This window comes from Rhodococcus sp. IEGM 1341, from assembly GCF_030056895.1.
Taxonomy (GTDB): domain Bacteria; phylum Actinomycetota; class Actinomycetes; order Mycobacteriales; family Mycobacteriaceae; genus Rhodococcoides.
In genome coordinates this window covers 171851-229521 of the sequence record NZ_JASHKV010000003.1, presented here as the reverse complement: position 1 = coordinate 229521, position 57671 = coordinate 171851, and the positions used below count along the sequence as shown (strand labels likewise).

Here is a 57671-nt window from a genome sequence, read left to right as displayed (position 1 = left end):
GTGCAGGTTCGGGTCGGAGACGCCGCAGGCATCCATGAAGCGCAGGCCGCGATCGATCTCCCCCGCGAGCGCCTCGTAGCGCGCACCGGCGGGCGACTGGGCGACGAACTCGCGGTTCCAGTCGTGCACCTTGTGCAGATCCGCCATCCCTGCACCGGTGAGTGCGCGGACCAGGTTCATCGCCGCGCTGGCATTGGCGTACGCGCGCACCAGTCGTGACGGATCGTGGCCGCGGACGCTCTCGTCGGCGACGAGCGAGTTGATCATGTCGCCGCGGTAGGACTGCAGACCGAGCGCGTCGATGTTCGACGACCGCGGCTTGGCGTACTGACCGGCGATACGGGCGACCTTGACCACCGGCATGCTCGCGCCGTAGGTGAGCACCACAGCCATCTGCAGCAGCGTGCGGATGTTGCCCTTGATGTGCGGCTCGGTGTTGTCGACGAACGTCTCGGCGCAATCGCCACCCTGCAGCAGGAAGGCCTCGCCTCGGGCGACGGCCGCGAGCTTGTCCGACAACGCCTCCACCTCACCGGCGACGGTGATCGGTGGCACGCTCTCGAGCACCTTGCGCATGTCGGCAGCATGCTCGGGATCCCACTGCGGTTGCTGCGCAGCCGGCTTGGCCAACGCATCGTCCAATCGAGAGCGCAGCGTCGGCGACAACGGCGGCAGGTCGGGCAAGCGATCGATGGGTACGTCGACAGTCCAGTTCACGGCTACAGGATATTCGCACCGCCGAAGCCGCAGGACAACGGGTGTTCACCCGCGGTGCGAGTACTCCTCGATCGTCTGGAACTTCGCCAGATTGTGCCGCGCGTCGGCCAAGGCATCGTGAGCGTCGTCGGGCACCGACGGCAGCTCGGGACTGCCGCGATCCTCCCAGTGCTGGCGCAGCTCGCGGGTGAACCGCGGCAGCGAACGCGGCAACTCGGTCATCGAGCCCCACAGCTGGCAGAGCGCGACGTGGTCGTACGCCGCCACCCACGCCCACAGTTCGACCTCGGCACCGTAGTGCGGAACGAGAAATTCGAGCAGTTCGTCCCGGATTCGCGACCTGCTCATCCACAGCGGCGACGAGTACGGTGGCAGCTTGGGAAGCACGTTGCGTCGAACCCAGCGGCCGGCGCGCTCGGGGTCGAACTCGGAGGACACCGCATAGAACTCGCGACCGTCCTCCGACACCACACCGATCGACACCAACTCGATTGTGCGACCATCCTCGATGAACTCTGTGTCGTAGAAGTAGCGCACGCGGCTCACCCTAGCGCGTCCCCGACACGTCCCCCACGTGCCGGTAGCCCCGATCCGAACAGCCCTGAAAGGCAACGCCAGTGACTCCGCCCGACACCAACCGTCCGGTCGCCGAAGCATCGGAGCCGGCGGCGCCGACGCGACGCCGGTGGCCGAGTTGGGCGGTGGCGTCGAGCAGGGTTCTCGTCCTGATCGGTGCTCTCGTCGGCGTGCTGTTCCATCTCAACGGCTTTCCGGGGTTGCGTGAGCTCGGCGAGCACTACCGACTCGATCTGGACGTGTATCGACTCGGCGGTCAGGTGTTCGCCGAGGGCGGGGATCTCTACGGTCAACTGCCGCCGATCGCGACCGGTACGACGCTGCCGTTCACCTATCCCCCGATCGCCGCGGCGATCTTCAGCCCGCTGTCGTCGGTGTCGCTGTACGCCGCCTCGATCGCGGTCACCGTGCTGTCCATGCTCCTCCTGCTGGTGACCGTCGTGGTGACCCTCACCTCGCTCGGACTGCGTCCTCGCACGCTCGTGTGGTGGTCTGCCGGAGCAGTCTTCGCCGTGGCCGTGCTGCTTCTCGAGCCGGTCACCTCGACGCTGAACTACGGGCAGATCAACATCGTGCTGATGGCGTTCGTTGCACTGGACTGCCTGCCGAAGAAGACGCCGTGGCCCCGAGGTGTGCTGATCGGACTCGTGGCTGCCGTCAAGCTCACCCCCGCGGTGTTCGTACTGTTCTTCTTGTTGCGCAAGGACTTTCGAGCCGCTGTGGTTTCGGTCCTGAGCTTTGCGGTGTTCACCGCGGTCGGTTTCGCGCTGACGTGGTCGGACTCGGTGAAGTACTGGACCGAGACGATCGTCGATTCCGACCGAATCGGCGGTCCGGCCTACCCGCCCAACCAGTCGATCACCGGAGTGCTCGCGCGGCTCGGGCTGGACGAACTGCCTCGGTCGATCCTGTGGCTCGCGTTGTCGGTGGTGGTCCTTGCCATCGCGGCGATAGCGATGCGAAAGGCGTTCGCCGCGGGCGAGACTGCCCTCGCCCTGACGATCAACGCCATGTTCGGTCTGCTGGTGTCGCCGGTCTCCTGGTCACACCACTGGGTGTGGGCCATCCCGTTCACCGTGGTGCTCGCCGTCCTCGGCTACCGACGCCGCAGTGCGCTGTTGGCAACTCTGGTGGCCGTTGGGCTGGCGTTGATGGTCTACCCGCCGCACTGGAAGCTCGGCGAGGGCCGTTGGAGCGGACTCGGTTGGCCGCTCGTGGATCAGTTCGCGGCCTCGGGATACGTGTGGTGGGCGCTCGCGTCGATCATCGCGGTGGCCGCGATCGGCTGGACCGACCGGGCCGATACGACAGTCGATACCCGCTCCGCAGTCTGATCACGGAGCGGGCCGAGCAGATTCAGCTCGCCTTGGAATCCGGGATGCGCTGCGCGGTCGGAGCCGACTCCGCCTCGGGTGCAGCCTTCTTCAGCGATGCGGCGTACACGTCCACGTACTCCTGACCGGAGAGCAACATCAGGTCGTACATTACTTCGTCGGTCACCGCACGCTCGACGAAACGGTTGCCTGCCATGCCCTCGAAGCGCGAGAAGTCGATGGGCTTGCCGATCCGGATGGTGACCTTCGCCGGACGCCACACGCGCGAACCGATCGGGTTCATCTTCTCGGTACCGATCATCGCGACCGGAATCACCTGAACTCCGGTCTGCAGTGCCAGACGCGCCATCCCGGTCTTGCCCTTGTACAACCGCGCGTCGGGTGACCGAGTGCCCTCGGGGTAGATACCGAGAACCTTGCCTGCTTCGATCACACGCACGCCTGCGTTGAGTGCGTCCTGTGCCGCGTCGGCTCCGGTGCGATCGATCGGCACCTGCCCGACGGCGGTGAAGAACCATTTCTGGAACTTGCCCTTGAGTCCCGGTCCGGTGAAGTACTCGCTCTTGGCGAGGAAGGTGATGCGTCGAGGCGTCTTGAGCGGAAGGTAGAAGGAATCGAGAACGGCCTTGTGGTTGCTGGCCAGAATGACCGGCCCCTCCGTCGGGATGTTCTCCGCACCCTCGATCGTGGGCCGACCCAGGGCGATGAGAAGGGGGCCGACGAAAATGTACTTAACCAGCCAGTACCACATTGACATGCTCCCTGATGATGGTCGGGAAATCGTTTGGTGCCGCCTCGCCCTGAAGCGAATCGACTGCGGCCGTGCGTCCTCGAACCGTGCCGCGTAGTGAACTGTACCCACGGTTTATGACACCAGCCACATCATCGCCGACACCAGGACCGAGGTCACAGAAAGCAGTCGAAGAACCGTCAGCGAACGCCGGTGACGAACTGCGCCCGGGCCAACTCCGCGGCCCCGATCATGCCTGCTGCCTCACCGAGTTGAGTACTGCGAATACGCGCCAGGGGGCGATGCCCCGCACCGGTCACCAGCTCCGCGTACTTGTCGGTCGCGCGAGCGAGGAACTGACTCGACGACGTCGCCACTCCACCGGCCAGCACGATCAGATCGGGGTCGTACACGTCGCTGACCATCGAGAGCCCGACGCCGAGCCACTGCGCGAAGTCCTCCATCGTGCGGCGGGCGATCGAGTCACCCTCGTGCGCGGCACTGGCGATTCGGCGGCCGGTCAACGAACCCGGGTCGAGGAACACCTCACGTGCCAGCGTCGTCGAGGACGCCGGGTCCGCCGCCAGCAACTCGACTGCGGTGTCCACCAGAGCGGTGCCGCTGCAGTACCGCTCCCAACAACCGCGCTTGCCGCAGGGGCACGCACGGCCGTCCGGCACGACCTGGATGTGACCGAGTTCCGGAGCGACACCGTGGCTACCCCGATAGATCCTGCCGTCGATCAACAGGGCCGCGCCGATTCCGGTGCCGATGGCCACCATCACCACGTTGCGCCCCCCGGACGCCGCACCGAAGCGATACTCGGCCCACGCCGCAGAATTGGCGTCGTGCTCGAGCAACACCGGCAGACCGATGCGCATGCTCATCTCGGTCGCCACAGGGGTGTTCACCCACGGCAGATGTGGGGCGAAGAGAACCGTCGTGCGATCGGAGTCGATGAACCCGGCGACGGCGAGCCCGACGGCCGCGATGTCGTGTCGCCCGGCCAGCTCCTGCACGGCCCGATCGAGACCGCGTTCGAGCGCACGCGCAGTGTGCGGAGTGGGAGCGGCCGTCGAATCGAGGACTTGCCCGTCCTCGTCGACGACGGACGCGCGCAGGCTCGTCCCGCCCACGTCGATTCCTACCGTCAGTCGCTGGTGGTGGCGCTTCATTCGTTCATGCCTTCCTCGCCCGTCCCCCGCGCGGGCTGCACCCGAGTCGCTCCGATCACGGACGCTCCTGCTCGTCCGAACGCGAATTCTTCACTCGAACGGTAATCGGAACGAACGAAGCGGGACGATCGCCCTGAAGTTTCGTGTCGATCGACACGTCCGCGACCTCCGCGGGGTCCGAGGGGACACCGGCACTACCGGACCCGGGCTCGGGCGCAGTCCCCGGTGGCGGCGAGGTCGGCGGAGCCTGCGCTGCGGAGTGCGTCGCCCCGGAGGTCGTGTGATCGGCCAGCAACTGACGCAACAGCGCGATCACCACGGCGCTCTCGGAGGCCACGAGCTCGACGAGATCGTGGCGCTCCCCGCGCACCAGTGCCGCGAGAGCGCAAACCGGACACCAACTGCATCCCTGGCGGTCACGATCCTGCTGCGTCTCGGCGACGCGACGCAGGATCGGCTCGAGTCGCGTCAGCACGGTCTCGGCCAGGGCCAGCAGGTCCGCCCCAAGCTCGGAGTGGTCCGAGGTCATCGCGACACCCCGGCCGTCGGGGTTGGCGGAGTCACAGCGGCCACACGTCGGGGTTCGGACGAAAACGCACCACCAGGCACGGTCCGTCGAGTTCGGCGGAGTCGGCCACGCACCGACGCAGCACCGACGCCAATCTGATGCGCCGTCGCCTCCCGTCGGCACTCACTATCAAGTCGTCCTCCACTCGCCCCAGGCCCAAGGTCGTCGAATCCACCACCGGCAGCAACATTCTCATCGCGTACACGGATTCGAGTCCGCCACCCGACTCGAGCACGACCGAAGGCCGCTCACCCCAGCCCGGCGCGCGCCGTTCGAGGGAGTCCGGTTCGAGGCGATCGGCCACATCTTGCAAGGGCCCCAACCCTACCGGTTCACCTGGAGCCTGCTCCACCTCCACGATCGGCACGGTACCGATGCGTCGGCGCAGCTCGGCGACCGCGTCGAGCTGCGCCGCCCGCCACCTCTCGAACCAGAACACGGCTGGATGAGCGCCCACCAGACCGACCGACGATGCGTTGAGCTTCGGCAGGATTCTGTTGACCAGCACACGATCGATTCGGATTCCGAGCAGAGCAGCTGCCGACAGAGTTCGTTCCGCGTCGACGATCGAGAGCTGTTCGGCGGTGACGACCACGGTCGCCCCGGTACGGTCGGCGTCGGTGATCAGAGACCGGACGGAGTCGATCTGGGCGAGGATTCGCTCGATCATCGCCACCACGAGAGTGAGCCGCACATCGGAACCGGTGCCGGCAACCATCCGAGCATGCAGAGGCCAGATCCGCTCGACGTATGCGGCGACGGTGTCGGGCAACTGCAGGGTACGTAAGGCATCCGCCGATGCGGGAAGGTCGACTATCACTGTGTCCCAGCGATTCTCGTCGGCAAGACGGCTGATCTCGTGCATGCCGAGCAGCTCTTCGACTCCGGGGAGACCGAGCAACTCCTCCGGTTCGATCGCCCCGAAGCTCACCCCGTGCTCGTGTCCCGCGGACGCCACGGCCAACAGTGAGCCCAATCCCCGGTACCGAGCTTCGAGCAGCCTCAACGTATCGATCTCGAAGATGTCGAGGCCGGGTGCGATCGAACGAACACCGGACGAATCCTCGACCTCGGCGTCCCCCGCGAATGCATCGGCGAGCGAGTGAGCCTGGTCGACGGACGCGATCAGAACCCGTTCACCGGCCTGGGCGAGTCGTAGCCCCGACGCAGCCGCCAGCGTCGTCTTACCCGCACCACCTTTGCCGAGGAACAGCAACACCGTGGTGCGGGCTTCGGTGCGAGCTTCGCTCAGCCTTCGACCCGCTTCTTCAATTCCTTGAGTGCAGTGTCGGTGATGACCTTTTCTGCCTTGCGCTTGAACAGACCGATCATCGGAATGTTCAGATCCACGGTGAGCTCGTACGTCACGTCGGTGCCGCTGCCGGTCTCCTTCAACGTGTACGAGCCGTTCTGCGACTTCTGCATTTCGCCCGATACGAGGTTCCAGGAGACCGAATTGCCGTCGGCTGCCCAGTCGTACTCGAGCTCGTAGGTGTCTTTCACCATCCCGGCGTCGAGCACGAACTTGACCCGCTTGCCGCGGCCGTCCGCACCGACCTCGAGGACCTCGACGGACTTCGCGGCCGACACCCACGTGGGGTACGCGTCGAAATCGGCGATGACGTCCATGACCCGGCTCGATGGAGCTTCGACGACGATCGACCTCTGGGTTTTCTCCGCCATGACTACTGGTCCGCTTCCTCTCGGGTACTTCGATCAGCTCGGTTCGCTTCGGTGCCGCAGAACTCGCGCAGGCCTATCTCACACGATCGATCCGCCGACGCACAATGCGAACCGGCCGACCGTACCGCGCGGTTCATTCGCGAGCTGAAGTCGACGCTACGTGGTGGGGTGCTTCACCTGCAGACCGACCGGCCTCGAGCTCTCGCTTGAGCTCGAACGTCATCGCACGTCCGGCCACCCGCCGGGCGTGTCGGTGCGCTGCCACGTCGGCGCCCGCGGCGGGTTCGGCGTGCAGGAAGTAATGGACGATCACCCCGTCAAGCGCGGGCTCGAGCCACAGTTCCATCGTTCCGACCACACCGCCGCGCACTGCCCAGCGGATCCCCTTCTCACCCCGGTCCTCGGTGATCGTCAGGTTCAGATCCGGCCACCATCGACGCCACCGTGCAGGCGACGCGAACGCCTGCGCCACCCGCACGCCGGGGGCGGCCACGAATGTCTGATCCGCAACTTGAATACTGCTCATCGACAGAGCTTCACACACCGGGTCGGGGGCCGTGCGCGTCGAGGCGTATTTCGACGCCGGGAGCCCGGGTCTAGAGTATCTGTGAAGCCGAGCTATCGACTTTCGTTCTCCCCAAGTTCTATCCGGAGGTAATCCCGTGCGCGAGTTCACCGTCGCCGCCAAATACGCCATCGCGGACACCGACTCGGCTGTCGATACCGTCTTCGCTCGCGCCCGCACCTCGCCGGACGCGGTGGTGTTCCGACGCACAGTGGACGGACAATGGGTCGACGTCACCGCCGCCGAGTTCGAGCGCCTGGTGGTGGGGGTGGCACGGGGTCTGATCGCCGCAGGCATCGAGCAGGGCGATCGGGTCGCACTGATGTCGTCGACGCGATTCGAGTGGTCGGTCGTGGACTACGCGATCTGGGCCGCGGGCGGTGTGACGGTACCGATCTACGAGACGTCCTCGGCCGGTCAGGTCGAGTGGATCCTCGAAGACGCCGAGCCGGTCCTACTGATTCTCGAGAACGACGCGCATGTGCAGGAGACGAAGTCCGTTGTGGCAGCAGCCCCGTCGGTCCGACAGACGTTCGTCATCGCGAACTCGGCGGGCACCGACGCTGTGCAGGCACTGCTCGACGGTGGTGCCGAAGTCACCGAAGACGATGTGCACCAACGGGTTTCGACACTCGTCTCGTCCGACCCGGCAACCCTGATCTACACCTCGGGAACCACCGGTCGCCCCAAGGGCGTCCAGCTGACCCACGCGAATTTGCTCGCCGAGTCACTCGGGATTCGTGAGACGTCGCTGAAATCGCTGATGACACAGGGCCGCAGCACGCTGATGTTCCTGCCGCTCGCGCACGTCCTGGCACGTGCAGTGTCGATCGCGTCGTTCGACGCCGGGGTCACCATCGGCCACACCAGCGACATCCCCAATCTCGTCGCGACATTCGGCACGTTCCAACCGGACTTCATCCTGTCGGTTCCGCGAGTGTTCGAGAAGGTCTTCAACACCGCCAAGCAGAAGGCGCACGCCGACGGCAAGGGAAAGATCTTCGACCTCGCCACCGAATGCGCAGTGGCGTGGAGTGAAGCGCAGGATACGGGCGGTCCGGGAATCGTGTTGCGCGCCAAACACACCGTGTTCGACAAGTTGGTGTACGGCAAACTGCGAGCAGCGCTCGGCGGCAAGTGTGAACTCGCGATCTCCGGCGGAGCGCCCCTCGGTTCCCGACTCGGCCACTTCTACCGGGGCATCGGCGTGACGATCTACGAGGGCTACGGACTGACCGAAACCACGGCGGCGTTCGCGGTCAACACCATCGGATTCCAACGCGTGGGCAGCGTCGGGCGTCCACTGCCCGGCAACACCGTGCGCATCGCCGAGGACGGAGAGATCCAACTCCGCGGACCGGTCGTGTTCGACGGCTACTGGCGCAACGAGACCGCGACCGCCGAGTCGCTGGACGACGGCTGGTTCCGCACCGGCGATCTCGGTTCCGTGGACGACGACGGCTACATCACGATCTCGGGTCGCAAGAAAGAACTGATCGTCACCGCAGGCGGCAAGAACGTCTCACCCGCCGGGTTGGAAGACCACCTGCGGGCGGGTGCACTGATCAGCCAGGCCGTCGTCGTGGGCGATCAGAAGCCCTTCATCGGCGCGCTCATCACCCTCGATCCGGATGCGTTCGATCGCTGGAAATCCGCACACGGCAAGGCAGCCGACGCCACCGCGGCGGATCTGCAGACGGACCCCGAACTCGTCGCGGAGATCGACGCCGCCGTCGCCGACGCGAACAAGTCCGTCTCGCATGCGGAGTCCATCAAGAAGTATCGACTTCTCCCCCACGACTTCTCGGAGGAGAACGGCGAGCTCACTCCCACGATGAAGCTCAAGCGCAACGTCATCACCAAGTCGTACGCCGACGAGATCGAGTCGATCTACTCCCGTTGAGCCGTACTGCCTAGATCAACGAACGCAGTTTCTCGGTCAGCACGTCCCAGCGCCATTCCGCGTCCACCCAGTGGCGGCCGGCGTTGCCCATCTGCGTCGCCAGCGCGCGATCGGACAGGATTCGCACGATCGCGTCGGTGGTGTCCGAGACGGACGTGCCGTCGACGACGAGGCCGGTCTTGTTGTGCTGCACCGCTTCCGGCGCACCCCCGGACATGCCCGCGACTACGGGTACACCGCAGGAAGACGCCTCGAGGTAGACGATGCCGAGACCTTCGACATCGAGACCGGCACCTCGGGTTCGGCTCGGCATCGCGAACACGTCGGCGATCGTGTGGTGGGCGGCGAGCTCCGCCGACGGCACGGTGCCGGTGAACACCACGTGTTGCTCCATGCCGGTGGATCGGACGAGCTCGCGCAGAGTCTTCTCGTACGGCCCGCCGCCGACGATCACCAGAACCGCTCCGTCGACGGCCCGGCGGATCCCCGGGAGCGCCCGGATCAGGACGTCCTGACCCTTGCGCGGAACCAGCCGGGACAGGCACAGAACGGTGGGGCGATCACCGAGGCCGTAGCGGGCACGAAGTTCCGCGCGCGCTGCGTCGTCGGGCACGAAGCGATCGGTATCGACTCCGGGCGGCAGATGTTCGAGGGCGGCGGTCCGCCCGAACGCCGAGCTGAATCGCCCCCGGGTGTACTTGCTGACGTAGGTCACCACATCGGTGTTCTCGCCGATCGTGCGCAGGGTCGCCCGCCCGCCCGGCACCATCGACCATCCGACCTCGTGACCGTGTGTGCTCGCCACGATGCGATCGGCCCCGGCCTTGCGCAGGTACGACGACATCACTGCCAACGGAGCCGACGCACCGAACCACACCGAATCGCAGCCTCGGGACTTCAGGATTCGAGCCGCACGACGCGCGACGAGCGGAGTCGGCAACATCAGGGTCGTCGGATGCCGGATCACCTCGAAAGGCTGCCTGGCATCGAACTTCTCGTGCGAGTCGCCGCGCCAGCGGGGGGCGTAGACCACCAGCTCGTCGGCCGGCAGCTGCGAGGCGAAGCTGTGCAAGTAGGACTGAATACCACCCGGGCGAGGAGGAAAGTCGTTCGTCACGAGCAGGGTACGACGCATGGCGTCAACCGTAGCGCCCCGTCTCAGCGGGCCTGGCGAGCCACCCAGTCACCCCATGAGGACACGAACTGTGCCCGGTCGAGTCCCAGCACCGACTCGAATGCCGAATCGGTGGGGCTCTCGGACGCGAGCGCTTCGTACAGCGAACGCAGGGTCGACTCCCCGAAGCGATCGGCCACGAATGCGAACACCGACCAGGCCGATTCGTAGGCCACACTCGACCGAACACCACCGGCACCGAAGTCCTCGTTCTTCGGCAGCACCGTCGGCGGCCCACCCGCCGCCACGATCGCCGCGAGAGTGGGTGCGAGTTGCGCGAACTCGGCACCGGACCCTCGATACCCGGAATAGTCGGCGAACCCCTCCGACACCCACAGCTCCGTATCGTCGGACGTCCGCGCCCTCGCCGCCACATGCGTCAACTCGTGCCGCAGAACCGAGCGCACGGTGAACGGCGTCAACCTCGACGCGGCGTCGGGACCGAACACCACCCGCTGACCCGTCGGACGGGAGCCGTCGGCCGCCACCGCGTCGGACACCGTCACCGCAGCCACGTCGGTGGACGGATCGGACCCCGTCAGTTCGGCGAACTCCTCCGCCGAGGATGCGACGAAAACCAGCCCGTCGCGCGCCCAGTCGTCTCCCCAGAAGTCGGTCACGGCCGCGATTGCCGACGGAAGTTCGGCCGCAAGGTTCTCCACGAACCGATCGCGGTCCGGATGACCCATGACCACAGATGTCCCGGCTGCAGTGGCCACCGAGCGCACGGTGAGAGGGCCGAAGTCCCACGGCCCACGCCAGGTGTGGCGTCGATACTCGGTCAGATCCGCGTCGTCGACCAACCGCCATCGACCGTCCCGCTCGGCGACGACGAGTGAGACCGGCCGACGCGTCGGCGATGCGTCCGGGCCGGTGACCGCGTACCGCAGATAGACCGAGGGTGCCCAGACATCGGTGGAATCGAGCGCCGCGGCTATCGGCGGCGGCACCGGGGTCTCGGGCTCGTCGCCCAGGTCGTAGCCGAATTCTGCGAAGGGGACGCCGGGTACCACTGCTGCCCGGCGCAGCTGCGCTTCGACGAAGCCCGGGTCGGCCTGCGGATCCATCACATCGCGCAGTGCGTCGAGATCACCGGAACGAACCGCGCGCGCCCACTGGTCGAGGAGGACGGTCACATCGGCGCGGCGCTGCTGATCGTAGGTCGGCGGGTCCTGGCCGACGGTGACCTCGGCGGTCCCTGCCGCGGACGAACCGTCGAATCGGTGAATCAGAACGACCGAGACGGCCACCACCACGACGACCACGACGACCAGCCAACGCCGCCATGACGATCGGAGGAGGACGTGCAACCCGGATGGTCGGTTCGAGGTGCTCATGCCGCCACTCGTCGATCGTCGAGACATGACCTCAGTATCGACGCGCCCCGTAGTACGGGAACGATGCCATCGACTGCACCTTCACGGGCACACCGAATGTGGAGGCATGCAGCACGTTGCCGTTTCCGGCATAGATTCCGACGTGTGAGATGTCCGGATAGAACAGGACGACGTCACCCGGCTGCAGATCCTTCTGATCCACCGGAGTTCCGCCCGCCGCCTGCGCCTGACTCGATCGCGGCAGCGTCTTGCCCACCTGCTTGTACGCCCACACGACCAACCCGGAGCAGTCGAAGCCATCCGGACCGGTTGCGCCCCAGACGTACGGCTTGCCGATCTGCGTCAGGCCGGCCTGCAGCGCGCTGGCACCAGATCCCGGCGTCAGGTTCTGCAGAATCGAGGACGGGTCGAACCCGTCGGGCAGGGTCGAACCGGCCAGAGACAGTTGCTCCGAGGACGAGAGCGCACTGTAGGCGGCCATGACCTCGGCTATCTGTCCCTGCAGCTCACTCTGCTTGGCCTGCAGATCGTCGCTGACGGCCTTGGCCTGCTCTGCGGCGACGCGTGCCTGTTCGGCGGCCGTCGTCGCGGCCTGCTCGGCCGTCTCTGCATCCGAGCTGGCCTGCTTGAATCGGGCGACCTGGTCGGCGGTCTCCGCCGAGATCACGTCCAGCGCCGACATCTGGTCGAGCAACTGCTGTGGTGAGTCGCTGACCATGACGGCGAACAGTCGGTTGGTCCGCGCGCCCTGATAGTTGACGTTGGCGACCTTGTCCATGGCCGGTTTGAGCTGCTCCAACTGCGCCTGCGCTGCGTCCACGGCGGCACGGCTCTGGTCGACGAGGGCCTGAGCGTCGAGTTGCTGCTGGTTCTTCGCGTCGAGATCGATCTGAGCATCGTGCAGAGATTCGGTGGTCTGCTCGGACTGGCGAGAGAGCTCGGCGAGTTCGGTCTGCGCGTCGGATGCCGAACCGAATCCCGGTTGCGCGGTCGCCGTCGTCGTCGGCACCACGGCGATGCATGCGGTCAGCGCAACCGCAACCACCGAGTTTCGGGCCGTACGCAACGCTCGGGTAGATCTCGATATCGCCACGGAAAGCGACTCTCCGTCCTCACAGATGTTGCCTCGACCGAGGCAACGGTTGGAAAAGTAGACCGAAAACGAACCATACCCATGCTCTTACGGGCGCGGACGTGAACACGGTCCGAAATCGACGGGGGTTCGAGGTGACAGGTCACAAAATAAACATCGACCAGGTCTCGATCAGATTACGAACTGGATCCTGCCCTGTCCACCGAACCGGCGTGTCGCGCAGTCCGTGTCCGGATACGCCGACAGGGTCGAGCCGATGAACGGCTCGACCCTGTCGGTCGGTTCACAACGAACGTCGATCGCTCGAGTCAGTAACGGCGAGCACCGTCGAACGGCATCGAGTCGAGCGGGGCAACCTTGACCGGCACGCCGGACGTGGATGCGTGCACGACGTTGCCGTTGCCGACGTAGATGCCCGAGTGCGAGCCGTCGTAGAACGAGACGACGTCGCCGGGGGCGAGGCTGTCGCGCGAGACCGGAGTGCCTGCGGCCGCCTGGTCGTAGCTCGTACGGGGCAAGCTGACGCCGGCCTGCTTGTACGCCCACTGAACGAGGCCCGAGCAGTCGAACGAATCCGGACCCGAAGCGCCGTACACGTACGGTGCTCCGATCTTGGATTCTGCGGCCTGAACGGCCTTCGCAGCCGGGGTGACCTGCGGCGCCAACGGCGCACCCGGCGCTGGCACACCCGGAAGATTGAGGGGAGGAAGGCCCGGGATGTCAGGAATCTCGAAGGTTCCGACGCCGGGAATGGTGAGGGGGGCCGCCATTGCGGGTGCAGCGGGAAGAACGACCACGCCTGCCGTGAGCGCTCCGGCTACGAGGACTCGCCGCAATGTTCGGTTGGAAAGTTGTGACGCCACGAAAGATGGTGCTCCGTTTCTTCCTATCGTCCGCCGACCGAGTTAGCTGACGGGTTCGGGCTGGGAAGAGCAGCCCTACCCACCGGCCACCGTGTGGTGGCTCAGCGGGATTCACCCCAGTAGATATCGGGTTCCCGGTACGAACACTCTCGCGAGTGAACGATTAGGCGGTGACTTGCGACGCCACTCCGGTTTGGACTGGCGAGACTCCGCAAGGTCTCAGGAAGGTTACGAAATGGCATACCCCCGTGTCGACCCCAACTCGCCGAGGCGAGCGAATTCGGCTCGATTCTCACTAGCCGGCGCGCTGATCCCCCGGTGTGTCACGAGTCGATAACAAAGGAACCTCGGCGATGTCGTCGTCGTTCACCACGAGCTTGAGAGTGGGCACGAGACCGACATCGGCGAGCACCCCCATGGCACCGAGTTCCTCCTGCTCGAGAGTGATACGAGACGGCGGACCGACCCGCCGTCCGTCCGATCCGGACGGCATCCCCGGAGCCCCCAGAAGCACCGTCACGACGCAGTCCGCGCAGGCGATGTCACGGACCAGGCAGTCACTGCAATCGATGATCATTGTGATCCTTGTCTCTTTACGGTTTCCGGCGGCCGAATCGGCCGACTCAGCGAAAGATAGCGACGGGCACCGACAGGTTCCGTGACACGACGACGTTCGACGGCGCGATGAGCGTTCTTGTCGGAGGTCGGCCCTAACGTCGTCCCGGTGAGCCTGCCCATCCAGCTGACGTTCGACGAACTCGACACCCCGCTGCACGAGACGACGTTCGTCGTCGTCGACCTCGAGACCACCGGCGGTAGTGCGGACACCGAGGCCATCACCGAAATCGGGGCAGTCAAGGTTCGAGGCGGCGAGATTCTCGGCGAGTTCGCCACGTTGATCGACCCGGGCAGGTCCATTCCGCCGTACATCGTGGAACTGACCGGCATCACATCGGCGATGCTCATCGGTGCGCCGCGCATCGAACGGGTTCTGCCCGGTTTCCTCGAGTTTGCGAGAGGTTCGGTGCTGGTAGCGCACAACGCCGGCTTCGACACCGGATTCCTCAAGGCCGCCGCCAGCCGTCTCGACATCGCGTGGCCACGGTTCCAGGTGCTGTGCACGGTCAAGCTGGCTCGCCGAGTTCTGACGCGCGACGAGGCTCCGTCGGTGAAGCTCTCCGCGCTGTCGACTCTGTTCCGATCGGGCACAAGGCCTACCCACCGTGCGCTCGACGACGCCAGGGCCACGGTCGACGTTCTGCACGGCCTCATCGAACGCGTGGGCAATCAGGGTGTCCACAGCTACGCCGAGTTGGTCGACTACCTACCCGCGGTGTCGGCCGGCCAGCGCGCCAAACGCGGGCTGGCCGCCCATCTTCCCGGCACGCCCGGCGTCTATCTGTTCCGCGGCCCGTCCGACGAGGTGCTGTACGTCGGTACGTCCAACAACCTCAAACGACGCGTGCGCAACTACTTCACCGGCTCGGAGACCCGAGGCCGGATGAAGGAGATGGTCGCACTGGCCACCCGCGTCGACCACGTCGAGTGTGCACACGCGCTCGAAGCCGGAGTCCGCGAGCTACGTCTGCTCTCGGCGCACATCCCGCCGTACAACCGCCGCTCGAAGTTCCCCAGGAAGGGGTGGTGGATCACCCTGACCGACGAGGCGTTCCCTCGCCTGTCGATCGTCCGCACCCCGGCACCGAACAGCCTCGGACCGTTCTCGGTTCGCGGTGACGCCGCAGAGGCCGCGGCGCTCGTCGCGGAATTCTGCCGCCTGCGTACGTGCACTCGCCGTCTGGCCCGCTCGGTTCGGCACGGTGACCAGTGCCCGGCGACCGACGTCGGAGGCTGCCCTGCGGCACTGTCCGGCCCGTTGACGGCCGACGAGTACTCCGATGCCCCGACGCAGTTTCTCGCGCTCGTGTGTGGCCAGGACGACGCCGTTCTGTACTCCATGCGCCGCCGCGTCGCCGAGCTAGCAGACAAGGAGCTGTACGAGACGGCTGCCCGTCTGCGCGACCGAATCGCGATCACCGTCGACGCACTGCGCCGGATGCACCGATCGGCAGCAGTGGCCGCCATTGCCGAACTGGTTGCGGCGAGGCGCACGGCCGACGGCGGGTGGGAGTTGATCGTGGTGCGCTTCGGCCGGCTGGCCGGCGCTGCCGTCGCGCCGCGGGGAGTGCATCCGATGCCCGTCGTCGATGCCATCACCGCGTCGGCCGAAACGGTGGTGCCCGATACGACCCCGCTTCGCGGCGCGCCCCCGGAGGAAGTCGGACTCATTGCGGCCTGGCTGCGCACGGACGGAGTCCGGATCGTGCGCACGAGCAGTGGGTACTGCAGCCCGGCACGGTCGGCGGGTTCGTGGGAGTCGTGGTGTCGGACGGCGAGAGAAGCCGCGAGGGCAGGAGTGGAGCCTGCGGAACGACCGTTCTGGGCAGGAGTGGAGCCTGCGGGACGACTGTCGGGGTACGGCAGCAACTAGGGTCTGGGGGTAGCTCGCGTCGGACACCGAGCTCGAGATGCTTGAGGAGCGCACATGATCAATGCCATCGTCTTGATCGACGCCGAGGCCGACTTGATTCCGGAGGCGGCGCAGGCCGTTGCCGATGTCGACGGTGTGTCGGAGGTCTATTCGTGTGCTGGCGATGTCGATCTGATCGCCATCGTGAAAGTTCGTGATCATGCGTCGATCGCAGAGGTCATCACCAAGCACATCAATCGTGTGCGGGGGGTGCGCAGCACCACCACTCACATTGCGTTCCAGTCCTATTCGAGTGCCGATGTCGAAGCCGGGTTCTCGATAGGCGAGTAGCCGCGCTCTTCGTCAGCCGGCGAGTTCGGTGGTGCATCGACCCCAGTCGGCGAGTAGCCGTGCTGCTGCACCGGAATCGATTGTTTTTGCGGCAGTGGCCAATCCGGCTTCGATTCGGGCGTGGAGGTCGTCGGACACGCCGTGGTGCGCTGCCATGGCTGCGGCGGCATTGAGCAGTACGGCGTCGCGGACGGGACCCTGTTCACCGGCGAACACTCGGTGCGCCACTGCTGCATTGAATTCGGCGTCTCCACCTCTGAGAGCTTCTATGGGCGCTCGGGAGATGCCGTAGTCGAGCGGGTCGATCGTCTCGACGGTCACCGAACCATCGGACACCACGTGCACTGTCGTGGTGGTGGACAGGGTGATCTCGTCCAGTCCGTCGTCACCGCGGACCACGAGCACCGAGCTGCCCCGGGCTGCGAACACGTCGGCGACGACGGGGACCAGGTTCTCGAACGCACAGCCGATCAGGCCTGCGCGTGGGCGCCCGGGGTTCGTCAGTGGCCCCAGCACGTTGAAGACCGTGGGGATTCCGATTTCCTTGCGCGGTGCGGCAGCGAAGCGCAGTGCGGGGTGGTGGATCGGTGCGAAGCAGAAGCCGATGCCGACCTGCTCGACGCTCGACGCGACTGCGTCGGCCCCGAGGGTCACTCGGACCCCCAATGCTTCGAGGACGTCGGTCGTGCCGCTCTTCGACGACGCCGCGCGGTTGCCGTGCTTGACGACTCGGATCCCGCTGGCAGCGACGACGACGGCTGCCATGGTGGAGATGTTGACGGTGTCCGCTCCGTCTCCTCCGGTCCCCACGACGTCGACGGCGTCGGTGTCGGTGTGCACCAGCACTGCGTGCGCCAGCATCGATTCGGCGAGTCCGTTGACCTCCGCCGGCGTCGGACCTTTCATCTTCAGCGCTACGCCGAAGGCTGCGATCTGCGCGGCTGTCGCGTTGTCGGCCATGATCTCGTCCATGACCCAGCCGGTGTCGGCGCTGGACAGGTCGGTGTGGTTCGTCAACGCGCCGAGGATTCGACGCCAGGTTCGCGGCTGTTCGTCGCTGATCGCTGCGGTCATGGTGGTTCTGCCGTGCCCTTCTGCCGTCGATGCACTCGGTGCGGTGGAAGCTTAGCCAGACGCCGCGTCGGGCTGCGCGGGCTGCAGTGCGTCCCACCCCAGTACTGCTCCCCCTCGACGCTGAGCGAGGCCGGCCATGCGAGAACGCTCCTGCGAGCAGTGCAGAGCGTCGAGTACCTGAACACGTTGCAGAACCAGCGGTACGCCGTCTTCCACCCGAGGGCGGTAGCCGGTGCTCTCCGGCAGTTCGGCGGCCGGCCCCACTTCGTAGTCGTCCTGAGCCGCAACCGCTGCTGCGTCCTCGACTTGGTCGGAGGGCAACACGAGATGATGCCGCAGCACCACCTCCGCCGATTCCGTCCACAGCGGTCGGGTCCTCGCTGCTTCGTCGAGCACGGCCGAGCATGCCTGTGCATCGTCGAAGCAACTCGCCACTGTCACGAGGTCCTCGCGAGTGGGGTCCAGACGTTCGGCCGTCGATCGCGAGAACAGTCTCCGAAACCATCCACCTTCGGTGCGCTTTGCCATGAGGCCAGCCTTGCACGACTGGACCCTACCGGCCCGTACAGAGGCTCTGACCAGCACGGGAACAAGGACGTACGCGGATTCGTTCCGACACGACGCGCCAAGAGCGGACCCGGATATGCCTTCCGTACTACGACGGGTCATACTTCTCTTTGTGACGAGCGCTGTAGGGACTCAAGGATCGGCAATCACCCAACGCGTGCACTCGCTGAACCGTCCCAATATGGTCAGCGTCGGCACGATCGTGTGGCTGTCTAGTGAACTCATGTTCTTCGCCGGGCTGTTTGCGATGTACTTCGTCGCACGCGCCCAGGCGAATGGAATCTGGCCGCCGGAGCCGACGGAGCTGAACCTCGCTCTCGCTGTGCCGGTGACCGCGGTGCTGATCGCATCGTCGTTCACCTGCCAGCTGGGTGTGTTCGCCGCCGAGCGAGGTGACGTCTTCGGACTGCGCCGCTGGTACATCATCACTCTGGTGATGGGCGCGTTCTTCGTGGCCGGCCAGGCGTACGAGTACTACCACATGGTGCACGAGGGCACGACGCTCTCGAGCAGCGTGTACGGCTCGGTCTTCTACATCACGACCGGTTTCCACGGATTGCACGTCATCGGCGGACTCATCGCCTTCGTCTTCCTGATCACCAGAACGCTGGTCAGTAAGTTCACGCCCGCGCAGGCCACCGCGGCCATCGTCGTTTCGTACTACTGGCACTTCGTCGACATCGTCTGGATTGCCCTCTTCGCAACGATCTACTTCATCCGCTAGTGACAGTCAGCACACCAAAGATAACGAGCGAACGGAATCAGCCCCCGACGTTCGGTCCGTCCCGACACGACAAGGGATAGAAGATGAGTACATCTCCCCCAGCAGCATCCGACGACAACGCCGCCTCCAAGACGAGACGGCAGCGTAGGACGCGCCGACGCATCACCGGTGCTCTCGTTCTGATGATGGGCCTCCTGAGCGCAGGCTTCCTCGCCTCGGCTCTGACGCCGGCTCCTCAGGTCGCGACTGCCGATACCGATTCGGCAGCGCTGATCCGCGAGGGCAAGCAGCTCTACGACACGTCCTGCGTCACGTGCCACGGTGCCAACCTGCAGGGTGTTCAGGATCGCGGACCGAGCCTCATCGGCGTCGGCGAAGCAGCCGTGTACTTCCAGGTGTCGAGCGGTCGTATGCCCGCTGTTCGCAACGAGGCCCAAGCGATGCGCAAGCCGCCGAAGTTCAACGACAAGCAGATCGACGCCCTCGGTGCCTTCATCAACGCCAACGGCGGCGGACCGACGGTCATCCGCGACGAGAACGGTGAGATCGCTCAGGAGTCTCTGCGCGGTGGCGACATCGGACGCGGCAGTGAACTGTTCCGACTCAACTGCGCTTCCTGCCACAACTTCACCGGTGAAGGTGGCGCTCTGTCCTCGGGCAAGTTCGCACCGTCCCTCGGCCCTGCCAACGAGCAGGAGATCTACACCGCGATGGTCACCGGCCCGCAGAACATGCCGAAGTTCTCCGATCGTCAGCTGACGATCGAGGAGAAGTCCGACATCATCGCGTACGTCAAGTCGGCCCAGGAAACGCTTCCCGCAGGCGGTTGGAGCATCGGAAGTTTCGGTCCCGGTACCGAGATGATCGCTATCTGGACGGTCGGCATCATCGCCGTCGTCGGAGCAACTTTGTGGATCGGAGCTAGATCATGACCGACGGCGATTCCGGCCGTAAGGACGCGGGCAACGACGACGAATCCGGACGCAAGGATGCGCCCGGTCCCGACGGCGTGAACGCGGACAAGAAGTACACCGACGAGGAACTCGCCGCGATGAGCCGCGACGAACTGGTCGAGCTCGGCACCAACCTCGACGGTGTCGATGTCGCTTTCCGCCGCAACCGTTGGGCTGTGGAAGGCACCCGCGCCGAGAAGCGTGCCGAGCGCAGCGTCGCGATCTGGTTCGCGATTGCCGGCCTCGCCGCTGTCGCATTCATCGGCATTTACCTGTTCTGGCCGTGGCAGTACTCCGGTATCGGCGAAGAGAACTACCTGGCCTACTCGCTGTACACCCCGCTCATCGGCGGCACGATGGGCCTGGCGATCCTCGCGGTGGGTATCGGCGCGGTGCAGTTCACCAAGAAGTTCATCCCCGAAGAGGTCTCCATCCAGGACCGTCACGACGGCGGCTCGTCCGAGATCGACCGCAAGACTCTCGTGGCTGAGCTGGGCGATTCGCTCGACACGTCGACCATCGGGCGTCGCAAGGTGATCAAGCGATCGCTGGTCTTCGGTGGTGGCGCGCTCGGCGTCATGGCACTGCTCCCCCTCGGTGGATTGATCAAGAATCCCTGGGCCAAGGGCGAAGATTCGCCGTTGTGGGTATCCGGGTGGACTCCTCGCTACGATGGAGAGACCATCTACCTCCGACGAGACACCGGGCGACCGGAAGATGTCGTTCTCGTTCGGCCCGAGGACTTGGACGCTGGTGCCATGGAGACCGTATTCCCGTTCCGTGAAGCGGACCGCGAAAGCGAGCACGATCTGCTCGTCTCGCTGCGTGGAGTTCGTAACTCGGTCATGCTCATCCGCCTTCGCTCGGACGACGCCAGCACGGTCGTCAAGCGCAAGGGTCAGGAAAGCTTCAACTACGGCGATTACTTCGCCTACTCGAAGATCTGTACGCACCTGGGTTGCCCGACATCGTTGTACGAGCAGCAGACCAACCGAATTCTGTGCCCTTGCCACCAGTCGCAGTTCAACGCGCTCGAGTACGGCAAGCCGATCTTCGGACCGGCTGCGCGTGCGCTGCCCCAACTTCCCATCACTGTCAACGAAGAGGGATTCCTCGTCGCTTCGGGAGATTTCACCGAAGCGCTGGGGCCCGCCTTCTGGGAACGTCGTCCGGAGCGTGACTCATGAGTACATTGCAAACCCTCGCCGCCAAGCAGGCCGACGGCGTAGACAGTCGTTACCACCTGGCGCCGGGATTGCGTCGCCAGATCAACAAGGTCTTCCCCACGCACTGGTCGTTCCTGCTCGGTGAGATCGCGCTGTACAGCTTCGTCATCCTGCTGATCTCGGGTGTGTTCCTCACCCTGTTCTTCGATCCGTCGCTCAGCGAGGTCGTGTACGAAGGTGCGTACACCCCCCTCAACGGTGTGACGATGTCCAGGGCATACGCAACCGCTCTCGACATCACGTTCGAGGTTCGTGGCGGTCTGTTCATGCGGCAGATTCACCACTGGGCGGCCCTGATGTTCGCCGCGTCGATCATCGTGCACATGATGCGCATCTTCTTCACCGGTGCATTCCGTCGCCCGCGTGAGGCCAACTGGGTCATCGGCTGCTTGCTGCTCATCCTCGCAATGTTCGAGGGTTTCTTCGGCTACTCGCTCCCCGACGATCTGCTCTCCGGCACCGGCCTCCGCGCCGCTCTCGGTGGTATCACGATGAGCATCCCGATCATCGGTACGTGGATGCACTGGCTCATCTTCGACGGTGACTTCCCCGGCACGATCATCATTCCGCGCCTGTACGTCGCGCACGTTCTTCTTCTACCGGCCATCATCCTGGCGCTGATCGCAGCCCACCTGGCCCTGGTCTGGTACCAGAAGCACACGCAGTTCCCCGGACCCGGCCGCACGGAGCAGAACGTCGTCGGCGTTCGTATTCTTCCGGTCTTCGCGGTCAAGTCCGGTGCTTTCTTCGCCGTCACCTTCGGTGTGCTGGCAGCAATGGGCGGACTCATCCAGATCAACCCGATCTGGAATCTCGGACCGTACAACCCGTCGCAAGTGTCGGCAGGCGTGCAGCCCGACTTCTACCTGATGTGGACCGACGGCATGGCACGACTGTGGCCTGCCTGGGAGATATACATCGCCGGGCGCTACACCATCCCGGCAGTGTTCTGGGTGGCAGTGATCATGGGTCTCGTCTTCACCGTGATGATCGCGTACCCGTGGATCGAGAAGCGTCTCACCGGAGACACTGCGCATCACAACCTGCTGCAGCGTCCCCGTGACGTTCCGGTGCGTACTGCGATCGGCGCGATGGCCCTCACGTTCTACGTGATCCTCACGCTCTCGTGCATCAACGACCTCATCGCCTACAAGTTCGACATCTCGCTCAACGCGATGACGTGGATCGGTCGTATCGGAATTCTCACCATGCCTCCGCTCGCCTACTTCATCGCATACCGATTCTGCATCGGACTGCAGCGCAGCGATCGGGCAGTTCTCGAGCACGGCATCGAAACCGGAATCATCAAGCGACTCCCGCACGGCCAGTACGTGGAAATCCACCAGCCGCTCGGACCGGTCGACGATCACGGACACCCGATTCCCCTCGATTACCAGGGCGCAGCCGTTCCGAAGAAGATGAACAAGCTCGGCTCGGCCGGAAAGCCCGGCTCGGGATCGCTGTTCAGTCCGGATCCGGTGGCACAGAGCAAGGCTCTCGAAGATGCCCTTCACAAGGGTGAACACGAGCAGCTGACGATGCTCCGCAACTACCAGGCGGGCATCCACGGCAACGGCCACTCGAACGGCAACGGCAACGGCCATGCCAATGGCAACGGGCACTCGAACGGCAACGGCCACTCCAATGGCAACGGCCACTCGAACGGCAACGGCCATGGACTCCATTCGGATGAGGACACTGCCATCGCTTCGGGTCGAAGCGACAACGACAGAGAACGCTGACATCTGACAGAGTCTCGAAAAGGGCGACACCGGCAACGGTGTCGCCCTTTTTGTTGTCCCCGAACACGATCCGGGCTGGAACACTTCGCATCACCCTCCGAGGCAGCACGGCCGGCTGCTCATCGTCGGAGGATCCGATGGCCCTCCCCTCCCCCACCGTCGGATGACCCATCCATATCCCAGATACGTCGCCCGTTCTCAGCTCCGGGGTTCGCGACGACCGGTATTACTATCGGTGTCATGGTCCGTGTTCCCCTCACCCCCGGCGAACTCGCCCGCGGTGCCAGGCTCGGCTCTGCTCTCCGTCATGCCCGCGGTGGCCGAACCATGACCGACGTCGCCGATACAGCAGGCATCTCGGTCGAAACTCTGCGCAAGATCGAGACCGGCCGAATTCCGACGCCGGCGTTCTTCACCGTCGCCGCGTTGTGCGGCGCGCTGAACATCTCTCTCGATTCGCTTGCCGATCAGGTGCCCCGTGCCGTTCGGTCCCACTCGGAGGCCGACGTTTCCTGAAGGTGCCACCTCGTTCACCGCTGCGCGCTCGACCTCCGCACGCTCGCTCTCCGTGTCACCTCACAGCGCTATGAGCGGACCATCCTGTTGGGCCTGTACTCGGACAGCAGAAAAGGGCCCCGGTCGCTCGTGAGAACAACCGGGGCCCTTTTCGGGTGGAGCAGATGAAGTCAGTGGCGCTCGGCACCGACGTGGTACTCGAACACCAAACCTGCGGCCGCAGCGATGACGCTCACCACGCCGAGGGCGATGAGCCACGGCTGGAAGAAGGCGAATCCGATGGCGGTGATGGACGCGGCTCCTGCGAGCACGATCGGCCAGAAGCTACCGGGGCTGAAGAAGCCCAGGTCTCCTGCGCCGTCGCTGACTTCGGCGTCGTCGAAGTCCTCGGGTCGGGTGTCGAGGCGTCGTGCGACGAATCGGAAGTAGGTTCCGACGATCAACGTCAGACCGACCGACAGGAAGATCGCGGTGACTCCGGCCCACTCGACTCCTGTGCGGCTCAGGCCCGTGAACAACGCGTACACGATGCCGACCAGGAGAAAGAAGACAGTGAGGATTTCGAAGATCTTGGCTTCGATTTTCATATCAGCATGCTTCCTTGGTCAGTTGCCTTCAGCGACAGCGGCTGTGCGGAGGGTGCGGTCGGTCGAGAACGGAGCGGTGCTCGTTGCGAGGGGGCTTTCACCGATGGCTTCGAGTGCCTGCGCGTTGGTCAGCGCGTCTCCGCCTTCGGACAGAGGTTTGCGCAGCTCGATGTACTGCTCGAACCGCTCGGGAGACACGGCACGAACCTCGAAGTTCATCATCGAGTGGAAGGTGCCGCACATTTCGGTGCACCGTCCGACGAAGGAGCCTTCGCGTTCGATTTCGCTGATCTGGAAGACGTTGTCGGAGTGGTTCTCCTCGGGGTTCGGAAGAACGTCGCGCTTGAACAGGAATTCCGGAACCCAGAATCCGTGGATGACGTCCGAGGACGCGAGCACGAATTCGATGCGCTTACCGGTCGGCAGAACCAGGACCGGGATCTCTTCGCTCGAGCCGACCGTTTCGATCTTGTTGTAGTGCAGGTACGACAGATCCTGCGTGGATGCTCCGTTGATCGGTCCCGGAACGAACTCGCCGTCCTCGCTACCCTCGGCACCTTCGCCCGGAGTGGCAGCCGCCTCGGCGGCAGCCTGCTCCTCCTCGTCGGTGCCCTCGTACTTGGCGGCACCGTCCTTGAGGTCGATGGTGCGGTAGCCGAACTTCCAGTTCCACTGGTAAGCCGTGACATCCACCTGGACATCGGGATCGGCCTGCTTCTCGTCGACGTAGTTCTGCACCACGACGGTGAAGTAGAACAGGACGGCGATGATCACGAACGGAACCGCCGTGTAGAACAACTCGAGCGGAACGTTGTAGGCCGTCTGGCGAGGGAACTCCGGTGAGCTCTTCTTCTTACGGTGGAACAGCACCACCCAGAAGATCAGAACCCACACGATGATGCCCATGACCAGGGCGGCAATGACCGACCACGTCCACAGGTCGCCGATGCGTCGCCCCTGCGGGGTGACGCCCGAGGCGAAACCGAAATTGAGTACGTTGTCGCTGCTGATGGAACAGCCCGACAGCATCAACGCGGCTACACCGAGAAATGCTGTCAGCCCCGCTCGCCGAAGGATCCGACTATGCGCCACGTTCACGCCTTCCTGATTGCCCACCACTGAAGAATAAGGGCTTCCACATGGAGATGCCCGAGTACTACGCAGCGTAGACCAAAGCTGACGCGGAGCCACCCTTGGGTCGTTACCTAGGTTCGAGCGTGTCTGCGGCATACTCGGTTGCTGATCGACCGTCCCGCTGACGACACGCGGAGATCCGGCCCCCGGCATTGTCCCCAACTGCGAGAAGAGGTAGCAGACGCTGTGTGTGGACTGCTCGGAGTACTGACATCTCACGGAACGACCGCCGCCGGCGTCGAGCTGGTGAGCTCGGCGACTCATTGCATGCGCCATCGTGGCCCGGACGAGCCCGGTGGCACCTGGCACGACGACGACGTCGTCTACGGCTTCAATCGACTTTCGTTCATCGACATCGAACACTCGCACCAGCCGATGCGGTGGGGTCCGCCCGAGTCGCCGAACCGGTACGCACTGGTGTTCAACGGCGAGATCTACAACTACCTCGAGTTGCGTGCGGAACTCGCGCGCGACCACGGGGCAGAATTCGCCACCGAAGGTGACAGCGAGTCGATCGTTGCGGCATTCCACTACTGGGGCGCTGCCGCCGTGCAGCGTCTGCGAGGAATGTTCGCCTTCGCCATCTGGGACACCGAGACGCGCGAGATGTTCGTTGCACGCGATCCCTTCGGCATCAAGCCGCTGTTCCTGGCCACCGGTCCCGGAGGCACCGCGTTCGGTAGCGAGAAGAAGAGCGTGCTCGAGCTGATGGATCTGCTCGGCGTCGACACCGATCTCGATCCGCGTGCCATCGAGCACTACACGGTGCTGCAGTACGTCCCCGAGCCCGAAACCCTGCACGCAGGCGTTCGGCGGCTCGAATCCGGTTGCTACGCCACGCTGTCACCGGGCACGCCGCCGAAGGTCACTCGCTACTTCACCCCGAAGTTCCCGGTTCAGCCCTTCGCACCCGGCAGCGAGAAGGCGCGGTACCAGGAAATCGCCGAGGCACTCGAAGACTCGGTTGCCAAACACATGCGCGCCGACGTCACGGTCGGCTCCTTCCTCTCGGGCGGAATCGATTCGACGGCCATCGCAGCTCTGGCGATCCGTCACAACCCCGACCTGATCACGTTCACCACCGGATTCGAGCGCGAGGGCTACTCCGAGGTGGACGTGGCAGCGGAGTCGGCCGCGGCAATCGGTGCTCGGCACATCGTGAAGGTCGTCGGACCCGAGGAGTTCGCGGCGTCCATCCCCGAGATCGTCTGGTATCTGGACGATCCGGTGGCCGACCCCGCGTTGGTGCCGCTGTACTTCGTCGCCAAGGAAGCCCGCAAGCACGTCAAGGTCGTGCTCTCCGGCGAAGGCGCAGACGAGTTGTTCGGCGGCTACACCATCTACCGCGAACCGCTGTCGTTGAAGCCGTTCGAGTCGCTTCCCGCCTTCCTTCGACGTGCGGCCGGCTCGTTGAGCGAGCGAATCCCCGAGGGCACTCGCGGCAAGAGCCTGCTCAACCGTGGATCCATGACTCTCGAAGAGCGGTACTACGGCAACGCACGCAGTTTCAACGACGCGCAGTTGCGATCGGTGTTGCGCGAGTTCCGATCCGAGTGGACCCATCAGGACGTCACCGCGCCGATCTACGCGCAGTCGCAGGGATGGGATCCGGTGGCTCGGATGCAGCATCTGGATCTGTTCACCTGGTTGCGCGGCGACATTCTGGTCAAGGCCGACAAGATCACCATGGCCAATTCACTCGAGTTGCGCGTTCCGTTCCTCGACTCCGAGGTCTACAAGGTCGCCGAGAAGCTCCCGCTCGACCAGAAGATCACCAAGAGCACCACCAAGTACGCTCTGCGTCAGGCGCTCGAGGGAATCGTTCCCGGTCACGTACTCCATCGCGCCAAACTGGGATTCCCTGTGCCACTGCGCCATTGGCTGCGCGGACCGGAACTCTTCGATTGGGCGCACCAGCAGATCGCCGACTCGCAGACCGATCACCTGCTGAACAAGGCCGCCGTCATGGCGATGCTCGACGATCACCGCGCCGGCAAGTCCGATCACAGCCGTCGACTGTGGACGCTGCTGATCTTCATGGTGTGGCACGGCATCTTCGTCGAGAAGCGCATCGTGCCGCAGATCGCCGAACCGGAGTATCCGGTCAACATCTGACCTGGCCGACCGTCCCCGCCGGATCAATGCGACTTTCGGTCGCTCGGAGTGCAACAAAGCCACATTGATCCGGTGGGCGAACGAACAACCTCGATCAGGCGGGGAGCAATGCCCCGATCTCCTCGCCCGCTTCGGCACCGTAGGCAGAGGTCAGACGCTTGATCGCGTCGTCGCGGTTGAGATCCCACTCCTGAGTGCCGGTGGTCTCGAGCACCAGCACGGCCACGAGCGAACCGAGTTGCGCTGCACGTTCGATGCTGGCTCCGGCCATGTGGGCGGTGAGGAAACCTGCTCGGAAGCCGTCGCCGACACCGGTCGGATCGACCTTGCTCGTCTCTGGCACGACACCGACATGGGTGTGCACACCACCCTTTTCGACGATGTCCACGCCACGCTTGCCCAGGGTGGTGACGCGCAGATCCACCTTGTCGGCGATGTCAGCGTCGGACATGCCGGTCTTCTGCTTGAGGAGCGCCCATTCGTACTCGTTGGTGAACAGGTACGCGGCACCGTCGATCAAGTCGGTTGCCTGCGCGGCGTCGAGCCGAGCGAGCTGCTGCGACGGGTCGGCCGCGAACGGGATGCCTGCAGCGCGGCACTGCGCCGTGTGCGCCGTCATCGCGTCGGGGTCGTTGGCACCGATCAGAACCAGGTCCATCGCGTGCTGCGCCGCGAGTGCCTCGATGGAGATGTCCCGGGCCTCGCTCATCGCTCCGGGGTAGAACGACGCGATCTGCGCCATGTCCTCGTCCGTGGTGCAGACGAAGCGGGCAGTGTGTGCGGTAGCGGACACGCTCACACCACTGCAGTCGACGCCGTGCTCCTCGAGCCAGGTCCGGTACTCGGCGAAGTCCGGTCCCACGGCCCCGACGAGCAGAGGCGCGCCGCCGAGAACTCCGAGTGCGTACGCGATGTTTCCGCCGACACCTCCCTTGCGAATGACCAGATCGTCCACCAGGAAGCTCAACGAGATGTTCGAGAGCTGATCGGCGACGATCTGCTCGGCGAACCGTCCGGAGAATCGCATCAGATGGTCGGTCGCTATCGAGCCGGATACCGCGAGTGTCACGAAGGAAGGCCTTTCGGTTCGTAGATGCTGTGGAGTCGACGGGCAGACACGACTGTGACCGGTACACGCATGCGTGTACCGGTCACAGTCGAGTACGAGTCAGCTCAGTTGAACGAGTCGCCGCACGCGCACGATCCCGTGGCGTTCGGGTTGTCGATCGTGAAGCCCTGCTTCTCGATCGTGTCCACGAAGTCGATGGATGCACCCTCCACGTAGGGAGCGCTCATCCGGTCCACTGCGAGAGTGACGCCGTTGAAGTCGACCGCGAGGTCGCCGTCGAGGCTTCGGTCGTCGAAGAAGAGCTGGTAGCGCAGTCCTGCGCAACCACCCGGCTGCACGGCGATGCGCAGCGCGAGGTCGTCACGGCCTTCTTGATCCAGCAGCGCCTTGGCCTTGGTCGACGCGGTCTCCGTCATGGTGACCTTGTGTGCCGTGGTTTCGGTCGTTGCGGTCTCATTCGAAACGGTCATGGGTTCTCCCTATCAGTCGTACAACCCGTGAATGACTCAACCGTACTCCCGGTAGCTCTATTCCTCACGCTCGCCGCCTCGCTCGCACACCGGTGTCGACCACGTCGGCCGCGACGCGCGCGGCCAACTGTTCGAGCTGATTCGCCGCATCCGACATCGCCAGCTCGACCGAACCCGCGAACTCACTGATCGAGTGCGCAGCCGAGATGCCCGCCGACTCCAGTTCGTCCTTCGACAACGTGACCTGCCCCGCGAGCACGATCGTGTCGATGCCCGTCGCGCCGCCCGCGGCAGCGATTCTGGTCACCAGCTTGCCGCGCAGCGATTGCGAGTCGAATTTGCCCTCACCGGTCAGCACCAGGTCGACGGAGTCGAGCAGTTCCTGCTGCCCGGTTCGTTCGGCCACCACGACGGCACCGGGTAGCTGCCTGCCGCCGAGTGCGAACAGTGCCGCCCCCAGACCTCCTGCGGCTCCGGCTCCCGGTCGGTCTGCCACGTCGTAGCCGGCGGCAGAGAGCACTGCAGCCCAATCGGTGTTCGACTCCTCCAGCCGAGCGACGGTGTCTGCGTCGGCACCTTTCTGTGGACCGAACACTCGGGCCGCACCGGCGTCGCCCAGCAGCAGGTTCTCCACGTCCGACGCGGCGACGAGGTCGATGCCCGACAATCGCGCGACCGCCGATCCGAGTCCGCCCAGCGCACGAATCATCGCGCGCCCGCCGTCGCTGCAGCTGCTTCCCCCGAGCCCGACGAACACCGTTCGCGCACCGGCGTCGAGAGCGGCGTCGAGCAGCTGACCGACGCCGTAGCTGCTCGCCTTCAGTGCTGACAGTGGAGTGGGCGGGCCGTCGAGAAGATGCAGTCCGCAGGCCTGAGCCGATTCGATGTACGCCGCCGTACCGTCGAGCAGCCAGTGGGCTCGGACCGGGTTGCCGAGGGGCCCGTCCACGTCTGCGGTCTGCACGGTGCCGATGCGCGAGGCCAGGACCTCGACGAACCCGGGGCCGCCGTCGGATTGGGGCGCGAGTTCGAGTTCGTCGGTCTCACGAACCGAGGCCCATCCCCTGGCGATGGCGTCGGCCGCGGCCGCGGCAGTCAAGGTGTCTCCGAACGAATCCGGCGCAATCATCACTCGCATCGTCGGAAGTCTAGGGCTGCAGCGCCGGAACGGCATCCGCTGTTTCGCCGCTGACCTGGCCGGTGTTCGTGGGCAACGGGCCATCCCATACTCTGAGTGCGTGAAGCTGCTACGCCGTGGAAACTCTGACAATTCGGACGGAAACGACTCGAACGAATCCGAGTCGACGACGGCCGGGAGCGACGCGACCCCTTCGGTGTCTCTCGGCAAGGGCCGGCCGACCCCCAAGCGCCGTGATGCCGAAGCTCGGCGTCGCGGACCGGTTGCTCCTGCTCCTCTGACGAGCAAAGAGGCACGCGAGCGCCGCAAGGCGAACAAGGGCAGCAAAGAAGATCGCAAGGCCGCCTCCAACGAGCGACGCGCCGCCGCAGCCGAACGACGCGCACGGATGCTGGCGGGCGAAGACAAGTATCTGCTCCCCCGCGACAAGGGTCCGGTGCGTGCATACGTACGCGACATCGTCGATGCACGACGCAACCTCGTCGGCCTGTTCATGCCGCTGGCGTTGATCCTGATCTTCGCGTTGTTCCTGCAGCCGCAGGTGCAGCAGTACGTCACCCTCGGCATGTTCGTGATGATGCTCTTCATGGTCGGCGAGGGCATCTACCTCGGCAAGATGATCAACAACAAGATCCGGGTGCGGTTCCCCGAGACCACCGACGGCGGTTTCAGGATCGGGTGGTACGCCTTCGTCCGTGCGTCCCAGATCCGCAAGATGCGCGCACCCAAGCCGCGAGTCAGCGCCGGCGAGGCCGTCTGACGTCGGTGGGCGAACCGAGACGAACCCTCGTGCTCGGTGGAGCCAGATCCGGCAAGTCCGGGCACGCGGAATCGCTTGCCGTTGTCGAGCCGGTTCGCTACCTCGCGACCGGTCGGCGGGACGCCACCGACGAGGACTGGCAGCTTCGCATCGAGCGTCACCGTGCGTCGAGACCGAGACACTGGTCCACCGTCGAAACCGTCACGTCTCTGTCCGGTGTCGTGACGCAGCCGTGGGACGGCACCACCGTCGTCGACGATCTGGGAACGTGGCTGACGGGAATGCTCGACGATGCACAGGCCTGGGAGCTCCCCCGCGGCACGATCGCGCCGGCTGTCGACGATCTGGTTCGGGCAGTCGCGGACTGCCCGTCCCACCTTGTGCTCGTCAGCCCCGAAGTCGGCTTGTCTGTGGTGCCGGAGTCCCGTTCCGGTCGCCTCTTCCGAGACGAGCTGGGATTGCTCAATTCTCGGCTCGCGGCAGTATGTGACAGGGTTCTGCTGGTCGTCGCAGGACTCGCGCTGACCCTCAAGGACCCTCCGGCGGACTTCATCACCGCGAAAGGCACAGTGTGACAATTCTTTCGGAAGAGGATTCGGCGTCGTCGCCGTTTCGTCCGGTGACTGCTCCGTCGGACTCGGCTCGATCGGCCGCCGCCGACCGGCAACGGGAATTGACCAAGCCTGCCGGAAGCCTCGGTCGCCTCGAGGCGCTCGGTGAGTGGATCGCCGCCTGCCAGGACGCCTGCCCGCCGCGGTCTCTCGAACGAGTGCGTGTCGTCGTCTTCGCCGGCGATCACGGCGTGGCCGCACACGGAGTCTCTGCCTACCCTCCCGAGGTGACGGCTCAGATGGTCGCGAACATCCGCGCCGGCGGCGCAGCGGTCAACGTGCTGGCGGCCATCGCCGGTGCCGCGGTTCGGGTTGTCGACATCGCGGTCGACGCCGATACGGATTCTTCGGTGTCCGCGTTCAAGATTCGACGGTCCAGTGGATCGATCGACCGCGAGGATGCACTCACCGAGGACGAGGTCGAGGCCGCGATCGCTGCCGGAGCCGCCATCGCCGACGAAGAGGTCGACGGCGGCGCAGATCTTCTCATCGCAGGTGACATGGGTATCGGAAACACCACTCCTGCAACGGTATTGATCGCCACCCTCACCGATACCGAGCCGGTTGCCGCCGTCGGTCGCGGCACCGGAATCGACGACGCGGGGTGGATCAGGAAGACCGCAGCGATCCGAGACGCGATGCGTCGAGCCCGCCCGGTCGCGAAGAACCCCACCGATTTGCTGCGTGTCGCGGGCGGTGCCGACATCGCGGCCCTCGCCGGCTTTCTGGCACAGGCAGCGCATCGGCGAACCCCGGTGATTCTGGACGGCCTGGTGGTGACCGCGGCCGCATTGGTGGCCGAGGACGCGGCGGCCGGGGCACGCAACTGGTGGGTTGCCGGGCATCGCTCGGCCGAGCCTGGCCATTCACTTGCGTTGCGGCACTTGCGTCTCGAACCGATCGTGGAGCTCGGGATGCGACTGGGCGAAGGTTCGGGAGCGCTGACGGCGTTGCCTCTGGTTCGTGCGGGTGTCGGCACCCTGAATTCGATGGCAACCTTCGCCGACTCCGGTGTCAGTACCGGCGACAGCGAAGACCGCAGCACCGCCGAAGACCGCAGCACTGCCGAAGACCACTGACGGTGCGCAGCCCAGCCGATTCACTGGTGCTCGCGTTCTCCTGGCTGACGGTGCTTCCCGTGCGCGGCCCCGAGGAGGTCGACAGGGACTCCGCCGGGCGCGCGATAGCGCTCGCTCCAGTCGTCGGCATCGCCCTCGGCAGCATCAGCGCGATCGTTCTGTGGGTGTCGATCACGGCGGGCCTGACGCCTCTCCTCGGCGGACTGCTCGCCGTCGCGGCCTCGGCATTGCTCACTCGGGGTATGCATCTGGACGGCTTGGCCGACACCGCGGACGGACTGGGCTGCTACGGACCTCCCGAGCGCGCGCGAGAAGTCATGAAGTCCGGCAGCGCAGGTCCGTTCGGCGTGGCATCACTTGCTCTGGTGCTGGGGATACAGGCCGCAAGCCTGGGCCAGCTCGCGCAGTTGCACATGTGGTGGGCCATCGTGTGTGTCTCGGTGATCGGACGGGTGTCGGTGGTCGTCGCGTGTCGCCGAGGGATCGAGGCGGCGGCACCGAGCGGCTTCGGCGCGCTGGTGGCAGGCACTCAGTCGATCGCAGCCGTGGCGTTGTGGTCAGGCGTGGCAACGGCCATGTCCACGTACATTCGTCCCGACCGACCGTGGCAGGGAGCGCTGGTGGTCGTAGTCGTACTCGCCGTCGCGGTAATTCTCACTCGCCACTGCGTGCGACGCTTCGGCGGGCTCTCCGGCGACGTGCTCGGAGCCGGAATCGAGACCACCACCGCGCTGGCCGCGGTCGGCCTGCTTCTGGGAAGCTAGCGGAGCGTGGTCATCCAGCCGTGCGTATCGGCGAACGTTCCGCGCTGAATACCGGTGAGCGTGTCGCGCAGTGCGAGCGTGATCTCGCCAGGCTCGCCGCCCGCGATCTCGAACGCCCCCTCGGTGGACTTGACGCTACCCACCGGTGTGATGACCGCTGCTGTGCCGCAAGCGAACACCTCGGTGATCTCGCCGGAGTCGGCCCCTTTGCGCCACTCCTCGGTGGAGATCCGACGCTCTTCGACGGGGATGCCTGCGTCGGTTGCCAGGGCCAGCAGCGAGTCGCGAGTGATGCCGGGGAGCAGTGACCCGGACAGCGACGGCGTCACCAGTCGTGCGTCGGAGCCCGAGCCGAAGACGAAGAACAGGTTCATCCCGCCCATCTCCTCGACGTACCGGCGCTCGATGGCATCGAGCCAGACCACCTGATCGCATCCTTCGTCGCTGGCCTGTGCCTGCGCCAGCAGAGATGCGGCGTAGTTGCCCGCGAACTTCGCGTCTCCGGTGCCGCCCGGTGCGGCCCGGACGTATTCGGTCGACAGCCAGACGCTCACCGGCTTGACGCCTCTGGGGAAGTACGCACCTGCGGGAGAGGCGATCAACAAGTAGCGGTACGAATCGGCCGGGCGGACACCGAGTCCGGCTTCGGTGGAGAACATGTACGGCCGGACGTAGAGCGCGTCCTCGCCGCCTGCCGCGGGGACCCAGTCGTGGTCGAGTTCGAGCAGCTTCTCGATCGATCCGATGAACAGCTCGTCGGGCAACTCCGGCATCGCCAGACGGCGAGCCGACGAGCGGAAGCGCTCGGCGTTGGAGTGCACTCGGAAGGTCGAGAGGTCGCCGTTCGGCTGACGGTAGATCTTGAGTCCCTCGAAGATGGCCTGGCCGTAATGCAGGACCATCGCGGCGGGGTCGAGCTCGATCGGACCGTACGGCGCGATCGTGGCATCGTGCCATCCGCCGTCACGGGTGTAGTCGATGTACACCATGTGATCGGTGAAATGTTTTCCGAAACCGGGTGCAGCGAGCACCGCGTCGCGCACGGCGGGCGTAGCGGGCGAGGGATGCTGCACGTACGTGAATTCGGAGACACCTGTCATGCCCGAGATCCTATCGTCACGGCCACCGAGCTCTCGCGCGGTCACCTGGTCTTCGCTGCGACGAAGGGCGGCGCGACCACTTCGCAGCGCAACGCTCGCCCACGAACGTCGACTTCGACCTCGGTGCCCACCGCAGGAGCGGCTTCTGCGTCGAGCAGGGCGAGGGCGATTCCGATCTTCAGCGACGGCGAGAACGTGCCGGACGTCGTCGTTCCGATCTGCTGCCCCGATGCCCTGACGGCAAGGCCCGGGCGCAGGACACCGCGATCGAGAGCCCTCAGTCCACGCAGCACACGCGCCGGTCCGCTCTCCTTCTCCGAGGACAAGGCTTCCTTGCCCCAGAACGCGTCCTTCTTCCACCCGATAGCCCAGCCGCAGCGCGCCTCGAGGGGCGAGATGTCCAGTGCCAGTTCGTGTCCGTGCAACGGGTACCCCATCTCGGTGCGCAATGTGTCGCGCGCTCCGAGCCCGCACACCTGTCCCCCACGAGACCGCACTGCAGCCATCAGCGCCCGGAAGAGCGGTTCGACGTCGCCCGCGGGTGGAACCAGTTCGTAGCCGTGCTCGCCGGTGTATCCGGTTCGGCAGACTCGCACCGCAACCGAATTCCAGGTGGCGTCCTCGAACGCCATGTAGTCCATGTCGGTCGGCAGGCCCAGTTCCTGAAGAACCTCGGTCGATTTCGGTCCCTGCACGGCCAGGACTCCGAACTCACGGTGCTGGTTCACCACCGAAATCCCGTCGGGTGCCTGCTCGGCCATCGCCGCGACGACGGCCGCCGTGTTCGCCGCGTTCGGCACCAGAAAGACGTCCTCGTCCGAGACGTAGTAGGCGATCAGGTCGTCGACGACGCCGCCGGATTCGGTGCAGCACAGCGTGTACTGCGCCTTGCCCGGTTCTATTCGGTTCAGATCGTTGGTGAGAACGGAGTTCACGAACGCAGCGGCACCGGGTCCGGTCACCGACGCCTTGCCGAGATGCCCGACATCGAACAGACCCACGGCCTCTCGCACTGCCGTGTGTTCGACGACGACCCCGGCGTACGACACCGGCATGGTCCAGCCGCCGAAAGGTGCGAATGTCGCACCCAATTCGGTGTGCACGGCGTGAAGTGGTCCCTCGATCAGCTCGGTGTCGGTCATGGCGGTCACGCTAGCTCACATCACGGCCGTCGCGGGCCCGGCAGACCGACTGCGTCCCTCGACGAGCCGTCATTAGGATCGAGGTACGTACACGTCAACCCCTACAGGAGCAGCCACGTGCCTTCACCCTCGACGCCTTCCCGCACTCTCGGACCCGACCTGGTCCTCGCGGGCAAGCTCGGTAAGAAAGTCGACGTTCTCGTCGTCGCGCTGAGTACCAGCGACGACGGCCTCGAGCTCGCCATCACCGACGACATCTCCGACGACGCCGTCGCTGCTGCGCTGCTCGATTCCTTCGAGTCCGTCGGTGCCACCGGCAAGGCCGATGAACTGGTGCGCATTCCGGCACCGGCCGGCCTGTCCGTGGACAGCGTCCTTGCGGTCGGCCTCGGTAGCGCAGCCGACATCGACAGCGAGCGCATCCGGCAGTCCGCCGGAACCGCGGCCCGTGCACTGAAAGGCGTCGATACGGTTGCGACCACGTTGTCGGCACTCGATCTCGGTGCGGCCGCGGAAGGTTTCTTTCTCGGCGCGTATCAGTTCACCGAGTTCAAGTCCTCGCTCTCGGCACCGAAGGCGGACGGTCTTCCCCTCGCCCGTGTCGAGTTGCTCGTGCCCGACACGCGCTCGAAGGACGCCAAGAACGAGCTGGCACGCTCGATCGCCATTGCCGAATCCGTCGCTGTAGCACGTGATTTCGTCAACACCCCGCCGAGTCACCTCTACCCGGAGGAGTTCGCGGCGCAGGCGAAGGCGCTGGGTACGGCTGCAGGTCTGAAGGTCGAGATCCTCGACGACAAGACACTGGAGAAGGACGGCTACGGCGGCATTCACGGCGTCGGCAAGGGTTCTTCACGCCTGCCGCGACTGGTTCGCCTGACGCACTCGGGCGGCAAGCGGGGCGCGAAAAAGGTCGCCCTGGTGGGCAAGGGCATCACGTTCGACACCGGCGGCATCTCCATCAAACCCGCTGCGGGCATGGAGAACATGACCTCGGACATGGGCGGTGCGGCTGCGGTCATCGCGACGGTGATCCTGGCCGCGAAGGTCGATCTACCGCTCGACGTCGTCGCGACGGTGCCGATGGCCGAGAACATGCCGTCGGGCACAGCGCAGCGTCCGGGCGATGTCCTGACCCAGTACGGCGGCATCACCGTGGAGGTCATCAACACCGACGCCGAAGGCCGCTTGGTGTTGGCCGACGCGATCGTGCGTGCCTGCGAGGACGATCCGGATTACCTCATCGACACCGCGACACTGACCGGGGCCCAGGTGGTCGCGCTCGGCAATCGAACGCCAGGGGTCATGGGCACCGAGGACTTCCGCGACCGCGTCGCCGAGATCTCTCAGGCCATCGGCGAGAACGCGTGGCCGATGCCGTTGCCGAAGGAGATCCGACGTGAACTCGATTCCAAGGTGGCCGATCTGGCGAACGTCACCAACGGTCGGGCCGGTGGAATGCTGGCCGCTGCGCTGTTCTTGAAGGAATTCGTCCCCGAGGGTGTCGAATGGGCTCACATCGACGTCGCGGGACCGGCGTACAACACCGGCGGGCCCTTCGGGTACACCGGCAAGGGCGGCACCGGCGTTCCCGTACGGACGATGTTCGCGGTCCTCGAGGACATCGTCGAGAACGGCTGATGGCACAGTCCGTGCGTGCGGATCCGAATCTGCACGCACGGATTTCGGTCAGAGATCGCGCTGCTGCTGTTCGCGCTTCTTGATGATCTTCTGGCGAGCGTCGTGATCGCGCATGCGCTGGGGGTAGCCGGTCTTGCGCACGTCGTAGACCGGCATCTTCAGGTCGCGTCCGATCTTTCGTGCATATTTTTCATCCAGCGGCCGACGGGTCCACTCGCCGTCGTTCGCGACGAGCACCACCGTCAGCGGGGTCACCGTCGTCTTCGGCTCGACGTAGGCCTCGACACCGATTCGAGCGGCCGTCCAATCGGCCAGGTACTGGGCAACCGACCCCTCGGGGCCACGTTTCGCGGACCCGCCGCTTCGTTTGAGTCGATCGAACAATCCCACGAGAACATCCTTTTCGTACGGCCGATGGATCACCGGTTCGGGTGCCGGAATGTTGTTACCCGCCAGTTTGCCAGGCGTGTTGAACGCCCTAGGGGAACGGCGAGGCGATAACAATGGAAGGATGACATTAGAGGGTTCAGCTCTCTTGATAGTGAACCAAGGCTCGTGAAGTGAGTAAGTGAATTGCCGAGAGGGAGTGTCTACGTGGGCGCTGTGTCGAGCCGAACACGCTCGATCGGTGTCTTGTGCACCGGCGCCTCCGTCGAACCGAATCACGCAACTCTCGTCCATGAACCCTGTTCCGCCAGCACAATGGTCTGCGACCACGAGTCGTCGAACCACATCACCCGCACACAACTGTCGAGGAGTCAACAGACATGGCCTTCTCCGTCCAGATGCCAGCTCTTGGTGAGAGCGTCACCGAGGGAACTGTCACGAGGTGGCTCAAACAAGAAGGCGACACCGTCGAAGTCGACGAGCCATTGCTCGAAGTCTCCACGGACAAGGTCGATACCGAGATCCCGTCGCCTGCAGCCGGTGTTCTGACCAAGATCGTCGCTCAGGAAGACGACACCGTCGAGATCGGTGGCGAGCTCGCCCAGATCGGTGACGCAGGCGAGGCTCCCTCGTCCGACGCGCCGGCCGAGGAAGCTGCCCCCGCCGAGGAGTCGGCACCCGAGGAAGCTGCCGAGGAGCCCACTCCCGCAGCCGAGCCCGAGCCACAGGCCGAGGAGGAGGCACCCGCAGCGAGTGCATCGTCCGACTCGTCCGGATCAGGCACCCCGGTGACGATGCCCGAGTTGGGTGAGTCCGTCACCGAGGGCACCGTGACCCGTTGGCTCAAGGCCGTCGGCGACGAGGTTGCTGTCGACGAACCACTGCTCGAGGTCTCCACCGACAAGGTCGACACCGAGATCCCGTCTCCGGTCGCCGGAACTCTGCTCGAGATCTCCGCCGAGGAAGACGACACGGTCGCCGTCGGTGGCCAGCTCGCTGTCATCGGATCGGGATCGCCGGCCGAGAAGGCCCCCGAGCCCGAGGCCACCCCGGAGCCCGAGGCCCCCAAGGCCGAAGAGCCGCAGAAGGAAGAGCCCAAGAAGGAGGCTCCCAAGCAGGAAGCCCCGAAGGCCGAACCGAAGCCCGAACCCAAGGCCGAGCCCAAGCAGGAGGCCCCCAAGGCTGCTCCCGCCAAGGAGTCGGCACCGTCGGGTGATTCCAGCCCGTACGTCACGCCGTTGGTTCGGAAGCTGGCGTCGGACAACGATGTCGACCTCTCGACGGTCAAGGGCACCGGTGTCGGTGGACGCATCCGCAAGCAGGATGTGCTCGCTGCTGCCGAGGCCAAGAAGGCTCCGGCTGCTCCGGCCGCCGAGGCTGCGCCCGCCGCGGCCGCCAAGCCTGCTTCGCCGGCCACCGCCGGTGTTCGTCCCGAGCTCGCGCATCTTCGCGGTACCACGCAGAAGATCAACCGGATCCGGCAGATCACCGCGAAGAAGACGCGTGAGTCGCTGCAGACCTCTGCGCAGCTCACCCAGACCTTCGAGGTGGACGTCACCAAGATCGCCGGTCTGCGGACGAAGGCGAAGGCGAAGTTCGCCGAGAACGAGGGCGTCAACCTGACGTACCTGCCGTTCTTCGCGAAGGCTGTCGTCGAAGCTCTGAAGGCGCATCCCAACGTCAACGCGAGCATCAACGAGGAAGCCAAGGAGATCACGTACCACGCCGATGTCCACCTCGGTATCGCCGTGGACACCGAGCAGGGTCTGCTCTCCCCCGTCATCCACAATGCGGGCGACCTGTCGCTCGCCGGGCTGGCTCGGGCGATCAACGACATCGCGACCCGTGCACGTTCGGGTGGGCTCAAGCCCGACGAGCTGTCCGGTGGCACGTTCACGATCACCAACATCGGCAGCCAGGGTGCCTTGTTCGACACCCCGATCCTGGTTCCGCCGCAGGCCGCCATGCTGGGCACGGGCGCAATCGTCAAGCGTCCGGTCGTCGTCAAGGACGACTCGGGCAACGAGTCGATCGGTGTTCGCTCGATGTGCTACCTGCCGCTCACCTACGACCACCGCCTGGTGGACGGAGCCGATGCGGGACGCTTCCTCACGACGATCAAGCAGCGTCTCGAAGTGGCGTCGTTCGAGGCCGATCTCGGCCTGTAGGCAACCGGCGAATCGCTACTCTCACGTATTCTGGTGAGAGCGCGAAACATTCGCATCGGAGTCTCGAAAAGAGGGGCACGAACCGTGCATCCGGGGCATCATTCGTTCGCGAATGATGCCCCGTTTGCGTCAAGGAGGCTTTCGTTCACATGCGCGTAGTCATTGCAGGTTCATCAGGTTTGATCGGCACGGCCCTGGTCGCAGCGCTGCGGGGCCGTAGCCACGACGTCACCCGCCTGGTTCGGAGATCACCGGCCGGACCCGACGAGTCACAGTGGGATCCATCGCGCGGAAGCGTCGATGCGGCCGCGCTCGCCGGAGCCGACGCGATCGTCAACCTCTGTGGTGTCGGAATCGGTGACAAGAGATGGTCCGGTGCGTACAAGCAGTTGGTACGGGACAGCCGCATCGCTCCCACCGAAGTACTCGCAGGGGCTGCCGCCGACGCGGGTGTGCCCACTCTGATCAACGCGAGCGGCGTCAACTTCTACGGCGACACGGGCGATCGGGTGGTCGACGAGACGGCTCCCGTCGGTGAGGGGTTCCTGGCCGAGGTCTGTCGTGATTGGGAGAACGCCACGTCTGCGGCGTCGGACGCGGGTGTTCGCACGATCATGCTGCGCAGCGGCGTCGTGCTGTCGCAGCGCGGCGGCATGTTGGGCAAGCTTCGGCCGCTGTATCTGTTCGCCCTCGGCGGGCGGCTCGGCAGTGGCCGCCAGTACTTCCCGTGGATTTCTCTCGAGGACGAGATCGGCGCCATCGTCCACGGCATCGAGAACGACTCCCTGCGTGGCCCGGTCAACATGGTCGGCCCCACTCCGGTGACCAACGCGCAGTTCAACAGTGCGATGTCGCGCGCGGTGCACCGTCCGGCCCCCTGGGTCGTCCCCGGCTTCGCACTGAAGGCAGTGATCGGAGAATTCGCCGAGGAGGCCATTCTCACCGGGCCACGGGCAATTCCGAAGGCTCTCGAGGACGCGGGCTACACCTTCGAGCACAACACCGTGGGAGAGGCACTGCGGGTGGCCGTCGGCTCCTGACGCGGCGTACCGTTCCGATTCATGAGTGATGCGAACTCTTCGTCGGCCGTAGTGTCGGCGCGCGCGAGCTCCGAACCGATGGTGGTGCGCGAGTTGGGCACCGTCGAGTACACCGAGGCCTGGGCACTGCAGCGCGAGCTGGCCGGAGCCCGGGCAGATGGTGTCGGATCCGACACGCTGCTGTTGCTCGAGCATCCGTCCGTCTACACGGCAGGGCGGCGCACTGCCGAGGAAGACATGCCGCGGGACGGCACTCCCGTCGTCGAGGTCGATCGTGGCGGCAAGATCACCTGGCACGGTCCGGGCCAACTGGTGGGTTATCCCATCGTGAAGCTCGAGCAGCCGATCGACGTCGTCAAGTACGTGCGCCGGATCGAGGAAGCTCTGATCTCCGTCGTGTCCAGGTACGGCATCGACTGCGGACGCGTCGACGGCCGATCGGGAGTGTGGTTGGCAGCCGAGATGCGCGACGGCGCGTGGCTTCCCGAACGCAAGATCGCCGCCATCGGAGTACGCGTTCAGCGTGGGGTGACGCTGCACGGATTCTCACTGAACTGCAACGCCGCCATGACCGGCTTCGATGCGATCGTCCCGTGTGGCATCGCCGATGCGGGTGTGACGTCGCTGTCGCTGGAGCTGGGCCGAGACGTCACCGTCGGCGAGGTAACCGCTGCTGTCACCGAGGCCGTTCTGGCCGCGCTGGACGGGTCGATGCCCGTGCAGGATCACGAGATCGAACATCCGGCCGTCACGAGTGCGTCGATCAACCCGCAGTTCACCACGGTCCGCTTCGGCGCGTAGCATCGACTCTGTGACTGTGGCCCCAGAAGGACGCAAGCTGCTCCGCCTCGAGATCCGAAACGCGGAGACCCCCATCGAACGCAAACCCAACTGGATCAAGACCAAAGCGAAGATGGGCCCGGAATACACCGAGCTCAAGGGTCTTGTGAAGCGTGAAGGTCTGCACACGGTGTGCGAGGAAGCCGGCTGCCCCAATATCTACGAATGCTGGGAGGATCGCGAAGCGACCTTCCTCATCGGCGGTGAGCAATGCACCCGCCGTTGCGATTTCTGTCAGATCGACACCGGCAAGCCGGAGGACCTCGATCGAGACGAGCCGCGCCGGGTGGCGGAGAGCGTGCAGGCCATGGGTCTGCGCTACTCCACGATCACCGGCGTTGCTCGGGACGATCTCGAGGACGGCGGCGCGTGGCTGTACGCCGAGACGGTGCGGTACATCAAGAAGCTGAACCCCAACACCGGCGTCGAGCTGTTGATCCCCGATTTCAACGCCAAGCCGGATCAGCTGGCCGAGGTGTTCTCTTCCCGCCCCGAGGTGTTGGCGCACAACGTCGAGACGGTGCCGCGCATCTTCAAGCGCATCCGCCCCGCCTTCCGGTATCAGCGGTCGATGGACGTCATCACCGCGGCCCGCGACGACGGTCTGGTCACCAAGTCGAATCTGATCCTCGGCATGGGTGAGACCCCGGAAGAGGTGCAGGAAGCCATTCGTGATCTGCACGAGGCCGGTTGCGACATCCTGACCATCACCCAGTACCTGCGCCCGTCGCCGCGCCACCACCCGGTCGAGCGTTGGGTCAAGCCGGAAGAGTTCGTCGAGCACTCCGATTACGCCACCGAGATCGGGTTCGCCGGTGTGCTGGCCGGTCCGTTGGTCCGCTCCTCGTACCGCGCCGGACGCCTCTACGCACAGGCCATGGCGCATCACGGCCGAGAATTGCCCGAGAGCATGAGCCACCTGACCGATGGTGGCGAGGCCTCTCAGGAGGCCAGCTCGCTGATGGCTCGTCTGGCCGCGCGCTGATCGTCGTTCCCAATCCGGAGCGGTGCGAGTGAGCGTCGGCACAGGACGTATCCTGTGAGGTATGGCGAACGGCAGTAAGGCTGGCAAAGCAGCAAAGCCCAGCAAGGAAGCAAAAGCGGCTGCCAAGGCGGCGCGCAAGCAGGCATCGAGGGAACGGCGCAAGCAACTCTGGCAGGCGTTTCAGATGCAGCGCAAGGACGACAAGGTTCTCCTGCCGCTGATGATCGGGTCGGTGGTCGGGCTGGGGCTCCTCGGATTCCTCATCGGCCTGGCCTTCGGTTTCCAGTGGTTCCTGCTCCCCATCGGACTGCTCCTCGGAGTCCTGGTTGCGTTCATCATCTTCGGTCGCCGCGTGCAGAAGTCGGTGTACAAGAAGGCCGACGGGCAGGCCGGAGCGGCCGCGTGGGCCCTGGACAATCTGCAGGGGTCGTGGCGGGTGACCAACGCGATCGCCGGAACCACCCATCTCGACGCCGTGCATCGTGTCATCGGCAAGCCCGGTGTCATCCTCGTGGCCGAGGGTGCACCGCACCGCGTGAAGTCGTTGTTGGCGCAAGAGAAGAAGAAGACCGCCCGCTTGGTGGGCGATACTCCGATCTACGACATCATCGTCGGCAACGAGGAGAACCAGATTCCGCTGTCGGGTCTGCAGAAGTACCTGTCGAAGTTGCCGAAGAACATCGACGGCAAGCGCATGGACACCATCGAGTCGCGGCTTTCCGCTCTCGGCACCAAGGGGGGCCCGGCGATGCCGAAGGGACCCATTCCCGGCGGAGCCAAGATGAAGGGCGTTCAGCGGACCATGAAGCGCCGCTAGTACTCACGACCACTCGAAACAGCCCTGGTGCGACGACCCCTCAGCGGGTCCGCAGCAGGGCTGTTCCCGTTGCGCGGTCGTGCATTCCTCGGCCGTCCATGTCGGTCACGACGGCCGGTACGACGAACAGCAGAATCAATTGGCGAACTAGGGCGCGGACGAATCCGACCCGCGCATGGGCGTCGATGCGTGCCACCTGAACACCGACGACGAACTGCCCCGGGGTGAACGAGAACAGTGAGACGCTCACCAGTCCCACTCCGAACCACACGGCCAGCACGATCGTCGAGATCAGGCCACTGGTGGTGTATCCGCCGAGAATCAGCGACGCCACGCCGGTGGCCATCGTCCAATCCAGCAGCAACGCGAGGACTCTACGTCCGGTACCTGCCAGCGATCCGACGCCCTGCTGCGGCAGACCCAACTCCTCCCCGCGAAAGTTCTGGGGTTCACGTGGGTTCGCCGAGGCCGGTCCGGACAACCAGGACCCTGTCATTCGTGCCATGATTTCAAGGATAGGCGCGGTCGGGCACACGGGAAAACACCTGGACGTACTGTTGTCCGTGCCAGTCGTGAGCCAGGACGTGTAACACGGGCGAAACACGAGCTTGACGGGCGGGCAACACCAAGTCCATACCGTCAGGTCGACGGACTCAACAAAGGAGCAAAAGCGTGGCGTTTTCCACGGCCCAAGAGGTCATCAAGTTCATCGCAGATGAAGGAATCGAATACGTCGACATCCGGTTCACGGATTTGCCGGGTGCACAGCAGCACTTCTCGATCGCCGCCAAGGCGTTCACGGCAGACACACTGGAAGACGGCCTCGCGTTCGACGGCTCGTCCGTCCGCGGCTTCCAGTCCATTCACGAGTCCGACATGATTCTGCTTCCGGACTACGCCACCGCTCAGGTCGATCCCTTCCGCAATGCGAAGACGCTGAACATCGACTTCTTCGTTCACGACCCGTTCACGCGTGAGGCCTACAGCCGCGACCCGCGCAACGTCGCACGTAAGGCCGAGGAGTACTTGGCGAGCACCGGCATCGCCGACACCGCTTACTTCGGTGCCGAGGCCGAGTTCTACATCTTCGATTCCGTGCGCTTCGATTCGCAGGCGAACGGCGCGTTCTACGAGGTCGATTCGTCCTCGGGTTGGTGGAACACCGGAGCCGAGACCGAGGCCGACGGCAGCCCGAACCTCGGCTACAAGGTGCGTTTCAAGGGTGGCTACTTCCCCGTCGCTCCGTACGACCACTACGTCGACCTGCGCGACCAGATTTCGACCAACCTGCAGAACGCGGGCTTCGAGCTCGAGCGTGCGCACCACGAGGTCGGCACCGGCGGCCAGCAGGAGATCAACTACAAGTTCAACACGCTGCTTCGCGCAGCGGACGACCTGCAGCTGTTCAAGTACATCGTCAAGAACACCGCATGGCAGAACGGCAAGTCCGCGACGTTCATGCCGAAGCCGCTGTTCGGCGACAACGGCTCGGGCATGCACGTGCACCAGTCCCTGTGGAAGGACGGCAAGCCTCTCTTCCACGACGAGGCCGGATACGCCGGACTGTCGGATCTCGCTCGCCACTACATCGGCGGCATCCTGCATCACGCGCCGTCGCTGCTGGCGTTCACCAACCCGACGATCAACTCGTACCACCGTCTGGTGCCGGGCTACGAGGCCCCCATCAACCTGGTCTACAGCCAGCGCAACCGCTCCGCTGCGGTGCGTATCCCGATCACCGGCAACAACCCGAAGGCCAAGCGCCTCGAGTTCCGTGCGCCGGACTCCTCGGGTAACCCGTACCTGAACTTCGCCGCTCAGATGATGGCGGGTCTGGACGGAATCAAGAACAAGATCGAGCCGATGGCTCCGGTCGACAAGGATCTCTACGAGTTGCCGCCCGAGGAAGCCAAGAACATTCCTCAGGCACCTACCTCGCTGAATGCCGTGATCGACCGGCTCGAGGCCGATCACGACTACCTCACCGAGGGTGGCGTCTTCACCACCGACCTGATCGAGACCTGGATCTCGCTCAAGCGCGAGCAGGAAATCGCTCCGGTGAACCTGCGTCCGCACCCGTACGAGTTCTCGCTGTACTACGACGTGTGATCGTCTGATTTCACGCTGACAATGCCCGGCCGAATCCTTTCGGCCGGGCGTTGTTGCGTTCCCGGGCAGTAACCGATCGGCAACGCTTACGGCAATCGACGAAGAATTCAGACCGGTCGGCGTTTGATTGTCGGTACGCGGGGTAAAGGTATTTATCCGCTACCGGCGAACAGAGGACGCAACTGCATGGATGCACTGTGGGAATTCATCGTCGGACGGCGAAGGCAGTTGGCGATCGACTCCTATCTGCACGTCTCGGCCGTCGTTCAGTGCGTCGTCATCGCCACCGTCATCGGTGTCGCGATCGGTGTTCTGGTCTACCGCAGCCCCGCTGGGTCGGCGATCGCGACGGCTCTCGCGAGCACGATCCTGACGATCCCCTCGTTCGCGCTGCTGGGAGTTCTCATCCCCATCATGGGATTGGGCGTTCGGCCGACGGTGACCGCGTTGGTTCTGTATTCGCTGCTGCCGATCATCCGCAACACCGTGGTGGGTCTCGCTGCAGTCGATCCAGCCGTCGCCGACGCCGCTCGCGGTATCGGCATGAGTCGCACGCTGGTGCTGCGACGCATCGAAATCCCTCTCGCCTGGCCGTCGATCCTCACCGGGATGCGGATCAGCACACAGATGGCCATGGGCATCCTGGCCATCGCTGCGTACGCGAAAGGCCCTGGCCTGGGCAACCTGTTGTTCTCCGGACTCGCTCGCGTAGGCAGTCCCACAGCCCTACCGCAGGCCCTCACCGGCACTGTCCTGATCATCCTGCTGGCGTTGATCCTGGACGGGATCTACGTGTTGATCGGCAAACTGACCACCTCGAGGGGTATCCGTGAGTGACTCGACCCGTACATCCAACGTCTCCGGCGCGGAAATCGTGCTCGAGAACGTGACCAAGAGCTACCCGGGGCAGAAGCTGGCCGCGGTGGACAACGTGTCCATGACGATTCCCGCCGGCGAGGTCGTCGTTCTGGTCGGGCCCTCGGGCTGCGGCAAGACGACGACGATGCGCATGATCAACCGGCTCATCGAACCGACGTCGGGCCGCATCACCATCGGTGGCAAGGACGCGCTCTCGATCGACCCCAACGAGTTGCGTCGCACCATCGGCTATTCCATCCAGCAGGCGGGTCTGTTCCCGCACATGACGATCGCGCAGAACGTCGGCATGGTGCCCGGGCTCATCGGATGGAACAAGAAACGCATCGACGATCGCACCGACGAGATGCTCGATCTCGTCGGGCTCGATCCGGCGGTGTACCGCCAGCGCTATCCGCGTCAGCTCTCCGGTGGCCAGCAGCAGCGTGTCGGCGTCGCCCGCGCTCTCGCCGCCGATCCCCCGGTGCTGTTGATGGACGAACCCTTCGGCGCGGTCGATCCGATCACCCGAGGATTGTTGCAGGACGAGTTGATGCGGCTGCAGGCGGAACTGGGCAAGACCATCGTGTTCGTGACCCACGATTTCGACGAGGCCGTCAAGCTCGGCGATCGAATCGCGGTGCTCGGAAACCAATCGACGATCCTCCAGTACGACACCCCCGAGGCCGTTCTCGCCAACCCCGCCGACGACACCGTCGCCGGATTCGTCGGGGCCGGGGCCGCGTTGAAGCAGCTGACCCTGATGCGCGTACGCGACATCGAACTGTCCGACGTTCCCGTCTTCGGCGAGGACGACTCGGTGGAGAAGATGAACACCGCTCTCGGCTCCGATCCGGAGGCGTGGGGAATCATCCTCGACGCGCGCAAGAGGCCGCTTCGCTGGACCGATCGCCGCCACCTCGTGGGGGTCGGCAGCCTGCGCGATGTGGGTGTGCCGATGGGCGAGATGGTCTCGACGCAGTCCACCCTGCAGGACGCACTGGAAGCTCTTCTCTCCGAGGGCAACGCGACGGCCACCGTGACCGGCAACCGCGGCGAGTACGTCGGCACCGTGACGATCGACGTGTTGATCGACACCATCAAATCTCTGCGGTCTCAGCACGCCAACGATCACGACGAGGCGCGCAGCGACGTCGGGACGCCGTCGTGACCACACTCGCCGACACCGGCGAAACCACGAAGGACACCGCGCGCGCCGCCAAGCGGGCCGAGCGACTCCGGCTACTCATCCAGCCCGTGGTCATCCTCGTCATAGTGGCCGTGCTCTTGGTCTACACGTTCAGCCGGGACCTCACCGCCACCCAGTCGGGCACCCTCAACGCCGGCAGCATCACCACCGCCGTCCGCGAGCACGTGGCGATCACGTTCGTCGTGACGGCACTCGTTCTCGCCATCGCGGTACCGCTCGGGATTCTTCTGACGCGGCCCGGGTATCGAAAGCTGGCCCCGCTGTTCATCGGTATCGCCAACATCGGTCAGGCAGCGCCGGCCGTCGGACTGCTCGTTCTGTTGTTCCTGGCCACCGGATGGACCGGATTCACTGCCGGCGTTCTGCCCATCGCGTTCTACTCACTGCTCCCGGTTCTGCGGAACACCATGCTGGGCTTCCAGACGGTGGACCCGAACTACATCGATGCCGCACGCGGACAGGGCATGTCGAACATGGGCATCCTGCGGCGCATCGAGTTTCCCCTCGCGGTTCCGTTCATTCTCGCCGGTCTGCGGACCTCGCTCGTGTTGGCTGTGGGCACCGCGACACTGAGTTTCCTCGTCGGAGCGGGCGGTCTGGGCGTGTTGATCGATACCGGCTACAAGCTCAACCAGCCGATCATCCTCGTGGTGGGAGCAGTTCTTGCTGTTGCTCTAGCACTGCTGGTCGACTGGCTGGGCGCACTCGCCGAGGCATTCCTCGGACCGAAAGGACTCCGCTGATGCGGCGCACCACTCGACGACTTGCGGCCCTGTGCGCCGCGGCAACCCTGGCGCTCTCGGGATGCGGATTGCAATCCGGCGGTGCCATGCCGTTGTCGGTCGAGCCGGGCAGCATCACCCCGCTCCCCGGCCTCGAAGGTGCCCAGTTCACCGTGGGATCCAAGGACTTCACCGAGCAGATCATCCTCGGCTACATCCTCGAATTCGCGTTGAGCGCAGCCGGTGCCGACGTACGGGACCTGACCAACATCGCCGGATCGCAGAGTGTGCGGCTGGCCATGCAGAGCGGTCAGGTGGACGTCGCCTACGAGTACACCGGTACCGGATGGATCAACTTCCTGGGCAACGAAACCCCCATTCCCGACGCCACCGAGCAATTCGAGGCCGTGCGCGACGCCGACAAGGCAAATGGCATCGACTGGGTCAATCCGGCCCCGATGGACAACACGTACGCGCTGGCGATGAATCAGCAGGTTGCACAGGAGACCGGGGTTCGCACTCTGTCCGACTATGCCGCTCTGGTGAACCGAGATCCCGCTGCCGCGTCATTGTGCGTCGAGACCGAGTTCAACAGTCGTCAGGACGGGTTGCCCGGGCTCGCCGCCACATACGGATTCGACGCCAGCACGTTGCCGGTGCAGATTCTGCAGACCGGCGTCATCTATCAGGCCACGGCCGAGGGCGCGCAGTGCCGGTTCGGTGAGGTGTTCACCACCGACGGACGTATCAAGGGCCTGAATCTGACGGTCGTCGAAGACGACAAGTCGTTCTTCCCGCGCTACAACGCGACCGTCATCATCCGCCAGGAGGTCGCCGATCAGTACCCCGAGATCGCCGAGGTGACCGCACCGATCTCGGCCGCGTTGACCAACGAGGCCATTTCCGAGCTGAACAAGCAGGTCGACATCGACGGACGCGAGCCTGCGGACGTCGCACGGGACTGGATGGTTCAGCAGGGGTTCGTCACCGTCGGAAGTGATTAGCGGCAGACGGGGCCTAATTCCCGCCGAACGTCCTCTCCACCACTGCCTTTGCTCGACGCGTCACTCGTAGGTAGTTGTCGAGGAACGCTCCGGCATCGCCGTTCTCCCAACCCGCTACCTGCGCGACCGCCGACAGCACAGCTCCCGGTCGCGGCAGCTGATCGGTGGGCTTACCGCGCACCAGGACCAGCGCGTTGCGGGCCTTGGTTGCCAGAATCCACGCCTCCCTGAGCAATTCGACGTCGGTTTCGCTCATGAGCTCGGCTGCGCCGATGGCGTCGAGCGACTGCAGAGTCGAGGTGTTGTGCAGCGTCAGGACCTTGTGCGCGTATCTGAGCTGGATGAGCTGGACGGTCCACTCGATGTCTGCCAGTCCCCCACGTCCGAGCTTGGTGTGGGTGGAGGGGTCGGCCCCCTTGGGTAGACGCTCGGAGTCGATGCGCGCCTTGATGCGTCGGATTTCGCGGACCGCGTCGGCGGACACGCCGCCCTCGGGGTAGCGCACCTTGTCGGCCATCAGCAGGAATCGGATTCCGAGATCCTGGTCGCCGGCCACTTGGTGTGCGCGCAGCAGAGCCTGCACTTCCCAGGCCTGAGCCCACTGCGAGTAGTACGCGGCGTACGACGACAGGGTGCGCACCACAGGTCCGCTTCGCCCTTCCGGTCGCAGACCGGTGTCGACCTCGAGGGGCGGGTCGGTGCTGGGCGCGCCGAGCAGTTTGCGGATGCGATCGGCAATGGTGTTGGCCCACTTGACCGCAACGGTTTCGTCGGCACCGTCGACCGGATCGCAGACGAACAGCACGTCGGCGTCGCTGCCGTAGCCGAGCTCACCGCCGCCGAGGCGACCCATACCGATGACGGCCAGCGTTGCCGGTGCCGGTTCCCCGCGTTCCTTCTCGCTGGCGCGTACGGCTGCTGCGAGGGCGGCGTTGATGACCGCGGCCCAGACCGAAGACAAGGCCCGGCACACCTGAGGCACGTCGAGCATGCCGAGGATGTCCGCCGAGGCCACGCGGGCCAGTTCGTGACGCCGCAGCGCCCGAGCCGCGTTGATCGCCCGCACCGGATCCTCGTACCGAGCCGAGGACGACAGGATGGCGCGGTACGTCTCTTCCGGCTCGACATCGAGCAGGCGCGGACCTGTGGGTCCGTCGGCGAACAGACGGATGACCTCGGGAGCTTTGATCAACAGATCCGGCACGTAGGCCGAGGAGCCGAGCACGATCATCAGGCGCTGTGCCACCGCGCCTTCGTCGCGCAGCACGCGCAGGAACCACGTCTGCTCCCCCGCCGATTCGGACAGCCTGCGGTAATTGAGCAGTCCGGCGTCGGGGTCGGGGGTATCGGCAAGCCATTCGAGCAGCGTCGGGAGCAACACCGCCTGAATCTGACCGCGACGAGTGCCGGAGCCGACGAGCGCACGCAGGTGGCCCAACGCATTCTGCGGGGTCGCGTAGCCCAGCGCAGCGAGCTGACGCGTTGCGGCGTCGGGCGTCAGACGCACCGTCTCGGAGTCGAACTTGACCACCGAGTCGAGCAACGGCCGATAGAAGAGCTTGGCGTGCAACCGGCGGATGCGCTGCGCATTGCGCTTGATCTCGGCGTTCAGCACACCGAGAGCGTCGCGGTTGCCGTCGGGTCGCATGTGCGCCGAACGGGCCAGCCACCGCAGGGCTTCCTCGTCGTCCTGAGGAGGCAGGGTGTGTGTGCGACGCATTCGCTGCATCTGCAGGCGGTGCTCGATCAGCCGGAGAAACTCGTAGGAGGCCGTCAGGTTAGCGGCATCGTCGCGGCCGACGTAGCCGCCCTCGGTGAGTGCGGTCAGTGCATCGGTCGTGCCGAGAACGCGCAGCGACTCGTCGGTTCGACCGTGCACCAATTGCAGAAGCTGAACGGCGAATTCGACGTCCCGCAGGCTGCCGCGTCCGAGTTTGATCTCGCGCTCGCGGAGCTCAGGCGGCACCATTTCCTCGACTCGACGCCGCATGGCGCGCACCTCGGGCACGAAGTCCTCGCGCTGGCTGGCCAACCACACCATCGGGTTGACCGCGTCGACGTAATCGTTGCCGAGCGCGATGTCGCCGGTCATCGGCCGGGCTTTGAGCAGCGCCTGGAACTCCCAGGTCTTGGCCCAACGCTTGTAGTAGGCAACATGCGAATCCAGGGTGCGGACCAGCTCGCCGCGCTTGCCCTCGGGCCGCAGCGCCGCGTCCACCTCGAAGAACGCCGAGGATCCGATGCGCATCATCTCACCGGCGATGCGGCTCGCCTGCGAGTCGGCGGGCTCGGCGACGAACACGACATCGACGTCGGATACGTAATTGAGTTCGCGCGCACCGCATTTGCCCATTGCCACGACGGCCAGACGCGTCGGACACGGAGAGTCAGGGGACACGGTGGCAACCGCCACCGCCAGTGCAGCGGTCAGCGCAGCGTCGGCCATGTCCGACAGTTGCGACCCCACAACCGTGTACGGCAGGACGGGCTCGTTCTCGACGGTCGCGGCGAGGTCGTATGCCGCCAGCACCATGATCTGGTCGCGGTACTTCTTGCGCAGCGCGATCACCGCGGGCGGTCCTGTGACGGTCGCGCGGTACAGGTCCGGTGCGGCATTGGGGCCGGTCTCGGGCTCGGCCCCGACAGCCTCGAGCAGTTCCGCGACCAGGGTGGCTTTGGTGGGGAGCTCGATCTTCGCCGAGACTCCGCTGCTCTGACCTTCCTTGGTCAGCAGCAGACGCCAGGTGCTGTCGTCGGCAACCAGGTGATCGGCGAGCGCACTCGAAGCGCCGACGAGACCGAGGATGCGCCCGCGGAAGCCCTTGTCGGTGCGCAGTGCAGAGTCGAACTCGGCCCACCCGGCACCGAGCAGTTCGTACATCCGCACCAGGGTCCGCAGTGCGAGGTCCGCGTTGGGCGCACGGGAGAGCGACCACAGCAGTTCGAGGCTTTCCTCCCCCGTCCAGCCGAGGGTGCGCAGGTCGGACGGCGCAGTTTCTTCGACGAGGCCGAGACGGCCCGGTCCGGGAACGACGGATCTGGAGGTCGGAGGACGCACCATCAGAATCCACCTCGGGGTGCCACAGAATTACCTCGTCGTCAGTACACAGCGGCGCGAGGGTGCTCGCGTCGGCATCGGAACTACCATTGAAGGATCGAGTAGAACGTAGCCCATGACGACGCCGTGCTGTTAAAGACCCAGGTAGGCCTTCAGCTCGTACGGCGTGACGTGACTGCGGTATTCCTCCCACTCGCGACGCTTGTTGCGGAGGAAGAAGTCGAAGACGTGCTCGCCCAGTGCTTCGGCGACCAGTTCGGAGCCTTCCATCGCGTTCAAGGCCTGATCGAGGTTGCCCGGTAGTTCCTTGTAACCCATGGCGCGACGCTCGGCGGAGGTCAACGCCCACACGTCTTCCTCGGCCTCGGGCGGCAGGGTGTAGCCCTTCTCGATTCCGCGAAGACCGGCCGCGAGCAGCACCGCGAATGCCAGGTACGGGTTGCAGGCCGAGTCTGGGCTACGGATCTCGACGCGACGCGAGGATGCCTTGTTCGGGGTGTACATCGGCACGCGGATCAGAGCCGAGCGGTTCGCCGGCCCCCAGGATGCAGCGGTCGGTGCTTCGCCGCCGCGCACGAGTCGCTTGTAGGAGTTGACCCACTGGTTGGTCACGGCGCTGATCTCGTTGGCGTGTTCGAGGATGCCGGCGATGAACGACTTGCCGGTCTCCGAGAGCTGCATCGGGTCGTCCGGGTTGTGGAAGGCGTTGGCATCGCCCTCGAACAGGCTCATGTGCGTGTGCATCGCCGAGCCGGCCTGGTCGCTGAACGGCTTGGGCATGAACGTCGCGCGCACACCCTCCTCGATGGCGACTTCCTTGACCACGTAGCGGAAGGTCATGATGTTGTCGGCCATCGACAGTGCGTCGGCGTAGCGGAGGTCGATCTCCTGCTGGCCGGGCGCGGCCTCGTGGTGGCTGAACTCGACCGAGATTCCCATCGACTCGAGCGCGTCGATGGCGTGCCTGCGGAAGTTCGGGGCCGAGTCGTGGACAGCCTGGTCGAAGTAACCGCCGTTGTCGGCCGGGGTCGGCGGTGAGCCGTCCTGCGGCGCGTCCTTGAGCAGGAAGAATTCGATCTCGGGGTGCACGTAGCAGCTGAACCCGAGGTCCGCGGCCTTGCTCAACTGGCGACGCAGTACGTGGCGCGAGTCGGCCCAGGACGGCGACCCGTCGGGCATGGCGATGTCGCAGAACATTCGCGCCGAGTGCTGGTGACCCTTGCTGGTGGACCACGGCAGAATCTGGAACGTCGACGGATCGGGCTTGGCCACGGTGTCGGCCTCGGACACTCGGGCGAATCCTTCGATGGCGCTACCGTCGAAACCGATTCCCTCGTCGAAAGCCCCTTCGAGCTCGGCGGGGGCGATGGCCACCGACTTGAGGTACCCGAGGACGTCGGTGAACCAGAGGCGGACGAAACGAATGTCGCGCTCTTCGAGGGTCCGGAGCACGAATTCCTTTTGACGATCCATGAACGCGAGAGTAAGCAAACGGAGTTAAATCTGTGTTACATCGTGAATTCGGTCTCACTTCGTGAAACTCTCAGCACACTTTCCAGGTGGTGAGGTAGCACGTCAGCACCGCAATCCGTCCCCCGGCGGAACCAGATCGACAAGATAGTTCACCAACGGATCGTCGATGCACTCGACGCCCGAGAAGGCGACCGTGTGCTGGGTGCCCTCGTAGGTCACCAGATCGCCGCGCAGCTGAGCAGCCAACTCCACACCAGCCTGGTAGGGAGTGGCCGGATCGTCGGTCGTCGAGACCACTACCAGGGTCGGCAGTCCCTCGACGTCGACGATGTGCGGTTCGCTCGTGTTCGGCACCGGCCAGAAGGCGCACAGGTCGAGCGGCGCGTTGCCCGTCGCCCGGCCGTCGTCCAGATACGGCGCGGCGGCGCGGAACCTGACGTCCGCCGCGTCGGCCTCGGCGCGATCGGTGGTCGGCGGGCCGTCGACGCAGCGAACAGCGTTGAACGCGTCGTCGATGTTGGTGTAGCTGCCGTCCTCGAGCCGTCCGGAGTAGGTGTCGGCGAGCCGAAGCAGGGTGTCGCCCCTGCCGTCGCGCAGTTCGTTCAATCCGGCCCGCAGCAGACGCCACAGCTGCTGCGAGTACAGAGCCTGCTGGGCACCGGTGATCGCATCGTCGTAGCTGAGACCGCGAGGGTCGGTCGTCTCGGCCGGCTGGTCGATCAGCGGGTCGACCAGCGATCGGAACTGCTCGACGGCCTGGGCCGGATCGGTTCCGAGTGGGCAGGTGTCGGTCTGTGCGCAGTCGGCGGCGAACTGATCGAACGCGGTCTGGAACGCCGCGCCCTGGGCGACGGCCTCGTCGACGGGTGACTGGTCGGGATCGAGCGCACCGTCGAGCACCATCGCGCGCACGTTCGACGGGAACTCCTCGGCGTACGCGGTCCCGATCCGGGTGCCGTAGGAGTAACCGATGTAGGTCAGCTTCTCGTCGCCGAGAACCGCACGGATGACGTCCATGTCGCGCACCACTTCCCTGGTGCCGACGTGTTCGAGCACGTCCGACCCGGTGCGCTCGACGCACTGCGCGGCGTAGTCCCGATGTTCGGCCTCGGTCGCCGCGACGCCCTCGGGACTGACGTCCACATCGGGTTCGCTACGTTCCTCGTCGACCTCCTCGGATGTCAGGCATCGCACCTCCGGTTCGGATGCTCCGATTCCGCGTGGGTCGAAGCCGATCCGATCGAAGCGATCGGCGACGGCAGTGCCTTCGGCCTGCCCGGCGAGGTAGAGCCCCGACGAGCCGGGCCCGCCCGGGTTCATCAGTACCGACCCGATCTTCTCGCCCGTCGCCTTCGTCCGCGAGACGGCGACCTCGATCGTCTTGCCCTCGGGGTCTGCGTAATCCAACGGCACAGTCACCATCGCGCACTCGACGGCACTTCCCAGTTCGCTGCCGTCGGTGTTGTAGCTGTCGCAGGACTCCCATTCCAGCGTCTGCGTGTAGAACGCCTCGAGCCCCGAGGGAATCGGGCCGGCGACCGATGCCGGCGACGACGCGTCGGGCACCGCGGAGTTCTCCGGTGTGGCAGTGGGCTCGGGGCCGGAGCAGCCTGCGAGCACCACGGCCACGGCCGACATCGCCACGGCCGTCTTCCTGGTGCGCGTTCTCATGGACACGATCGTGCCAGGTCTTTCGAGCGCGCCACTCTCGCTGCCCGGCGGGGACGTCGTGCGACCACTAGCGTGGGCGCAGTGCAGGCACTTCGACTCGCCCTCGCCCAGATCAACTCCGTCGTCGGCGATCTTGCGGCGAACTCCGCAGCCATCGTCGAATGGACGGTCCGCGCAGCCCACGACGGTGCCAACGTGGTGGTGTTTCCCGAGATGGCGCTGACCGGATACCCCGTCGAGGATCTGGCTCTGCGACCGTCGTTCGCCGCCGCATCGGCTCGCGCCCTCACCGAGCTTGCGGCCGCCTTGGACAGTGCCGGGTGCGGCGACCGCATCGTGGTGGTCGGTTACCTCGATCGCGACGCCGAGGGCTCACGCAACAGCGCGGCAGTGATCACCGATGGACGGGTTGCCACTCGATACGACAAGCACTCGCTCCCCACCTACCGAGTGTTCGACGAGGCCCGCTACTTCGCTCCGGGATCCGGCCTGAGCATCACGACTCTGAACGGCCTGCGGCTCGGTGTCGTTGTCTGCGAGGACATCTGGCAGCCGGGCGGGCCGGTGCCGGCCTACGGGGCAGCCGGAGTCGACATGTTGCTCTGCCTCAACGCCAGCCCTTTCGAGCAAGGAAAGGACGAGGTGCGCCGCTCCATCGCCGCGCGCCGAGCCACCGAGATCGGCGCTCCGATCGCCTACGTCAACGTGGTCGGTGGACAGGACGAGCTGGTGTTCGACGGGGCGAGTTTCGTCGTCGGGCCGGACGGTTCCACCTGGGGCCGCTCCCCTCAATTCGTCGAGCATCTGCTGATCGTCGACGTCGATGCGCCCGCCGATCCGGGTCCGGACGCCGCAGCGGTACCCGGCTGGAGCATCGACCGGATACCGCTGCCCGACGTCGCGATCACCGGCTGGCAACGAGCCGAGCCGTACCTCGCAGAGATCGCGAGCACCGAGGAACAGGTGTGGGGCGCACTGGTGACCGGACTACGAGACTATGTGCACAAGAACGGTTTTCGTTCGGTGGCTCTCGGATTGTCCGGCGGGATAGATTCTGCGGTGGTCGCCGCCATCGCAGTCGACGCCCTCGGCCACGACGCGGTACACGGAGTGTCGATGCCCTCGACGTACTCGTCGGATCATTCCCGCACCGACGCAGAGGATTTCGCGTCGCGCACCGGTATCCATTTCCGCGTCGAGCCCATTGCGGACATGGTGGCTTGCTACGTGGACCAACTGCATCTGACCGGCTTGGCCGAGGAGAACATTCAGGCCCGCTGCCGGGGCATGGTGTTGATGGCGCTGTCGAACAGCTTCGGCCATCTGGTGCTCGCCACCGGTAACAAATCCGAGCTGGCCGTGGGATATTCGACGATCTACGGAGATGCCGTCGGCGGCTTCGCTCCGATCAAGGACGTGCCGAAGTCACTCGTCTGGGATCTGGCGCGGTGGCGAAACAAGTCCGCTGCCGACCGTGGTGACATCCCTCCGATACCCGAGTCGAGCATCGACAAGCCGCCGTCCGCCGAGCTCCGGCCGGGCCAGCTCGATACCGACTCGTTGCCCGACTACGACGAACTGGACGCCATCGTGTTTCGCTACGTCGATCACGACCAAGAATTCGCGGACATCGTGGCGGCCGGGTTCGACGCGGCGGTGGTCGCGGACATTCTGCGCAAGGTCGATGCGTCGGAATACAAGCGGCGCCAGTACCCGATCGGTACCAAGGTCACTTCTCGTGCGTTCGGTCGCGATCGCCGCATGCCGATCACCAACGGCTGGCGGGAATACTCGACGCTCGACGGGGTGTGACCAATTGCACTGCCGGTAGCTGCCCGGCAGGTCGCGCGCAGTGGCAGACTTGCCCACGTCATCACACCCCATCCCGGGGACCCGCCGAGCGGGCCTCGAGGACCAGAAAGGGACAAAGATGTCCGAAACTGCTGTGTACGGCGGATCTGCCCAGGAAGCACCCTCCACCGCATTGACCCGCAAGACCCGCACCCACCACCTTCTGCAGATGAAGTCCGACGGTGAGCGCTGGGGAATGCTCACCGCCTACGACTACTCAAGCGCCCGCATCTTCGAGGAAGCCGGCGTACCTGTTCTCCTCGTCGGCGATTCGGCGGCCAACGTCGTCTACGGATACGACACCACCGTGCCGATCACCGTGGACGAGCTTCTTCCGCTGGTTCGCGGAGTGGTCCGCGGCGCACCGCACGCCCTCGTGGTCGCAGATCTGCCCTTCGGCACGTACGAGGCCTCGCCGCAGCAGGCCCTCGAGACCGCAGTTCGGTTCATGAAGGAAGGGCTCGCAGGCGCAGTCAAGCTCGAGGGCGGCGAGCGCGTGGCCGCTCAGATCGCTGCGATCACCGCCGCGG

At 65.2% G+C, this 57671-nt stretch carries 54 protein-coding genes and 1 riboswitch (2 of these 55 running past the window's edge); of the genes, 27 read left to right on the top strand and 27 right to left on the bottom strand.

Features of this window, described 5'->3' with window-relative positions; translation table 11 throughout:
* Together QM615_RS10525 and QM615_RS10520 are read right to left on the bottom strand one after the other, a co-directional pair.
* Window positions 1–717, bottom strand: the 5' portion of a protein-coding gene (locus QM615_RS10525; RefSeq protein ID WP_032394396.1) for a class II 3-deoxy-7-phosphoheptulonate synthase. 669 nt of this gene lie to the left of the window's left edge; the window shows 717 of its 1386 coding nt (coding positions 1–717); it begins with the start codon at window positions 715–717; its stop codon lies beyond the left edge, outside the window.
* 45 nt (window positions 718–762) lie between these two features.
* Complete coding sequence (locus tag QM615_RS10520; RefSeq protein WP_094688468.1) at window positions 763–1254, bottom strand: polyadenylate-specific 3'-exoribonuclease AS; 492 nt, start codon at window positions 1252–1254, stop codon at window positions 763–765.
* An 80-nt stretch (window positions 1255–1334) separates the two neighbouring features.
* On the opposite strand from QM615_RS10520, the gene QM615_RS10515 reads away from it, so the two are divergent.
* On the top strand, window positions 1335–2627 hold the full coding sequence (locus QM615_RS10515; protein ID WP_149406123.1) for a glycosyltransferase 87 family protein: 1293 nt from the start codon (window positions 1335–1337) through the stop codon (window positions 2625–2627).
* 22 nt (window positions 2628–2649) lie between these two features.
* Here QM615_RS10515 and QM615_RS10510 read toward each other — a convergent pair whose 3' ends face one another.
* The 6 genes from QM615_RS10510 to QM615_RS10485 form a co-directional block, all read right to left on the bottom strand.
* Window positions 2650–3378 carry a lysophospholipid acyltransferase family protein gene (locus QM615_RS10510; RefSeq protein ID WP_149406353.1) on the bottom strand — a complete coding sequence of 243 codons (729 nt, stop codon included), beginning with the start codon at window positions 3376–3378 and terminating at the stop codon, window positions 2650–2652.
* Between the two features lie 179 nt (window positions 3379–3557).
* Window positions 3558–4532 carry an ROK family protein gene (locus QM615_RS10505; RefSeq protein WP_037192841.1) on the bottom strand — a complete coding sequence of 325 codons (975 nt, stop codon included), beginning with the start codon at window positions 4530–4532 and terminating at the stop codon, window positions 3558–3560.
* Between the two features lie 55 nt (window positions 4533–4587).
* Window positions 4588–5061 carry a hypothetical protein gene (locus tag QM615_RS10500; protein ID WP_094669861.1) on the bottom strand — a complete coding sequence of 158 codons (474 nt, stop codon included), beginning with the start codon at window positions 5059–5061 and terminating at the stop codon, window positions 4588–4590.
* A 31-nt stretch (window positions 5062–5092) separates the two neighbouring features.
* Complete coding sequence (locus tag QM615_RS10495; protein ID WP_149406124.1) at window positions 5093–6319, bottom strand: ArsA family ATPase; 1227 nt, start codon at window positions 6317–6319, stop codon at window positions 5093–5095.
* Window positions 6320–6348: 29 nt separating this feature from the next.
* The gene (locus tag QM615_RS10490; RefSeq protein WP_068052039.1) at window positions 6349–6783 is read right to left on the bottom strand and encodes an SRPBCC family protein; all 435 of its coding nucleotides are present in this window, start codon (window positions 6781–6783) and stop codon (window positions 6349–6351) included.
* A 133-nt stretch (window positions 6784–6916) separates the two neighbouring features.
* Window positions 6917–7309, bottom strand: coding sequence for a polyketide cyclase / dehydrase and lipid transport (locus QM615_RS10485; RefSeq protein WP_149406125.1), 393 nt, complete (start codon window positions 7307–7309; stop codon window positions 6917–6919).
* A gap of 136 nt (window positions 7310–7445) precedes the next feature.
* On the opposite strand from QM615_RS10485, the gene QM615_RS10480 reads away from it, so the two are divergent.
* The gene (locus QM615_RS10480; RefSeq protein WP_149406126.1) at window positions 7446–9251 is read left to right on the top strand and encodes an AMP-dependent synthetase/ligase; all 1806 of its coding nucleotides are present in this window, start codon (window positions 7446–7448) and stop codon (window positions 9249–9251) included.
* Between the two features lie 10 nt (window positions 9252–9261).
* Here the strand turns inward: QM615_RS10480 and QM615_RS10475 are convergent, their stop codons facing one another.
* From QM615_RS10475 to QM615_RS10455, 5 genes are all read right to left on the bottom strand, one after another.
* Window positions 9262–10386, bottom strand: coding sequence for a glycosyltransferase family 4 protein (locus QM615_RS10475; protein ID WP_149406127.1), 1125 nt, complete (start codon window positions 10384–10386; stop codon window positions 9262–9264).
* Between the two features lie 23 nt (window positions 10387–10409).
* Window positions 10410–11762, bottom strand: a complete 1353-nt coding sequence (locus QM615_RS10470) for a hypothetical protein (protein ID WP_188078658.1) — start codon at window positions 11760–11762, stop codon at window positions 10410–10412.
* 31 nt (window positions 11763–11793) lie between these two features.
* Window positions 11794–12855, bottom strand: a complete 1062-nt coding sequence (locus QM615_RS10465; protein ID WP_410482239.1) for a C40 family peptidase — start codon at window positions 12853–12855, stop codon at window positions 11794–11796.
* Between the two features lie 308 nt (window positions 12856–13163).
* On the bottom strand, window positions 13164–13718 hold the full coding sequence (locus QM615_RS10460) for a C40 family peptidase (protein ID WP_068052083.1): 555 nt from the start codon (window positions 13716–13718) through the stop codon (window positions 13164–13166).
* A gap of 16 nt (window positions 13719–13734) precedes the next feature.
* Window positions 13735–13898, bottom strand: a riboswitch (cyclic di-AMP (ydaO/yuaA leader).
* 115 nt (window positions 13899–14013) lie between these two features.
* Window positions 14014–14295, bottom strand: coding sequence for a hypothetical protein (locus QM615_RS10455; protein WP_068052086.1), 282 nt, complete (start codon window positions 14293–14295; stop codon window positions 14014–14016).
* Window positions 14296–14442: 147 nt separating this feature from the next.
* Between QM615_RS10455 and QM615_RS10450 the strand changes: the two genes are divergently transcribed.
* Both QM615_RS10450 and QM615_RS10445 read left to right on the top strand, forming a co-directional pair.
* Entirely contained in the window at window positions 14443–16209 is a 1767-nt protein-coding gene (locus QM615_RS10450) for a DEDD exonuclease domain-containing protein (protein WP_149406128.1), read from the top strand.
* A gap of 54 nt (window positions 16210–16263) precedes the next feature.
* Window positions 16264–16539, top strand: coding sequence for an Lrp/AsnC family transcriptional regulator (locus QM615_RS10445; protein WP_068052089.1), 276 nt, complete (start codon window positions 16264–16266; stop codon window positions 16537–16539).
* A gap of 12 nt (window positions 16540–16551) precedes the next feature.
* Here the strand turns inward: QM615_RS10445 and trpD are convergent, their stop codons facing one another.
* Both trpD and QM615_RS10435 read right to left on the bottom strand, forming a co-directional pair.
* Window positions 16552–17613: an anthranilate phosphoribosyltransferase gene (trpD, locus tag QM615_RS10440; protein ID WP_149406129.1), complete on the bottom strand. Its 1062-nt coding sequence runs from the start codon at window positions 17611–17613 to the stop codon at window positions 16552–16554.
* 51 nt (window positions 17614–17664) lie between these two features.
* Window positions 17665–18141, bottom strand: a complete 477-nt coding sequence (locus QM615_RS10435; RefSeq protein WP_149406130.1) for a hypothetical protein — start codon at window positions 18139–18141, stop codon at window positions 17665–17667.
* A gap of 151 nt (window positions 18142–18292) precedes the next feature.
* Here QM615_RS10435 and ctaE point away from each other — a divergent pair, with 151 nt between their 5' ends.
* The 5 genes from ctaE to QM615_RS10410 all read left to right on the top strand — a co-directional run bounded on the left by ctaE (window position 18293) and on the right by QM615_RS10410 (window position 23341).
* A complete protein-coding gene (gene ctaE / locus QM615_RS10430) occupies window positions 18293–18904 on the top strand; it encodes an aa3-type cytochrome oxidase subunit III (protein ID WP_037192869.1) in 612 nt (203 codons plus the stop codon).
* 83 nt (window positions 18905–18987) lie between these two features.
* Window positions 18988–19836 carry a cytochrome bc1 complex diheme cytochrome c subunit gene (qcrC, locus tag QM615_RS10425; RefSeq protein WP_094640137.1) on the top strand — a complete coding sequence of 283 codons (849 nt, stop codon included), beginning with the start codon at window positions 18988–18990 and terminating at the stop codon, window positions 19834–19836.
* Window positions 19833–21044, top strand: coding sequence for a cytochrome bc1 complex Rieske iron-sulfur subunit (gene qcrA, locus QM615_RS10420; RefSeq protein ID WP_262498370.1), 1212 nt, complete (start codon window positions 19833–19835; stop codon window positions 21042–21044). The genes qcrC and qcrA overlap by 4 nt, the downstream gene beginning before the upstream one ends.
* Complete coding sequence (gene qcrB, locus QM615_RS10415; RefSeq protein ID WP_149406131.1) at window positions 21041–22825, top strand: cytochrome bc1 complex cytochrome b subunit; 1785 nt, start codon at window positions 21041–21043, stop codon at window positions 22823–22825. The genes qcrA and qcrB overlap by 4 nt, the downstream gene beginning before the upstream one ends.
* A gap of 240 nt (window positions 22826–23065) precedes the next feature.
* Window positions 23066–23341: a helix-turn-helix domain-containing protein gene (locus QM615_RS10410; protein WP_068052101.1), complete on the top strand. Its 276-nt coding sequence runs from the start codon at window positions 23066–23068 to the stop codon at window positions 23339–23341.
* A gap of 170 nt (window positions 23342–23511) precedes the next feature.
* Here the strand turns inward: QM615_RS10410 and QM615_RS10405 are convergent, their stop codons facing one another.
* Window positions 23512–23928, bottom strand: a complete 417-nt coding sequence (locus tag QM615_RS10405) for a cytochrome c oxidase subunit 4 (RefSeq protein ID WP_068052104.1) — start codon at window positions 23926–23928, stop codon at window positions 23512–23514.
* 18 nt (window positions 23929–23946) lie between these two features.
* A complete protein-coding gene (gene ctaC / locus QM615_RS10400) occupies window positions 23947–25026 on the bottom strand; it encodes an aa3-type cytochrome oxidase subunit II (protein WP_068052110.1) in 1080 nt (359 codons plus the stop codon).
* 222 nt (window positions 25027–25248) lie between these two features.
* Here ctaC and asnB point away from each other — a divergent pair, with 222 nt between their 5' ends.
* On the top strand, window positions 25249–27177 hold the full coding sequence (asnB, locus tag QM615_RS10395) for an asparagine synthase (glutamine-hydrolyzing) (RefSeq protein ID WP_149406132.1): 1929 nt from the start codon (window positions 25249–25251) through the stop codon (window positions 27175–27177).
* Window positions 27178–27271: 94 nt separating this feature from the next.
* Here asnB and QM615_RS10390 read toward each other — a convergent pair whose 3' ends face one another.
* From QM615_RS10390 to QM615_RS10380, 3 genes are all read right to left on the bottom strand, one after another.
* Window positions 27272–28246, bottom strand: a complete 975-nt coding sequence (locus QM615_RS10390; RefSeq protein ID WP_149406133.1) for a carbohydrate kinase family protein — start codon at window positions 28244–28246, stop codon at window positions 27272–27274.
* A gap of 104 nt (window positions 28247–28350) precedes the next feature.
* On the bottom strand, window positions 28351–28716 hold the full coding sequence (locus QM615_RS10385; protein ID WP_068052114.1) for a HesB/IscA family protein: 366 nt from the start codon (window positions 28714–28716) through the stop codon (window positions 28351–28353).
* 64 nt (window positions 28717–28780) lie between these two features.
* On the bottom strand, window positions 28781–29854 hold the full coding sequence (locus QM615_RS10380) for a glycerate kinase family protein (protein ID WP_149406134.1): 1074 nt from the start codon (window positions 29852–29854) through the stop codon (window positions 28781–28783).
* 100 nt (window positions 29855–29954) lie between these two features.
* Between QM615_RS10380 and QM615_RS10375 the strand changes: the two genes are divergently transcribed.
* The 4 genes from QM615_RS10375 to QM615_RS10360 are packed head-to-tail and all read left to right on the top strand — an operon-like array spanning window position 29955 to window position 33068.
* Window positions 29955–30614 (top strand): DUF3043 domain-containing protein, encoded by a 660-nt coding sequence (locus tag QM615_RS10375; RefSeq protein WP_068052118.1) that lies wholly within the window; start codon window positions 29955–29957, stop codon window positions 30612–30614.
* A gap of 5 nt (window positions 30615–30619) precedes the next feature.
* Window positions 30620–31189, top strand: coding sequence for a bifunctional adenosylcobinamide kinase/adenosylcobinamide-phosphate guanylyltransferase (gene cobU / locus QM615_RS10370; protein ID WP_149406135.1), 570 nt, complete (start codon window positions 30620–30622; stop codon window positions 31187–31189).
* The gene (cobT, locus tag QM615_RS10365; RefSeq protein ID WP_149406136.1) at window positions 31186–32304 is read left to right on the top strand and encodes a nicotinate-nucleotide--dimethylbenzimidazole phosphoribosyltransferase; all 1119 of its coding nucleotides are present in this window, start codon (window positions 31186–31188) and stop codon (window positions 32302–32304) included. The genes cobU and cobT overlap by 4 nt, the downstream gene beginning before the upstream one ends.
* A gap of 2 nt (window positions 32305–32306) precedes the next feature.
* Window positions 32307–33068, top strand: coding sequence for an adenosylcobinamide-GDP ribazoletransferase (locus tag QM615_RS10360; RefSeq protein WP_149406137.1), 762 nt, complete (start codon window positions 32307–32309; stop codon window positions 33066–33068).
* On the opposite strand, the gene QM615_RS10355 is transcribed toward QM615_RS10360, so the two are convergent.
* Together QM615_RS10355 and gcvT are read right to left on the bottom strand one after the other, a co-directional pair.
* On the bottom strand, window positions 33065–34168 hold the full coding sequence (locus tag QM615_RS10355) for a branched-chain amino acid aminotransferase (protein ID WP_149406138.1): 1104 nt from the start codon (window positions 34166–34168) through the stop codon (window positions 33065–33067). The two genes, QM615_RS10360 and QM615_RS10355, sit on opposite strands and share 4 nt — an antisense overlap.
* A gap of 41 nt (window positions 34169–34209) precedes the next feature.
* Window positions 34210–35310, bottom strand: coding sequence for a glycine cleavage system aminomethyltransferase GcvT (gene gcvT / locus QM615_RS10350; RefSeq protein ID WP_149406139.1), 1101 nt, complete (start codon window positions 35308–35310; stop codon window positions 34210–34212).
* Window positions 35311–35427: 117 nt separating this feature from the next.
* Here gcvT and QM615_RS10345 point away from each other — a divergent pair, with 117 nt between their 5' ends.
* Window positions 35428–36951, top strand: a complete 1524-nt coding sequence (locus QM615_RS10345; protein WP_149406140.1) for a leucyl aminopeptidase — start codon at window positions 35428–35430, stop codon at window positions 36949–36951.
* A 48-nt stretch (window positions 36952–36999) separates the two neighbouring features.
* On the opposite strand, the gene QM615_RS10340 is transcribed toward QM615_RS10345, so the two are convergent.
* Window positions 37000–37341, bottom strand: coding sequence for an oxidoreductase (locus QM615_RS10340; RefSeq protein ID WP_094688555.1), 342 nt, complete (start codon window positions 37339–37341; stop codon window positions 37000–37002).
* 377 nt (window positions 37342–37718) lie between these two features.
* Between QM615_RS10340 and sucB the strand changes: the two genes are divergently transcribed.
* From sucB to QM615_RS10315, 5 genes are all read left to right on the top strand, one after another.
* A complete protein-coding gene (gene sucB / locus QM615_RS10335) occupies window positions 37719–39506 on the top strand; it encodes a 2-oxoglutarate dehydrogenase, E2 component, dihydrolipoamide succinyltransferase (RefSeq protein WP_149406141.1) in 1788 nt (595 codons plus the stop codon).
* A 149-nt stretch (window positions 39507–39655) separates the two neighbouring features.
* The gene (locus QM615_RS10330; protein ID WP_149406142.1) at window positions 39656–40546 is read left to right on the top strand and encodes a TIGR01777 family oxidoreductase; all 891 of its coding nucleotides are present in this window, start codon (window positions 39656–39658) and stop codon (window positions 40544–40546) included.
* A 21-nt stretch (window positions 40547–40567) separates the two neighbouring features.
* Entirely contained in the window at window positions 40568–41347 is a 780-nt protein-coding gene (lipB, locus tag QM615_RS10325; RefSeq protein WP_149406143.1) for a lipoyl(octanoyl) transferase LipB, read from the top strand.
* Window positions 41348–41357: 10 nt separating this feature from the next.
* On the top strand, window positions 41358–42371 hold the full coding sequence (gene lipA, locus QM615_RS10320) for a lipoyl synthase (RefSeq protein WP_176459221.1): 1014 nt from the start codon (window positions 41358–41360) through the stop codon (window positions 42369–42371).
* Window positions 42372–42432: 61 nt separating this feature from the next.
* A complete protein-coding gene (locus tag QM615_RS10315; RefSeq protein ID WP_094640148.1) occupies window positions 42433–43188 on the top strand; it encodes a DUF4191 domain-containing protein in 756 nt (251 codons plus the stop codon).
* Window positions 43189–43228: 40 nt separating this feature from the next.
* Here QM615_RS10315 and QM615_RS10310 read toward each other — a convergent pair whose 3' ends face one another.
* Entirely contained in the window at window positions 43229–43693 is a 465-nt protein-coding gene (locus QM615_RS10310; protein WP_149406144.1) for an RDD family protein, read from the bottom strand.
* Between the two features lie 167 nt (window positions 43694–43860).
* Here QM615_RS10310 and glnA (QM615_RS10305) point away from each other — a divergent pair, with 167 nt between their 5' ends.
* From glnA (QM615_RS10305) to QM615_RS10285, 5 genes are all read left to right on the top strand, one after another.
* Window positions 43861–45297, top strand: a complete 1437-nt coding sequence (gene glnA, locus QM615_RS10305; RefSeq protein WP_032368128.1) for a type I glutamate--ammonia ligase — start codon at window positions 43861–43863, stop codon at window positions 45295–45297.
* Between the two features lie 186 nt (window positions 45298–45483).
* Window positions 45484–46134 (top strand): ABC transporter permease, encoded by a 651-nt coding sequence (locus QM615_RS10300; RefSeq protein WP_283347319.1) that lies wholly within the window; start codon window positions 45484–45486, stop codon window positions 46132–46134.
* Window positions 46127–47323, top strand: coding sequence for an ABC transporter ATP-binding protein (locus QM615_RS10295; protein ID WP_149406145.1), 1197 nt, complete (start codon window positions 46127–46129; stop codon window positions 47321–47323). Before QM615_RS10300 ends, QM615_RS10295 begins: the two co-directional genes overlap by 8 nt.
* Window positions 47320–48105 carry an ABC transporter permease gene (locus QM615_RS10290; RefSeq protein ID WP_149406146.1) on the top strand — a complete coding sequence of 262 codons (786 nt, stop codon included), beginning with the start codon at window positions 47320–47322 and terminating at the stop codon, window positions 48103–48105. Before QM615_RS10295 ends, QM615_RS10290 begins: the two co-directional genes overlap by 4 nt.
* Window positions 48105–49088, top strand: a complete 984-nt coding sequence (locus tag QM615_RS10285) for a glycine betaine ABC transporter substrate-binding protein (RefSeq protein WP_149406147.1) — start codon at window positions 48105–48107, stop codon at window positions 49086–49088. The genes QM615_RS10290 and QM615_RS10285 overlap by 1 nt, the downstream gene beginning before the upstream one ends.
* 13 nt (window positions 49089–49101) lie before the next feature.
* On the opposite strand, the gene QM615_RS10280 is transcribed toward QM615_RS10285, so the two are convergent.
* From QM615_RS10280 to QM615_RS10270, 3 genes are all read right to left on the bottom strand, one after another.
* Window positions 49102–52149 carry a bifunctional [glutamine synthetase] adenylyltransferase/[glutamine synthetase]-adenylyl-L-tyrosine phosphorylase gene (locus tag QM615_RS10280; protein WP_149406148.1) on the bottom strand — a complete coding sequence of 1016 codons (3048 nt, stop codon included), beginning with the start codon at window positions 52147–52149 and terminating at the stop codon, window positions 49102–49104.
* Between the two features lie 129 nt (window positions 52150–52278).
* Window positions 52279–53619, bottom strand: coding sequence for a type I glutamate--ammonia ligase (glnA, locus tag QM615_RS10275; RefSeq protein WP_032379097.1), 1341 nt, complete (start codon window positions 53617–53619; stop codon window positions 52279–52281).
* 102 nt (window positions 53620–53721) lie between these two features.
* Entirely contained in the window at window positions 53722–55290 is a 1569-nt protein-coding gene (locus QM615_RS10270) for an alpha/beta hydrolase (protein ID WP_149406149.1), read from the bottom strand.
* 81 nt (window positions 55291–55371) lie between these two features.
* On the opposite strand from QM615_RS10270, the gene QM615_RS10265 reads away from it, so the two are divergent.
* Window positions 55372–57102, top strand: coding sequence for an NAD+ synthase (locus tag QM615_RS10265; RefSeq protein ID WP_149406150.1), 1731 nt, complete (start codon window positions 55372–55374; stop codon window positions 57100–57102).
* A 118-nt stretch (window positions 57103–57220) separates the two neighbouring features.
* A protein-coding gene (panB, locus tag QM615_RS10260) for a 3-methyl-2-oxobutanoate hydroxymethyltransferase (RefSeq protein WP_149406151.1) crosses the window boundary here: on the top strand, window positions 57221–57671 show its 5' portion. Its footprint extends 401 nt past the window's final position; the window shows 451 of its 852 coding nt (coding positions 1–451); the start codon lies at window positions 57221–57223; the stop codon falls past the right edge of the window.

Bases quoted from the DNA above. Each gene is read 5' to 3' on its own strand.
- QM615_RS10510 (WP_149406353.1), bottom strand. From the start codon at position 3,378: ATGTGGTACTGGCTGGTTAAGTACATTTTCGTCGGCCCCCTTCTCATC.
- QM615_RS10505 (WP_037192841.1), bottom strand. From the start codon at position 4,532: ATGAAGCGCCACCACCAGCGACTGACGGTAGGAATCGACGTGGGCGGG.
- QM615_RS10500 (WP_094669861.1), bottom strand. From the start codon at position 5,061: ATGACCTCGGACCACTCCGAGCTTGGGGCGGACCTGCTGGCCCTGGCC.
- QM615_RS10490 (WP_068052039.1), bottom strand. From the start codon at position 6,783: ATGGCGGAGAAAACCCAGAGGTCGATCGTCGTCGAAGCTCCATCGAGC.
- QM615_RS10485 (WP_149406125.1), bottom strand. From the start codon at position 7,309: ATGAGCAGTATTCAAGTTGCGGATCAGACATTCGTGGCCGCCCCCGGC.
- QM615_RS10475 (WP_149406127.1), bottom strand. From the start codon at position 10,386: ATGCGTCGTACCCTGCTCGTGACGAACGACTTTCCTCCTCGCCCGGGT.
- QM615_RS10470 (WP_188078658.1), bottom strand. From the start codon at position 11,762: ATGAGCACCTCGAACCGACCATCCGGGTTGCACGTCCTCCTCCGATCG.
- QM615_RS10455 (WP_068052086.1), bottom strand. From the start codon at position 14,295: ATGATCATCGATTGCAGTGACTGCCTGGTCCGTGACATCGCCTGCGCG.
- QM615_RS10445 (WP_068052089.1), top strand. From the start codon at position 16,264: ATGATCAATGCCATCGTCTTGATCGACGCCGAGGCCGACTTGATTCCG.
- trpD (WP_149406129.1), bottom strand. From the start codon at position 17,613: ATGACCGCAGCGATCAGCGACGAACAGCCGCGAACCTGGCGTCGAATC.
- QM615_RS10435 (WP_149406130.1), bottom strand. From the start codon at position 18,141: ATGGCAAAGCGCACCGAAGGTGGATGGTTTCGGAGACTGTTCTCGCGA.
- qcrC (WP_094640137.1), top strand. From the start codon at position 18,988: ATGAGTACATCTCCCCCAGCAGCATCCGACGACAACGCCGCCTCCAAG.
- qcrA (WP_262498370.1), top strand. From the start codon at position 19,833: ATGACCGACGGCGATTCCGGCCGTAAGGACGCGGGCAACGACGACGAA.
- qcrB (WP_149406131.1), top strand. From the start codon at position 21,041: ATGAGTACATTGCAAACCCTCGCCGCCAAGCAGGCCGACGGCGTAGAC.
- QM615_RS10410 (WP_068052101.1), top strand. From the start codon at position 23,066: ATGGTCCGTGTTCCCCTCACCCCCGGCGAACTCGCCCGCGGTGCCAGG.
- QM615_RS10405 (WP_068052104.1), bottom strand. From the start codon at position 23,928: ATGAAAATCGAAGCCAAGATCTTCGAAATCCTCACTGTCTTCTTTCTC.
- QM615_RS10385 (WP_068052114.1), bottom strand. From the start codon at position 28,716: ATGACCGTTTCGAATGAGACCGCAACGACCGAAACCACGGCACACAAG.
- QM615_RS10380 (WP_149406134.1), bottom strand. From the start codon at position 29,854: ATGCGAGTGATGATTGCGCCGGATTCGTTCGGAGACACCTTGACTGCC.
- QM615_RS10355 (WP_149406138.1), bottom strand. From the start codon at position 34,168: ATGACAGGTGTCTCCGAATTCACGTACGTGCAGCATCCCTCGCCCGCT.
- gcvT (WP_149406139.1), bottom strand. From the start codon at position 35,310: ATGACCGACACCGAGCTGATCGAGGGACCACTTCACGCCGTGCACACC.
- sucB (WP_149406141.1), top strand. From the start codon at position 37,719: ATGGCCTTCTCCGTCCAGATGCCAGCTCTTGGTGAGAGCGTCACCGAG.
- QM615_RS10330 (WP_149406142.1), top strand. From the start codon at position 39,656: ATGCGCGTAGTCATTGCAGGTTCATCAGGTTTGATCGGCACGGCCCTG.
- lipB (WP_149406143.1), top strand. From the start codon at position 40,568: ATGAGTGATGCGAACTCTTCGTCGGCCGTAGTGTCGGCGCGCGCGAGC.
- QM615_RS10315 (WP_094640148.1), top strand. From the start codon at position 42,433: ATGGCGAACGGCAGTAAGGCTGGCAAAGCAGCAAAGCCCAGCAAGGAA.
- QM615_RS10310 (WP_149406144.1), bottom strand. From the start codon at position 43,693: ATGGCACGAATGACAGGGTCCTGGTTGTCCGGACCGGCCTCGGCGAAC.
- QM615_RS10300 (WP_283347319.1), top strand. From the start codon at position 45,484: ATGGATGCACTGTGGGAATTCATCGTCGGACGGCGAAGGCAGTTGGCG.
- QM615_RS10285 (WP_149406147.1), top strand. From the start codon at position 48,105: ATGCGGCGCACCACTCGACGACTTGCGGCCCTGTGCGCCGCGGCAACC.
- QM615_RS10280 (WP_149406148.1), bottom strand. From the start codon at position 52,149: ATGGTGCGTCCTCCGACCTCCAGATCCGTCGTTCCCGGACCGGGCCGT.
- glnA (WP_032379097.1), bottom strand. From the start codon at position 53,619: ATGGATCGTCAAAAGGAATTCGTGCTCCGGACCCTCGAAGAGCGCGAC.
- QM615_RS10270 (WP_149406149.1), bottom strand. From the start codon at position 55,290: ATGAGAACGCGCACCAGGAAGACGGCCGTGGCGATGTCGGCCGTGGCC.